Here is a 43,722-nt window from a genome sequence, read left to right as displayed (position 1 = left end):
GTCGCGGCGGCGGCGGACGCCGTGCCGGGAGTGGCGGTCGACGACTGGCGCGTCAGGATCTTCGACGGCCGCAAATCCTCAAAAGCCATCGAGGATACGCTGTGGGTGGCCGGGCGGGGGAGCGGGCCGGCACCGCAAAACTCGCGCCAGCGAGTTTTCAAAACGCGCTGCAACCGCTAGGCGCAGACCATGACCGTGTATTTCCATGAAGAAGACCTGCCCGAGGGCGTCTTCGCGCCGGGCGCCGACATCGCCGTCGATACCGAGACGATGGGCCTCATCACCCCGCGCGACCGGCTGTGCGTGGTCCAGCTGTCCGACGGGGGCGAGGACCAGCATCTCGTCCGCTTCAACCCCGGCAGCGACTATGCCGCGCCGAACCTGAAGGCGGTGCTGGCCGATCCGGCGCGGGTGAAGCTCTATCACTTCGGCCGCTTCGACCTCGCGGCGATCGAGCATTATCTTGGCGTCGTCGCCGCTCCCGTCTTCTGTACCAAGATCGCGTCGCGGCTGGTGCGCACCTACACCGACCGCCATGGGCTGAAGGAGCTGGTCCGCGAACTGCTGGGACAGGATATCTCCAAGCAGCAGCAATCGTCCGACTGGGGCGGGCCGGTGCTGTCGGAAGCGCAACGCGACTATGCCGCGTCCGACGTGCGCTTCCTCCACGCGTTGCGCGAGGAGCTGACCAAGCGCCTCGCCCGCGAAGGCCGCACCGATCTGGCACAGGCCTGCTTCGACTTCCTGCCGCACCGTGCGCGGCTCGACCTCGCCGGCTGGCCCGAAACCGACATTTTCGCCCACATCTAAGGACGCCGCTCAACCATGTCCGAGATCGCCCGCCAGGAACGTTCGCGCCGCCAGCGCCGCGCTGCGCCCGGCAGTGCGCACGACCGGCTGATCGCGCTGCTGATGATCGCGCTGCCGATCGCCATCGGCGTGCTGGCGGCGTTCCTGGTGATGGCGCCGTTGTTCATGCGCGGCGATACCAGCTTCGTGCTCGACAAAAACAAGGTCGACGTCGCGCAGGAACGCATGCGGCTGCGCGCCGCCGAATATCGCGGACAGGATGCCAAGGGCCAGCCATTCGTAATCGATGCCGGGTCGGCGGTGCAGAAGAGTTCGGCCGAACCGATCGTACAGATGCAGGAACTGGCCGCCGGCATCCGCCTTGCCGATGGTCCTGCCCGCCTGACGGCACCGCGCGGGCGCTACGACATGCGTTCGGAACAGGTCGATGTGCTGGGGCCGATCCAGTTCCGCGCCGCCAACGGCTATTCGCTCGACACCACCAACGCGACCGTCGACCTCAAGACCCGCCGCCTGCGCAGCGGCAGCGCGGTCACCGGCACCACGTCGATGGGCAATTTCAGCGGCGACCGCCTCGACGCCGATCTCGAGGAACGCACCGTGCGCCTCACCGGCAATGCGCGCTTGCGCATCGACCCCGCACGCACGAAATAGTCGCCCATGATTCGCCATGCGCTACCGGGCCTTGTCGCCACCATCGGCCTCCTCGCCATCGCGGGGTCCGCCCCGGCGCAGACGCGACATGATTCGAACGCGCCGATCGACATTTCGGCCAACGCGATCGAGTTGCAGGACAAGCAGCAGCGTGCGGTCTTCACCGGCGGCGCGGTGTTCCGCCAGTCGACGATGACGCTGAACGCCGACCGGGTCGTCATCGCCTATACCGGACAGATCACCGACGGCGCGCCACAGGCGACGCGGATCGACGCGACGGGCAACGTCACCCTGACCCGGCCCGACCAGACCGCCAAGTCGCGCTTCGCCGTCTACGACATCAACCGCCGCGTGGTGACGATGATCGGCGGCGTGCGGCTGACCCAGGGTGCCAACACCCTGAACGGCGGGCGGCTGTCGATCGACCTCGACACCGGCCGCGCGACGATCGACGGATCGGGCGTGGGCGGCGGCACGACGCCCGGCAGCAGCGGCGTACAGCAGAGCGGCGGACGCGTGACCGGGCGCTTCTCGGTGCCCAAGCGGAATTAGTGCTTCGACTGCGTCGCCGATGCGACGCCCACTCGGGCAGGTGACGCTCGGTAACAAGCCGAAAACCCAGGCCCCATCGTCACCCCGGGCTTGACCCGACGTCCCGCATCTCCTGACGCGGGGAAGAAGCGGATCGCGGGTCAGGCCCGGGGTGACGGAATGGATAGCGGACGTCGCTGTAAACTGGCCGCGTATCCAACCCGAACCACCGATCCGCACTTCCCTTTTCACCGCCCGTCATGCAATAATCCTGCCAAAGTCGCAGCGGTAACGCTTCGATAACCATCGCCATGCGATCAGGACGTTGCCGATGCCCGACACCACCCTGCTGACTCCCGCCACCGAAGCCCGCCCGTTCGCGGAGATTCCGTCCGATCGCGGCCTGTCGGTCGTGTCGATCGCCAAGTCGTACGACAAGCGCGTCGTACTGTCCGACGTGTCGATGTCGGTTGGTCGCGGTGAGGTCGTCGGCCTGCTCGGCCCCAATGGCGCGGGCAAGACCACCAGCTTCTATTCCGCGATGGGCCTCGTAAAGCCCGATGCCGGCCGTATCCTGCTGGACGGCGAGGATATTACCGCGCTGCCCATGTATCGCCGCGCGATCCTGGGGCTCGGTTATCTGCCGCAGGAAACCTCGATCTTCCGCGGATTGTCGGTCGAAAAGAACATCCTCGCCGTCCTCGAACTGGCCGAGCCGGACAAGACGGCGCGCGCCGCGCGGCTCGAACAGCTGCTCGACGAATTCGGTCTCACCCGCCTGCGCACGGCGTCCGCCATGGCGCTGTCGGGTGGCGAGCGGCGGCGGGCGGAGATCGCCCGCGCACTGGCCGCCAATCCGACGATCATCCTGCTCGACGAACCGTTCGCCGGCATCGACCCGATCTCGATCGCCGACATTCGCGACCTTGTCATCCAGCTGAAATCGCGCGGCATCGGCGTGCTCATCACCGATCACAATGTCCGCGAGACGCTGGAAATCGTCGACCGCGCCTACATCATCTATGACGGGCGGGTGCTGTTCGCCGGATCACCCGCCGAACTGGTCGCCGACGCCAATGTCCGCCGGCTCTATCTCGGCGAAGGGTTCGAACTCTAACCGCCATGAGCCTCGCCCCTCGCCTCGACCTGCGCCAGTCGCAATCGCTGGTGATGACGCCGCAGCTGCAGCAGGCGATCCGCCTGCTCGCGCTGTCGAATCTGGAGATCGAGGGGTTCATCGCCGAAGAGGTCGAGAGGAACCCGCTGCTCGATTCGGGCAGCACCGGCAGCGAAGACGACGCCCCGTTCGAAGCGCGCGAAGCGCCCGTCTCCAGCGAACCCGCCGGGTCGGACGAACTGCTCGGGATCGGCGCGGCGAGCGGCGAATCGCTCGACATGGACTTGGGCGAAACCTTCCACCACGACAGCGCGTCGGACGGCGTCGGCTCGCTCGACGGCGGCCTCGGCCTCGCGGCGACCGGTAGCGGCGGCTATGAGGACGCGCCCGACCTCGACGCCTTCGCCAGCGACGACATCTCGCTCACCGACCATCTGCTGCAACAGGCCGGCGCCTGCGTCGCCGGGGCCGAGCTGTTCATCGCAAGCGCGATCATCGACCAGATCGACGAATGCGGCTATCTGTCGGCCTCGCTGCTCGACATCGCCAACCGCTTGGGCGTGCCGCTCGCCCGCGTCGAAGCGGTGCTGGGCATCGTCCAGACCTTCGACCCCAGCGGCGTCGGCGCGCGCAGCCTGGCGGAATGCCTGACGATCCAGGCGACGGAGGTCGACCGCTACGATCCCTGCATGGCGCGGTTGATCGACAATCTCGACCTCGTCGCGCGCGGCGCGCTGCCGCAGCTGCGCCGCATCTGCGACGTCGACGACGAAGACCTGACGGACATGATCCGCGAGCTGCGCAGCTACGATCCGAAACCCGGCTGCCGCTTCGGCGGGGAGCGCACGCAATCGGTCGTCCCCGACCTGTTCGTCGCGCCCCGCGCCGCTGGCTGGGCGGTCGAAATCAACGGCGCCACCCTGCCGCGCGTGCTGGTCAATCGCGGCTATTATGCCGAACTCAGCGCCAATGGCGACAAATCGTCCAAGGCGTGGCTGTCCGACTGCCTCGCCAGCGCCAACTGGCTGGTCAAGGCGCTCGACCAGCGCCAGCGCACCATCCTGAAGGTCGCGACCGAGATCGTGAAGCAGCAGGAGGCGTTCTTTCGTCAGGGCGTCGCCCATCTCCGCCCGCTGACGCTGGCCAAGGTCGCCGAAGCGATCGAGATGCACGAATCAACCGTCAGCCGGGTGACCTCGAACAAATATCTCTCCTGCCCGCGCGGGCTGTTCGAACTGAAATTCTTCTTCACCTCGGCGATCCAGTCGGCCGATGGTGGTGAGGCGGTGTCGGCGCTGGCGGTCAAGGACGCGATCCGCACGCTGATCGCGGGCGAGGACCCCAAGAAGATCCTGTCCGACGACACGCTGGTCGAACTGCTCAACGCCAAGGGCTTCGACATCGCGAGGCGGACGGTCGCGAAGTACCGCGAGGCGATCGGGCTCGGTTCGTCGGTACAGCGCCGGCGGCAAAAGGCGCTGGGCGGGTAACGGTTTCCTACACGCGGTCGCATCGCCATAATCGCTGGCGCTCTTTGATTCCGTCCATCCTGCCCCCTGCCGCGACGGGCAAGGTCATGCGTGTCACGAAACGCGCACGAGTGTGAACTTAGTGAACTTTGACCGCTGCGCGTGATCCAAACCCTCCGATTTCAACGCAATTCCCGCACATTACCTCCGGAACGAAGCCAGCTGCCCGCTACGCCATGCCGCGACCGACTATGGTCCGGTGGGGGCGTATCTCCCGCGTTCGCATCGATCCGGGGGAAAAGATCATGATTCGTCTGTTGTTGCCGGTGGCGCTCGCCGGCCTGTCGCCGGCCGCCTATGCCCAGACCATCGCACCCAGTGCCGAAGCCGTTGCCGCCGCCAAGCAGGGCGTCGTCACCACGACCACCGATGCGGCGGGCACAAAGGTCACGACCAGCCCCGCCAATCTGGCCGACGACGATGATGGCCGCCAGAAATTCGGCGGCATCGATTTCGGCATCGGCGTCGCCTTCTCCTACGATCTCGGCAACAACCAGCGCGTCAAGGAAGCGACGATCGTCGACAATATCGTCCGCGTCACCCGCACCGAAAATGTCCGCGCGCGACTGATCCTCGAATCGCATTATTTCTTCACGCCGCCCTCTGCCGCACTCGGAAACTATAGCGGCGCCTTTTGCGACACGATGAAGGACTATCCCGATCAGAAGGAGGATTGCGACAACCGGCGCAAGAATTTCGGGATCGGACCATTCATGGCGATCCAGCCGGGCACCGACAATATCATCGACGCGATCGGCGCGGGTGTCATGATCGGCCTGCGCCGCCGACAGGAAACCTCCGCCAGCTTCAACATCGGCATCGGCGTCCTCTACGACGTCAACACTCAACTCCTCGGCGACGGCTTCGTCGAGAATCAGGCCCCGCCCGGCACCGAAAAGGAGGTCCGCTTCCGCCGCGGCTCGCAAAGCGGCCTGCTGATCATGACGTCCTATTCGTTCTAGGATCTGTGGGGATTCATCGTGAGTTGATGACCGCGGCGGCGAGGTAGATCATGGCCTCGAAGCTGCAGTCGGTCTTGCAGGCACGCATGGCGACGCGCTTGAACTCCTTGAGCTTGCAAAAGAAGTTCTCGATGAGATGGCGCCATGTGTAGATGGCGGCGTCGATCTTGCGCGCGCCGATGCGCCGTGGATGCTGCGAGATAATGACCGCCGCCCCGCGCTCGTCGAGGTCGGCGATGATGGCATTGCTGTCGAATGCCTTGTCCGCGATCAGGCCGTCGAAGGCGATCCCGTCGATCAACGGCGGAACGCCGACGGTGTCGAAACTGTGTCCCGGCATCAGGCGGAAGCGCACGAGGTTGCCCAGTGCATCGGTCAGCGCGAGGATCTTGGTCGTCATGCCGCCGTTGGAGCGACCAATGCCTGGCTCTGAGTCCCTCTTTTGCGCCCTGACCATGACGGTGGACCTTGACGATGGTGGCGTCGACCATGGCGTATTCGAGGTCCGACTCGTCCGATAGCGCGTCGAATATCCGTTTGAAGACATCGGCTTCGCGCCAGTCGTGAAAACGCCGGAAGGCCGTACTCCAGTTGCCGAAGCGTCCAGGCAGATCGCGCCACGGGCTGCCCGTGCGCGCAATCCACAGCACCGCCTCCACAAACAGCCGATTGTCCCTGCCACTCCGGCCAGGGTCAGTCCGCTTGCCCAGACAATGCGGCTCAATCCTCGCCCACTGGGCGTCTGTGAGTACGTCGCGATCCATCCAAAGCCTGAATCACATCCATCACACTTTGTGAATCCCCACAGGCCCTAGGACACCCAGGCCCCGAACCCATCCGTTCGGTTCGAGCAGCTTCGAGCCTGTCGAGAAGCGTCCGTCAAGAACTGCTGCCCGGGGAGAGGCGTTCTCGATACGCGCTCTCGACTACGCTCGATCGCTACTCGAACCGAACGGGAAGAGGCAAAGAGGGAACGGCTTCAGACGTCGAGCTTCTCATAATCCGCCGGCGGGGGCACGCCCTCCATCCGCTCCGCCAGCAGCGGGCGGAAGCTCGGCCGGCTCTTCATCCCGACATACCAGCGCTTGGCAAGGTCGTGCGTCTTGAAATCGATCCCGCCCAGATAGTCGGCAATCGAAATCTGCGCCGCGGCGGCCAGATCGGCAAGGCTCATCGTCGCGCCGCCGATCCACTGCCGATGATCCAGCAGGTAATCGATATAGTCGAGATGCTCGACCGCCGCCTTCATCGCCTCGCGCAGCACGCGCGTGTCGGGCGTCTGGCGGTGGACGATGCGCTTCTCCATCCGCTCCATCAGCAGCGGGCCGGTGATCTCGCGGTAGAATTGGGTGTCGAACCACGTCACCAGCCGGCGTTGTTCGGCGCGATCGGCGGCGCTGCCGTTCAGCATCGCCGGTTTGTCGCCCGTCTCCTCGATATATTCGCAGATCGCCATCGAATCGATCAGCCGGATGCCGGCGGCGTCATCGATCATCACCGGCGTCTGACCCGCCGGGTTGATGTGCAGGAATTCGTCGCGCCGTGCCCAGGGCGATTCGCGCACCGGCTGATAGCCGATGCTCTTTTCGGCCAGCAGCAGGCGGACTTTCCGCGAAAAGGGACATAGCGGGAATTGCAGGAGCTGCCACATGGTCCCGTGTTAGGCGGCGTGATTGCCGGGCGGAAGGGGATTCGTGTGGGATTGCTCGTGAGCCTGTTGTGGTTGGTCGCAAGCATCGTCCTTGCCGATCGTTCGCCGCGGCCATGGGTGCAGGCGGTGGCCGTGGTGACGGCGGGCATCGCCGGTACGACGCTGCCCGATCTCGACCTGTTGCTGCCGATCGGCCATCGCAGCGCCCTGACCCATTCGCTGCTCCCGATCGTCCTTGCGCTGTTCGCCACGCGCTGGCGACCGGTGGCAGCGGGGCTGGCGATCGGCATCGGGCTGCATCTCGCCGCCGACAGCTTTCCCAATGCGATGCGCGGCTATGCCACCGTCAAGCTGCCCGTGACGGGATCGATCGGCGCCACCGCCTCCTATGCCTGGCTGGGGGTGCAGGCGGTGGTGGCGAGCGTCACGGGGGCGGCAATGCTCGCCGCGTCGCTGCCCCTGCGGATCGCGATGGTCGCCGCCGCCATCCTCACCATGATCGGTATCGCCTATCTCTTTGCGACCGATGGCGGCTGGCCGGCGCTCGCCATCTATGCCGGATTCGGCTGGCTGGCGGTTCGCCCTACAGCACGCAATCGGTAGCATTGCGCAATTTATGATCGTCCTTTGGTGTCAAGACGTTGTTTTTGGTCGAAGTAACGATGTGGAAACCGGTGTTGCGCGATGCTGTCACCATGGAAGCAAGCTTTTCGATCATCAACGACGTTCCGCGCGGGCTGATGCGGATCAGTATGTCCGGCTTCTTCGAACCGGCGGACATCACGCGCTTCGTAACCGAACGCAACGCGGCGTTCCGCATACTAAAGGCGCGACCCAATGACCATTTGTCGTTGGTGGATATTCGGGCGATGGATATTCAAGCGTCGGAGAGCGTGACGGGGTTCCAGCAGGTGCTGGCCGACCCGCATTATCGGTCGCGGCGCATCGCGTTCGTCGTCGGGCGGTCGCTGGCGGCGATGCAGATCCGACGTGCCGCCAAGGGGCGCGACACGCGCTATTTCGACGAGGTGGACGAGGCGGAGGCGTGGCTGTTCGCCACGCCCCCCGAAGCCACCCTGTCCTGCCGCACCGGCTGACCGGTCAGGCCGCCACTTCGGCGCGGACGGCCGGCGGCTCGTCGCTCAGCGGCTGAGCCAGCCGGGTCAGCATCTCGCGCGGCACCACCTGCCAGAAGCGCCGCTTCGCGCGGTCCCAATCCTCGAGGATCGCGCCCGACCAGCGGCTGTCGGTGCTGGCATGATGTTCGGCGACCAGGCCCTTCAGCACCCCTTCCCAATGCGCCGTCCCCAGCCGGTGGAGCGTGATGCTTTCGGGATTGTGGTTGCGTTCGAAGCTGTCGTCATGGTCGTAGATGAACGCCATGCCGCCGGTCATCCCCGCACCGAAGTTCGTGCCGGTCCGCCCCAGCACGACCGCGGTCCCGCCGGTCATATATTCGCAGCCGTTGGCGCCACAGCCCTCGACCACCACGGTCGCGCCCGAATTGCGTACCGCGAAGCGCTCGCCCGCCTGCCCCGCCGCGAACAGCTTGCCGCTGGTTGCGCCGTACAGCACGGTATTGCCGACGATGGTGTTCTCATGGCTCTTGAGCGGTGACGACACCATCGGCCGCACGGTGATGATCCCGCCCGACAGCCCCTTGCCGACATAGTCGTTGGCGTCGCCAAATACTTCCAGCTTGATCCCCTTGCACAGGAACGCGCCGAGGCTCTGCCCAGCCGAGCCGCGCAGGCGGACGGTGACATGGCCGTCGGCCAGCTTCGACATGCCGAACTTGCGCGTGATCTCGGAGGACAGCCGGGTGCCGACCGCGCGGTGGGTGTTGCGCACCGAATAGGTCAGCTGCATCTTCTCACCGCGCGAGAACACCGCCGCCGCATCCCGGATCATCTGCGCATCGAGGCTGTCGGGCACCGCGTTGCGGAAGGTCGACAGGCTGAACCGCCGCTCGCTCTCGTCCGCATCGACCTTGGCGAGGATCGGGTTGAGGTCGAGATCGTCGAGATGCTCGGCCCCACGGCTGACCTGCCGCAGGAACTCGGTCCGCCCGACCACTTCGTCGAGCGACCGCACGCCGAGGCGCGACAGGATTTCGCGCACTTCCTCGGCGATGAAGGTCATCAGGTTGATGACCTTTTCCGGGGTCCCCGTGAACTTGGCGCGCAGCCGCTCGTCCTGCACGCACACGCCGACCGGGCAGGTGTTGCTATGGCACTGGCGCACCATGATGCAGCCCATCGCCACCAGCGACAGCGTGCCGATGCCGAACTCTTCCGCGCCCAGGATCGCGGCGGCGACGATGTCGCGCCCGGTCTTGAGACCGCCATCGGTCCGCAGCACGACCCGCCCGCGCAGGCCATTCAGTGTCAGCGTCTGGTTGACCTCCGACAGCCCCATTTCCCACGGGGTGCCGGCATATTTGATCGACGTCTGCGGCGACGCACCGGTCCCGCCGACATGGCCCGACACGAGGATGACGTCGGCATGCGCCTTCGCCACGCCCGCCGCGACCGTGCCGATCCCGGCCGAGCTGACCAGCTTCACGCACACCCGCGCCTTCGGATTGATCTGCTTCAGGTCGTAGATGAGCTGCGCCAGATCCTCGATCGAATAGATGTCGTGGTGCGGCGGCGGCGAGATCAGCGTGACGCCGGGCGTAGCATGGCGCAGCCTGGCGATGAACTCGGTCACCTTGAAGCCGGGCAACTGCCCGCCCTCGCCGGGCTTGGCCCCCTGTGCGACCTTGATCTCGATCTCGTCGCAGGCGTTGAGATATTCGGCGGTGACGCCGAACCGGCCCGACGCCACCTGCTTGATGACCGAATTGCCGTTGTCGCCATTCTCGTACGGCTGATAGCGGATCGAATCCTCGCCGCCCTCGCCCGACACCGCCTTCGCGCCGATACGGTTCATCGCGATCGCCAGCGTCTCATGCGCTTCCGGCGACAGCGCGCCGAGCGACATGCCCGGCGTCACGAAGCGCTTGCGGATTTCGGTGATCGCCTCGACCTGTTCGATCGCGACGCCCTGTTCGGGGAAGTTGAATTCGAGAACGTCGCGGAGGTACACTGGCGGCAAGTCCCGCACGCCCCGCGAAAACTGCATGTACGTCGAATAGCTGTCGGTCGCGACCGCGGTCTGGAGCAGGTGCATCAGCTGCGCCGAATAGGCATGGGCCTCGCCGCCGCCACGCTGGCGGTAGAAGCCGCCGATCGGCAGGTTCACCACCGCGCTGTCGAACGCCGCGTCGTGGCGCTGCGTCGCGTTGACGTGGAGCGAATGATAGCCCTCGCCCGAAATCTTGGCCGGCATGCCGGGGAAGAAGTCGTTGACCAGCGCACGCGACAGGCCGACCGCCTCGAAATTATACCCGCCGCGATAGCTGGAGATCACCGCGATCCCCATCTTCGACAGGATCTTCAGCAGCCCTTCGTCGATCGCGGTCCGGTGGCGCTTGAGCGCCTCGTCCATCGAAATCTCGCCGAACAGCCCGCGCGTGTGGCGGTCGGCGATGGCGGCTTCGGCCAGATAGGCGTTCACCGTCGTCGCACCGACGCCGATCAGCACCGCATAATAATGGGTGTCGAGGCATTCCGACGAGCGCACGTTGATCGAGGCGTAGGACCGCAGCCCCTTGCGCACCAGATGCGTATGCACCGCCGCCGCCGCCAGCACGCCGGCGATCGGCACCTTGGTCGCGTCCAGATGCTCGTCGGTCAGGAACAGCTCGCTGCGCCCTTCGCGCACCGCCTGTTCGGCCTGCGCCCGCACGCGCGCGATCGCGGTCCGCAGCGCCTCGGGCCCCTCGCCCGCGGGGAAGGTGCAGTCGATCTCCGCCGCCTGGGCGCCGAAATGCGCCTTCAACCGCAGCCAGTCGGTGTTGGTCAGCACCGGGCTGTTCAGCACGAGCACCGCGCTCGCCCGGTCGCCGGTGTCGAGGATGTTGGCGAGATTGCCGAACCGCGTCTTGAGCGACATGACATAGCGCTCCCGCAACGGGTCGATCGGCGGATTGGTGACCTGTGCGAAATTCTGGCGGAAGAAATGGCTGATGAGCCGCGGCTTGTCGGAAATGACCGCCAGCGGGGTGTCGTCGCCCATCGACCCGATCGCTTCCTTGCCCCCTTCGACCATCGGCGACAGGATCAGCTCCATATCCTCCAGCGTCTGCCCGGCGCACACCTGCCGCCGCGCCAGTTCGGCACGGTCGTAACGCAGCGGTTCGGCGGTCGCGGCGGGCAGGTCGTCGATCGTCAGGAACTTGCCGGTCATCGCGGCATAGTCCGCCTCGCCTGCAATCTTGTCCTTGATCGCGCGGTCCTTGTAGAGCTTGCCCTCGCCCAGATCGACCGCGAGCATCTCGCCGGGCCCCAGCCGGCCCTTTTCGACCACCGTCGTCTCGGCGACCGGGACCATGCCCGCCTCCGACCCGACGATCAGCAGCCCGTCGCCGGTCAGGGTGTAGCGCAAGGGGCGCAGCGCGTTGCGATCCAGCCCGGCGACCGCCCAGCGGCCGTCGGTCATCGCAAGGGCAGCGGGGCCGTCCCACGGCTCCATGACGCTGGCGAGATAATCATACATCGCGGTATGCGCCGGCGGCATGTCGGGCGCCCCCTGCCACGCCTCGGGCACCAGCATCAGCTTGGCGGTCGGCGCGTCGCGGCCCGAGCGGCAGATCGTTTCGAACACCGCATCCAGCGCCGCCGTATCCGACGCGCCGGCCGGAATCACCGGCTTGATGTCTTCCGAGCGTTCGCCGAACGCGATGCTCGCCATCTTGATCTCGTGGCTGAGCATCCAGTTCTTGTTGCCGCGGATCGTGTTGACCTCGCCGTTATGCGCGAGGCAGCGGAACGGCTGCGCCAGCCACCATTGCGGGAAGGTGTTGGTCGAATAACGCTGGTGAAAGATCGCAACGCGCGATTCGAATCGTTCGTCGGTCAGGTCGGGATAGAAATCCGACAGGCTCTCCGCCAGGAACAGCCCCTTGTAGATGATCGAGCGGCACGACAGCGAACAGAAATAGAAGCCGGTGATCTGCGCGGCGATGATCCGCTTCTCGATCCGGCGGCGGACCAGATACAGGTTCTTTTCGAACTCGGCCTCGTCCATGTCCTCCGGCGCGGGGCCGGCGATCATGATCTGCTCGATCTCCGGCCGGGTCGCCTGCGCCTTCATGCCGATCACCGATACGTCGACCGGCACCTGCCGCCAGCCATAGATCGACCAGCCCGCCTCGATGATCTCCGATTCGACCAGCGTGCGGCAGGTTTCCTGCGCGCCCAGATCGGTGCGCGGCATGAACACCATGCCAACCGCGAGACGCGCGTGCAGCGGCTTGTGCCCCGACGCGGCGATCGCATCGTCGAAGAAGCGGTGCGGCAGGTCGACATGGATGCCAGCGCCATCGCCGGTCTTGCCATCGGCATCGACCGCGCCGCGGTGCCACACGGCGCGCAGGGCGTCGATCGCCGACTGGACGACGCGGCGCGACGGCTTGCCATCGGTCGCGGCGACCATGCCGACACCGCAGGCATCGCCCTCATATTCGGGGCGATACATGCCTTCGGCGGCGAGGCGGAGGCGTTCGGAGGTCATGTCGGTCATTGCTTGTCGCCCTTCGGCTTGGGAGGCTGCGGCAGATGCGCGGTCGCGGCCTCGACCTTCTTCATGATGTTCGGCATTTCCTGAAGCATGACCGGCGTCATCTTCATCATTTCGGCCATGATTTCCGGCTCGGTGAACAACAACATGAACTCGTTGCCAAATGCCTTGCCAGACGGGGTGGCGAAGAAGGCGTCGAGATCGGTCAGTTGCTGTGCGGTAAAGCGTTTCGAGAGCGACCGAGCCATGCCCGTGCGCAGCGACGGTTCCAGCCGGGCCATCAGCGGGCCCAATTCCTCACCCATCACCTTCGTCATGATCCGCATCCGTTCCTTGAATGCAGGATCGGCGTCGCGCAGTTTCTCCGGTCCGCCGGGCACCGTATCCATGAAACTCCCGAGCATGGCATTCATCATCGCCGGGAATTGATCGCGCATCATCCGCAGATACACGCCCTCGGGCACCAGCACCGCGACCGTACGCTCGGCCAGTGCCAGCCGCGCCGGATCGACCGGCTGCGTCGTTGCCGGGGCAGCCGGTGCCTGCGCCAGTGCGGGCGCAGCGCCGAGCAGCGCGGCGGCGAGGAACAGCGACTTCATGCCGCTTGCCTTTCGGCCTTGGCCTTCGCCTTCAGATACGCGTGCATCCGGTCGGTCACGTCGCGTCCGTCGCGGATCGCCCACACCACCAGCGACGCGCCGCGGACGATGTCGCCCGCCGCGAACACGCCGTCGAGCGACGTCATCATCGACTTGCCATCGACCCGCACCGTACCCCAGCGGGTCACGCCCAGTTCGGGTGCGTCGAACAGCGTCGGCAGGTCTTCGGCATCGAAGCCCAGCGCCTTCACCACCAGATCGGCGTCGAGCACGAACTCGTTGCCCGGATCGGTTTCCGGCGCGCGGCGACCGGAGGCGTCGGGTGCGCCCAGACGCATCCCCGTCGCACGGACCTGCACCACCTGTCCGTCGCGATCGTCGAACGCGGCGGGGGCGGAGAGCCAGACGAACTCGACGCCCTCTTCCTCGGCATTGGCCACTTCGCGCTGCGATCCGGGCATGTTGGCGCGGTCGCGGCGATAGAGGCACTTCACCGACTTGGCGCCTTGACGGATCGCGGTGCGGACGCAGTCCATCGCGGTATCGCCGCCGCCGACGACGACGACGTTCTTGCCCGCCGCGTTGAGCGAGCCGTCGTCATAGGCGGGCACGCTGTCGCCGAACCCGACCTTGTTCGACGCGGTCAGATAATCGAGCGCGTCGACCACCCCGCCGCTGCCGATGCCCGGCGCCTTGATCGCGCGCGGCTTGTACACGCCGGTCGCGATCAGGATCGCGTCGTGGCGTTGGCGCAGGTCGTCGAGCTTGGCGTCGCGGCCGACCTCATACCCTTCGTGGAAGACGATGCCGCCTTCCTTCAGCCGCTCGACCCGGCGCATGACGACCGGCTTTTCGAGCTTGAAGCCGGGGATGCCATAGGTCAGCAGCCCGCCGGCGCGGTCGTAGCGGTCATAGACATGGACGTCGTAACCGAGGTTGCGCAGCCACTCCGCCGCCGCGAGGCCAGCGGGGCCGGCGCCGACGATGCCAATCGACTGTCCCCGCGACGGACCGACCGCGACCGGTTCGACCCAGCCCATTTCCCATGCGGTGTCGGTGATGAACTTTTCCACCGACCCGATGGTGACCGCGCCGTGGCCGGAAAACTCGATAACGCAATTGCCCTCGCACAGCCGGTCCTGCGGGCAGATGCGGCCGCAGATCTCGGGCATGGTCGAGGTGCTGTTCGACAGCTGATACGCTTCCTGCAACCGCCCCTCGGCGGTCAGGCGCAACCAGTCGGGGATGTGGTTGTGCAGCGGGCAATGGACCGAGCAATAGGGGACGCCGCACTGCGAGCAGCGTCCCGCCTGATCCTCCGCCGTCGGCGGCGCGTAGCGTTCCGCGATCTCGCGGAAATCCTCGGCGCGCAATTCGGGCTCGCGCTTGGCCGGATAGGCCTGTGGTCGCGAAACGAACTTCAGCATTGCTTGATCGGCCATGATGCCCTCCGGACGCCCGAAAAGCATATTTATTGGCCAGAGTCACGCAACAAACGGTTATTAGGTAAGCTATACTGACCTTATTAGATCGAGATAAACCGTCATTTTTCAAGAACCATTCGCAACAACAGCTTTTAGGGCCGTGTCGGCCCTATGCCAAAGCGGCGATCTGCCCTTGCGACAGGAGATAGATCAGCGTCCCGCCCAGCAGCACGCGATAGACCACGAACACCATATAACCCCGCGTCGATACGAGCTTCAGGAATCCGACGATCGATGCATATCCCACGACGAACGAGATGACGGTCGCCAGCAAGGTCGGTCCCGGCCCGTACGGACCGAACTGCCCCCACGTCTTGAGCAGCTGGTACAGCCCCGATGCCAGCACCGCCGGGATCGCCAGCAGGAACGAATAGCGCGCCGCCGCTTCGCGGGTGAACCCCATGAACAGCCCGGCGGTGATCGTACCGCCCGACCGCGACACGCCCGGCAGCAACGCCATCGCCTGGGCAAAGCCGAACACGATCCCACTGCCCCAGCGCAGCCGGTCGATTCCCCAGCGCCGCCGCCCGACGACATCGGCGATGCCCAGCAGGATGCCGAAGCCGATCAGGCTGAACGCGGTGAACCACAGGTTGCGCAGCGACGTCTCGATCGCATCCTTGAACAACAACCCCAGCACGACGATCGGCAACGTGCCGACGATCACCAGCCAGCCGAGCCGCGCATTGTCGCGCGCCGCATGATCCTGCTTGCCGGCAAACTGCCCCAGCCACGCCGTCGCGATGCGCCAGATGTCCTTGCGAAAATAGAGCAGCACCGCCGCCTCGGTCCCGATCTGGATGATCGCGGTGAACGCCGCCCCCGGATCGGTATGCGACGGCAGGAACGCCCCGGCGATGCGCAGATGCGCGCTCGACGATACCGGCAGAAACTCGGTCAGCCCCTGGATGATGCCGAGGATCGCGGCTTCGAGCCACGCCATGGCAGGGGTCATGCGCGCGCGACCTTGTTGAAGCGGCCGTTCTTGCGATAGACGACCAGCCATTCGGGCGCGACCGTCGCCAGCGGCACCGGCCGCACGTCGAACGCCTCGATTCCGGCCACATCGCCGCCGACGACATTGTCGCGCGACAGCATCGCCCATTGATCCTTGCTGATCGGAGTGAGCGGCATCGCTGCGATCGCCCCGCCCAGATCGTTCGGAATTTCGATGAAGCGCACGTCGCGCCCGATCGCCTGCGCGATCCAGCGGTTCAACTCGCCCATCGTGATCACGTCCGGACCGCCGATCGCATAGGTCCGCCCGCCGAAGCGGTCGGCATCGGCCAGCGCCTTCACCACCACCTGCGCCAGATCGACGACGTAGATCGGCTGGAACTTGGTGCCCGCCGCCATCACCGGCACGATCGGACGACCGATCAGCGCGGGCGACCCGGCGATCATCCCGGCGAAGCGATTGACGAACCCGTCCTCGCGCCCGAACACGATCGAGGGGCGCAGGATCGTTGCGGTCGGGAAGGCGGCGCGGACCGCTTCCTCGCCCGCCGCCTTCGACCGACCATAGGCGGACGGCGAAGCTGCATCGGCACCGATCGCCGAAATCTGCACGAATGCTTTCGCACCGGCCGCAGCCGCCGCCTCGGCAATGGTCCGCGCGCCGGCGACATGCACCTTGTCGAAATCACCCTCGAGGATGCCGACGAGGTTCACGACCGCATCCGATCCGGCGACCGCGCGCGCGACCGTGTCGGGCCGCGACAGGTCGGCCGCGACGAACTGCGTCTGGCCGAGGCCACCCTGGGTACGCAGGTACAGTGCCTGGCGCGGATCGCGCTGTGCGATGCGGACGCGCGCGCCCGCCTTCAGCAATTCCTGCACGACATAGCGGCCGATAAAGCCGCCGCCGCCGAACAGCGTCACCAACTGGTTCTTCATCGAGTCCGCCTTATGCCTGCCTGTATGCCGCCCCCATGCCGCTCCTGCAGCAAAACGGCAAGGACCACGTAAAAACCCGCAACAAGTTGTTGACACCCCGCCGACCCACCCGTAGAGGCGCCCTCCTACCCCGTGCCCAGATGGCGGAATTGGTAGACGCACCAGCTTCAGGTGCTGGCGATCGCAAGGTCGTGGAGGTTCGAGTCCTCTTCTGGGCACCACTACTGGCTCTGGATACGTCCAGCATCGTCCAGTAAGCGACTGGTTTCGCAGCATTTCTCGACGGAGAATCGCCAGACATCGTCCGGCGAAATCCGCCTATGGGCATCAGCAGCGACCACAAAATGCTGCCCTTTTTGATGCCCTCGGATCGACCCGGCCCTGCTGGGAAAACGACCATGCTGACCTACATCCAGATCAACGCCGCCAAGCCCAGGGAGAAGGCCTGGCAACTCTCCGATTCACAAAACCTGTACCTTGTCGTCCAGCCCAACGGCTCGAAGCTGTGGCGCTTCAACTATCGGTTCCTGGACAAGCAGAAGAAGCTCCATCTCGGCGGATGGCCGGCCGTGAGCCTCGCCGAGGCGCGTGCTCGCCGGGACGACGCCAAGAAGAAGCTTGCGGAAGGGATCGATCCGGCGCTGGAGAAGAAGCGCGCCCGGATCGCCGCCAAGTACGCGGCGGCGAACACCTTCCAGGCAGTCGCCGAGGAATGGCTCGTCAAATGCGAGCGCGACGGACTGGCGCCCGTGACCGTCGACAAGATCCGGTGGCTGCTCGCCAAGGCCTACCCCCTGATCGGCACCATCCCGATCGCGCAGATCACGCCGCATGAGGCGCTGGCCGTCCTGCGCGCGGTGGAAGCCACCGGTGCCTATGAGAGCGCACGGCGCATGCGCAGCGTCCTCAGCCGCGTGTTTCGCTATGGCGTGGCGACCGTCCGGTGCGAAAAGGACGTCGCCGCCGACCTTCGCGGCGCGATCGTCGTGCCGAAGGTCAAGCATTTCGCCGCCATCACGCGACCGTCAGAGGTCGGTGCGCTGCTGCGGGCGATCGACGGCTACACCGGCCACAAGGTGACGGTGATAGCCATGCGCCTCTCGCCGCATGTATTGCTTCGTCCCGGCGAGCTTCGGCAAGCGGAATGGAGCGACATCGATTTCGACGAGGCGATCTGGTTCGTGCCTGCCGAGCGCATGAAGATGCGCCGGCCGCACCGCGTGCCCCTGTCGCGGCAAGTCATCGCGATGCTTAAGGAGCTTTGCGGGCACACGCACTGGTGGAAATATCTGTTTCCCTGCCTCGGCAAGCCTCGAAAGCCGATGTCCGAGAACACCGTCAACCAGGGCCTGCGCAAGCTCGGCTACACGACCGACCAGATGACGGCGCACGGGTTCAGGGCGATGGGCGCCACGCTGCTCAAGGAGATGGGCAAGTGGAATCCCGACGCGATCGAGCGGCAACTCGCGCATGTCGATACCAACCAGGTGCGGCGCATCTACGCACGGGGCGAGTATTGGGACGAGCGCGTGGACATGATGCAGCACTGGTCCGACTATCTCGACAGGTTGTGCGACGGAGGGAATGTCGTGAGGGCCGATTTCGGCAAGAGGGCGACGGGCTAGCCCCGGCACCGCCACGACGCCATGACGAAACCTCGGACAGGATCGGATCGTGTCCGAGGTTCTGTCACACCCCCCGGTTCAATCCCCGTCGTCGATCGAGGTACCGGTCGACCAGCGTTCGTCCGTATGCTCGAGAAAGAAATCCGCTTCCTCCGTGATCGTTGACACGGACAGGATCGTCGCACTCCCGTCGAGTTCGGTTGCAGAAGCAACGGCAAATGCCGGCTGACGCGTTCGATCAGAGCATTGGCTATCGCGAGGATTACCGCACAACCCCGGGCACCGGGCGCGCAGAAGCCAGCTCAACCGATCAGCGATTGATCCCACGGGCCAGCCCATGCGCGCGTTCGCTGGCCTGATTTGCGATTAGCATGGCCAAGGGTTAGCCATACCTTACGGGGTATAAATTGGCATTATCCCCTGCACGGTATAAATTGACCATATGCCCTGTGCGGTATATTGCTACTTTATCCCTTACGGGGTATGCCGTTACCGAAAGGCGTCTTCTGTGGCCCACATTGCACGCTCTCCCAAACAGCTCGGCGCCCTCATCCATAACGCGCGGATTCGGCGCAATCTCACCCAACAGGCACTGGCAGCCTTGGTCGGCACCGGGCAGAAGACCATCTCTCGCATCGAAAGCGGGCAGACGGGTACCAAGCTCGACACCCTGTTCGGCATCCTGGCAGCGCTCGACCTCGACATGCAAATCGCACCGCGCAGCAAGGGCGGAGCCGACCTGAGCGAAATCTTCTGACAATGGCACGCCGCAAGACCCACATTCCCCTGAATGTGCTGATCAACAATCGCCTCGTCGGCCGCCTCGAGAAGGAAGCGAGCGGCGCCGTATCGTTCCGCTATGACCAGAGCTGGCTCGAGTGGGAGCACGCATTTGCGGCCTCGCTGTCGCTGCCGCTTCGCGCAACCACTTATCGCGGCGCGCCGGTACTCGCCGTTTTCGACAACCTGCTTCCCGACAGCGCCGATGTTCGACGCCGCGTGGCAGAGCGCACCGGTGCCGAAGGTACCGATCCGTACAGTCTCTTGGCCCGCATCGGCCGGGATTGCGTGGGCGCGATGCGGTTCCTGCCCGACGGTGAAGCCATTGACGCCACAGGCGAGGTACGGGGCGAAGCGTTGCGCGACGAGGATATCGAACACCTCCTCGACAATCTCAAAGGTGCGCCACTGGGGATCGACCCCGATCAGGAGTTCCGGATCTCAATTGCCGGTGCGCAGGAGAAGACCGCGCTGCTGCGCCACGATGGCCAGTGGCTGCGTCCAATCGGAGCGACTCCAACAACGCATATCCTAAAACCTCAGCTCGGCGAGATTCCGACCTCCACCGGCACGGTCGACATGACCGCCAGTGTCGACAACGAGCATTACTGTCTGGCGCTGCTAGGCGCCTTCGGCTTGCCGGTCGCGAAAACCGAGATCGTCACCTTCGGGGGGCGCCGCGCGCTGGTCGTCGAGCGGTTCGATCGCCAATGGCTCGCCGATGGCCGACTGCTGCGCGTTCCGCAGGAAGACTGCTGCCAGGCACTCGGCGTGCCATCCTCCCGGAAATACCAAAGCGAAGGCGGTCCCGCCGCGGCGGACATCATAAGACTGCTCGGCGGCAGTGACGATCCGACCGAGGATCAGGCGACATTCCTGTCGAGCCAAATCATCTTCTGGCTCATCGGCGCGACCGACGGACATGCGAAAAACTTCAGCCTCTTCCTGCGTCCGGGCGGCGGCTTCATGCTGACGCCCTTCTACGACGTGCTGAGCGTCCAAGCCGTTGTTGATCGCGGACAGCTGGCACAGAAGAGTTTCCGGTTGGCAATGTCAGCGGGTACGGGCCGCCATTACCGGATCGAGGAAGTCCTGGGCCGGCACTTCGTCCAGACCGCGAAAGCCGCGGGTATCGGCCCAACCACCATCGACAAGGTCATCACCGACATTCGCGAAAAAGCCGTCACGGCCGCGGACATCGCGCGAGAAGCAATGCCGGACGACTTCGCCGACGACGTCCATGCCAGCGTCAAGGGGGCGATCGCCGACCGTCTGGCACGTCTCGACACGGCGTTTACGGAGCTAGGTTAGTCGCGGGGCAAAACACGTCCGGAATGCCCCTCTCCGCCACCCTCATTGTCGGTCAACCGCTTGAGGCTGCGATACTGGACCAGCGTAGCACGGCCGACCTTCGTCGTCTCGAGGTCGCCCGACTGGATGAGCTCGTAGATGCGCGAGCGGCTGAGGCCGGTAATCCGGACCGCCGTTGCCACGCGGACCGTCAGCGGCTCGATCTTCCTTTCCCATGCCCGCTCGATCATTTCTGCCCCCGTGCCCGCGCGTCGCGCTCGCGCGCAAACGCCCGATCGCTTTCGAGGAAGGCCGACAACATCGCGGGGATCAATTCGGTGACCGGCTCCTCGATGCCGTAGGTCGAGGCATAGGCCGCAGCATAGGCCTGCAGCGACGACTGGAGGTCGGGCGTGATGGTGATGGCCAGCTTGACCGGGGTGCGGTCGGGCAGCTTGCCGAGCTTGAGATCGGCCATGTCAGCTTGTCCTTCTCGGATAAGGGGCGAGGATGAGATCGCGGGTCACCAGCACGCGCACGGGCGCGCCGGGACGGATCGTGACCGTCGGCTGGGCGTCGAGGTTGCGCTGGGTGATCTGGTCGCCGGCTCGTGCGGTGTTCGTCTGGGCGGACTGGCGGATTGCCTGCACGAGGTCGCTTCCGCCGGAGATCGACAGCTCGGAGCCTCGAGCCATGGATGGGAAGGATCAAGGCCATCGACTATCCCGGGATCGAGGAAGCTGTGGTCGACTGACCAACGATAGGCCGCGCGACGCGTCATCAACCGCGCGCCGGCGCGCGCCAGGACAGCAGCAAGGCTGACCTGGGCCATCCGTGCGATCGAACCCGCCGTTGCGAGGGGATGCGATTCCCTGCCCATGGCGAACAGGGCATCGACTACCGGGGCGACGCTTTGCAGCGAGCAGAACATGTTGTCGCCGCCACCGCCATCGATGACCAGCGCCGAACCGGTTTCTCTCGCCAGGTCGTCCGCAGCCGCAAATGTTGCTTGGCGGAACTGCGCACCGGTTGGTCGCGGCAAGCCACGCGCGAGGGGACGCGTGAGATCGACTTGACGAGGATCGCGAACGACTTCGACCAACGGGACGTCGAGATGGCGCGCCACGGCCCGGCATGATCGCGTTCGTCGCCCTGTGCGTCCGCGACCACCATCGTCAGGCAGGTGAAGCGGCGCCCATTGGATGCCAGCGCCGCCGCCACGACCGACGAATCCAGCCCGCCGGACAGGAGCAGGATCGCCGGCACGTCGACCGGGAGGCGAGACACGACCGCAGTGTCGATCGCCCCGGCCAATGCTTCCGCCGCCGCATCGCGAGTGTGGAATGCCTGCGCCCGGTCGGTCCACGACCAGGGAGACCAGTGCCGCTCCAGGCGAATGCCGCGGTCGTAGACCTCGATTGCCTGGCCGCCGGCAAGTTCCTCGACGCCGCGCAGGCAGGTGCGCCCATTGCGCAGGTCGGTGGCCGCGAGGAATTGGCCCACGGCATGCCAGTCGACAGCCGGAGCCGAACCACCGAATGCGCCCAACAGCCGGACCGATGAGGCCAGGATGACATGGTCGGGCGCGTCCTGCCAATAGCGTGACAAGCTGCCGAACGGCGCGCGCACGGCGTAGCGGCCGTCACGCGAGGTACCGAAGGCAACATAATCGCCCCAATGGCCACGCGTCAGTTCACTTGCCGCGCTTACAGTCCCGAACGAGGCGCGAAGTGTCGCTTCCGTCAGCGGCGTGGCCTCACCGCGTCGGAACAGCGATCCGACAATCCAGCTTCCCGACGTTGGAATCGCATGCGACGATGCGATCATCATCCGATTGTCGATATGGCATAGCCCAAGGCCGGCCCGGCGGGCTGCCTCGGAAAAGCGGGATTGCTCCCCTGCGCCGAAGGGCTTGGACTTGGCCAACCATGCAGCGAATGCTGGCCGGATCATATCATGAGGATCGGCGTGAACGCGTGCACGACATGCAACTCGTCGTTGAGCACTTCGGTGTCGCGCTGGACCCAGGCATGCGCCGCGAACGGGGCCAACTGCACGCCGAAGACAAGCCGGGCATCGGCAGAAGCACGTCGCCGGGCCAGCGCCAGCGACAGGGGAAGACAATGCCCCGTTGGGCTGACCAGCAGGCGCAGTCGCGCAAAAGCGCCCGCATGGCGATCGACATGGCGGGCAGTTCCGCTTCGCCGCTCTCGCCGACGCTGAAGCGCTGCAAGTTCACATCCCAGGCCGCGCCTGCGTATGCGCCAGATGCTCGCCGCGAAGCACAGTCCGGCAATCATCGTCGAGGACCTGGGCGTGGTGTCGATTACCTCGAGGCGACTGATCCGCGCGCGCGGGAGTTGGCAAGGCACAAGAGGCTCGCCCTTGGTGCTGTCGAGCAGTCCGGCTCGGACGAGTGCGAGGAGCGGTGCCGCCGCCTCGCCCGCAAGTTCTGCACCGGCGCATAGTCGGTTGAGGGCTTGGCTCATCGCTGCTGGAAGCATCCAGTAGCGATCCGAGCGGGCATCGAGGAAAATCACGCTCTCGCCAATTGAGCAGAAGCCAACCAACGGGGGTAGGAAGAACCTCATCGCGAAGCGGCGGGGTGTTCCCGGGAACACCCCGCCACCCTTTCAGTCGTCGGCCAAGCCGGCGCCGAGGAACCCCTGGACCTCGTCGATCGGGGTACCGGCCGGGCCTTGGGTCAGGACACGGGCATCGCCCAGATCGACCAGCGTCGGTGCCTTGTCGTTATCGCGTTCCATGACGTTCTCCTTGGTATGCCGCGATCATTCGCGACCTTGGGAGAATGTGCCGGCCGGTTGGATATACGAACTTTATACGGAGTTGATATTTCGAATGTCGGCGGTGCTGCAGCACCCAAGTTAATCCGTTGATCAAGCGCATGGCGCCGCAGATTGTTACCCGGCCCCAGCACCCTGAACGTCTTCTAGGACATGGGCGAACATACTCCCAGCTCAGCCCACCATCGAATAGCCAAGGCGCGTTCAAACAAAAACGGCACAAGTAAGTTATAAATATTGTACCTTCCAGTCACGCTCACCGCTATCGCCAAGCGATGAATCACTATCATCGACGATCCGATGTCCATCTAACGGAAATTTTCAACATGACACACCAATAGTGACGCTGACACTGGAACAACTAACCGGTCTTGTCGATCCTTTCGCGCATCGTCGACAAAACCTCTAGCGCCAACGAAATGTCTTCCTTGGATATCCCACTTACCAGTTTCTCTACCCATGGTTCACGCTTGCGCATCGCAGCCGAGTAGGCCGTTCGTCCTTTATCGGTCAAAATGACAAGCTGGGCGCGCCGGTGATGAGGATTCTCGCGAAAAGCAACGAAGCCATTTTCCGACAGCTCATTTACTATACGCTGCACGCCTTGGCGTTGAAGCCCCATAGCGCGCGCGATATGGGCAACCGGCTGGTCCGCAGTCGAGCCCGCTATCGCGCCGAGCACTTGCCAGCGTGCACTGGACAACCCCAACGGCGCGACCAGGTCATCACCGCCGGCAAGAAGTCGGGCGTTCAAACGGAACACCTCCAGAATCAGAAGCCCGGCATCACTGCGATCCTGCATCCCATCTCCAACGAAATTGACAACGGCTTACCGATATGGTGACCTGCTGTCACATTGCCCCTGGTTGCGCAGGGGCACAAGTTGCGATCGTGTGAAGGAGAATCCTCCCATGAGCCACCACTCCGAATCGGTATTCAGGGTAGACAAGTTCGATGTGCCTTCGACCAGTCGGGACGAGTTTATATTCAAGCTGCGCGAGTCCCACGCGCTCCTTGATGACATGGACGGTTGCATTCAGAACTATATTCTCGAGCAGTCGTCAGGCACTGGCCGCTTCAACATCGTAACATTCGTCGAATGGCGTGATCAGGAAACTTACGAGGCCGCGCGATCAGCAGCTCGAGCGCGACATGTAGCAAGTGGGTTCGAGGCACAAACCATGTTTGATCGGCTGGGAATCAGTGTCGATATAGCCAACTATTCGGTTGTTCCGCATGCCTAGGCGTTCAGTCCCGGCATCTGGCAAATCAAGGCGACGATGATTTGACCTGTCCCTGACGTTCAGCTCTTGGCAATGTTTTTTCGAGGCTCGATGCTGTCGAGCGCCTTGAACCGGCAGTCGAAACTGTAGCCGACCACGAATTCGGCAAGTCGCGTCCGGAATTGGTCGCGGCTCTCGTAAAGAAGGCTTAATGGTAGCCTCCTTGATGGTTTGGCACATCCGCTCGCCTGGCCACCCTTGATCCACGAATGATTGGGTTCGGTAACCCAGTGCTCGATACCGCGTGCCCCTCAGGCTATGTTGAATCAAATCTGGCACCGTCAGGCTGTGTTGCGATTTTGCGGCTGCTTGGTCTCGAGCAGGGTGAGGGAATGAGGCACCGTCAGTCCGATTTTCCGATCCTGAACGGTCACTCTCTTCTGCCACTTCGCGTCCGTGTTCGGGCCGACCGCAGCCCGCGCTTATCGCCGCGAGCAAAGCTTCCAATTGCTGCAGCGTTGCTCGGAAGGTGGCGTGGTCGTCGTGCCCCCGTGATAAACTCGTGATATACGGTCTGCTGCCGTTTCGCACGATCCGCGTCCCCTTGGGAATATGCCTGTCAATGGCGTCACGATCGCATGGGCCGAGCCGTCATGATGATGGGGGAGTACACTCTCATCATCTGGAGACCCGATCATGCAAGCCCTGTTCCTCGAGCATTGCACCAAGCCCGGCCGGCGCGACGAACTGGAGGCGTCTTGGCGTCGCCACATGATGCCAGCCATTAGCACCAACGACGGCCACCTCGCCTACCTCTACGGTTTCGGTGCCGACCCCGACACGGTAGTCGCGTTCCAGCTGTATCGGTCCGGGGAGGACGCGAACGCATTCATGCAGTCGCCTGCGTACCTCGCATACCTGGCTGAATCGCGGCCGTTGTTGCAGCATGATCCCGAAATTACGACGTTCGAGCCGCGCTGGTTCAAGGGCGTGTGACGCAGGCCGAACCCCAGGCGAAGCTGGCGGCGTTCGAGGCCGCCCGGCCGGCAATGTTCGGCATGGCGTATCGCATGCTCGGGACGCATGCCGATGCCGAAGACGTTCTGCAGGACGTCTTCCTCCGCTGGTCGAAGGCTGATCGAGGCGCGATCCTGAACCCGGCGGCGTGGCTGATGACGGCCTGCACCCGGCGGTCGATCGACATGTTACGGTCCTTCGCCCGTGCGCGTACGGACTATGTGGGACCGTGGCTGCCCGAACCACTGGCAGGTACGACGGCGAGCGAGGATGATGAACTATCGTTCGCAGTTGAAACCGCCTTCCTACTATTACTGGAGCGATCGTCGCCCAGGGAACGAGCCGCCTTTCTCCTGCACGAGGTTTTCGGCCTCGCGCATGCCGAGGTAGGAGCCTCGCTCGGTACGAGCGAGGCCGCGAGCCGCAAGCTCGTCTCCCGCGCACGTGCGCACGTGACGTCCGGCCGGCAGCGGGCGCGGCTTGATCCCGATCGGCAGCGCGCCCTGCTCGCCGCATTCCAGCACGCCATACTGACCGAAGACATGGCGGCGTTCTCCGCCGCGCTTGCGAATGATGTGCGGCTGGAAGCGGACGGTGGCGGAAAAGCGGCCGCAACGTCCGCGCCTGTGGAAGGCCGAGATACCGTTCTGGCATTTTGTGCGCACGCGCGAAAGTGGTGGCGCGGGTACCGCTGGACCGTCGTTCGGCTCGCAACCGGCTACGGGGCAGTGCTGTACGATGGTCCCGTCGTCGTGGCGACGATATGGTTCGGTAGCAACGATGGGGAGCGCATCTCGAACCTCTACATCATGCGAAACCCTGACAAGCTCCGGTCGGTCGGCGTCACCGCAGAAAGCTCCTGACCCCGCGTAACTGATCCATGCTTTCTGCTTCGCGGGATCTAGTCAGAATTTCAGGCGCATCTCGCGTTCCCGATCGACAACTGCAGATAGGTTCGACCGTTTGGAAGAGCCACTCGTTTGCAGAACGGCAATGCGCGCGCCCGGCCGTCATGCCTACTTCCGGCCTGAACCCGCAGATGGGCCATTTGCCTTGCAAGCAATATTTGAGTTAATAGGTGCCCTCACGCTTTTGCGGAAGGTGTCATGTCCTACTACGCGCATTGCCGGATTCGCTGACCAAACGATCGATCGAATGCAGTCCCTGGCCTTAGGCCGGGCGCTTCGCGTTGTTCTTTCGGAGATGATCCCATGCGCATGTTTGACGACTTTACCTTGCCAGGATTCTGGCAAGCTCCTTTCGCTATGTTCGAGCGCAGCTTTGCCAGTGGAGATAGACTGCAATCTAGTCCGGACGGTGGGCTGGCCATCCTGGGCTATACGGCACTTCGCCGTTTCGGCATGCATCCTGCCATCGACGGAACGCCAATGGCAGACGTATCCGACGGACCCTTTGCAACCGGGCATGATATACTTCGACACGGCCTCTTCACCCAGGTTGGGGAAGATCATAGGCGCCTGCGCAGGGCGGTTCTGACGGGGCTTAACCACGCTGCGGTCAAACACTTCGTGCCAGACGCACGAAGTGTCGTAGGTCGGCATTTTCGCGCAGCCAAAGATGGCCCCGTCGACCTGTTCGGCGATTTATGCTTGCCGATCGCTGCCGAATGCTGGGCCAGTTTCGCGGGTTACGGGAACGCGCAGGCACAGCGTCTGAGCGAAGATGTAGAGGTGTTCAGTCGACACCTCTCGTTCGATCCCGATCCATCCCAGGCAGTGAATGCCGATGCCGCGGCCCGGTCCATGTTACTTCGCACAGCGGCCGCAATCGACAACCAAGCGGGATGTCCGGCGGCTCGCATCGTACAAGCGGTCGGATCATGTCGCGGCACACCGCTAGTAGCCTCGCTGCTGTTCGACGCAATCGACACGGCTGCGGCGGGCTTGGCAGGAATGCTTGCGGTTCTGCTGGAGGAGGAGAATGACCTGTCGGCATTGGCGGATTGCTCCTACCGCGAACTTGCGATCGAAGAAGCACTGCGTCTCGCAACGCCGACGCCCTTTACCGTGAGACAGGCGCGAGAACCGATCACGATCGACGATTGCCCCGTACCCGAGAACGCCTTGATCTGGATGTGGTGGTCCGCAGGGAATCGTGATCCGGACGCATTCCCCGAGCCCCAATGTTATCGTCCTGGTCGGCAAAGCCGTGGCCTGCCGTTCGGGATCGGACCGCATGGTTGCGTCGGACATGGCTGGACAAAGCAACTCGCCCATCTGATGGTCGACGCGGCGTTCTGTCAGACGTTGCAACTCAGGGCGACGGCGGACGATTGGCGATGGGTGATCGGCGGTGCCCGCCGTCCGCAAGACCTGGCTGTCATCATGCGCTGATCGTACAAGCGGGTCCGAATCGTCCGTCGGACCCGCTTGTATAAGATGGCGTTGTCCCGCCCGCTTTTCGCTATCATTCCCGGGGAAATGATGCGGCCGGCAAACTCGCCCTTCATTTCCGCGACGCGCTTTCTTCCGGCCTGCCACCGTTACCGGAAGATGCCCAGGGCGTACCCGCGCAGACGACCGTAGCAAGAGCGACGCCTCGTTCAGGCGAACGCGGCTCCAGCCCGCTATCGGGCGCGGGGCATCGTCTCGACCAAAGGTTTTGCCGACGGTTCCCCCTTTCCCGATTGCGAACCGAGAACCTGTCGGATCGCAGGCAAGATCCCCGCTGCCAGCTTACGGTGATCAGATTCGGACAGATGAATGCCGTCGACCCCATGTACGGAGCCGCCGATCGCTGCGGCAGCGTCGAACTCTGGAATATGTGCTGCGGCGGCAGCCGCCTTGAACGCGGTTGCGAATGCAACTGATTTGTCGTGGCTGCCGGCGTAGCGGCTGCTCCATTCCTCAATCGGGATCGTGGAAACCTGCGCCGGCGACACAATCAGCACTTTTGGTGCTGGATAAGTGGTACCGATACCGCCCGCTGACGCCTGAACCTTTCGTGCCAGCGACACCGCGGCATCCGCGATCTGGCGAGGGGTGCGCCGGTATCGCGCCTGGAGATCGTTGGTGCCGAGCATGATGACGACGAGATCGAGTGGCATGTTCGCCGCGATCGACGCAGGCAGGTGCTTTGCGCCGTTGACGGTATCGGGCCGCATGACGCTGCCTGGCCAGTCTTCGCCATCGAGGTCGGTGGTGCGGAGGTTCAAGCCATCCTCGATCACCACGTAGCCGGAGCCGAGCTCCCGTTGCAGAATGCCCGTCCACCGCCGATCGGCTGGAAAGCGACGCGTCGGCGCACCGTCGTCGCGTGCTTCATAACCCCAGCTATTGCTGTCGCCGTAGACGAGGATGCGGCGAGGTTCGGCAGCGGCAGCCATTCCGGAAAGGGTGATGGGTAATAGCGCCCCCACGGCCAACCAGAATCCACGTAGCATAGGCGGCAACCTTTCGCAGTGATCGATACGGAAATAGGTGCACTTGCGTTGCCACTTGTCAACGGACTATTGTATCGATCACTATGAAAAAGGCTTCGCCGATGAACGGTCGCCCTCGTGGTCGTCCGCGCCAATTCGATCGCGACCACGCCGTTGCGACGGCACTGTCACTGTTTAGAGTGCGCGGCTACGAAGGCACCTCGATCGCGCATCTGACCCAGGCGATCGGGGTGTCCGCGACCAGCCTGTACGGTGTGTTCCCCAGCAAGGAGGCGCTCTTCGAGGAAGCGATCGCACGGTACCAAAGCACCGAGGGAGCGTTCGCGGCAGCAGCGCTGGAACGGGCCAGTACGGCGTTCGACGCGATCCATGACCTCCTCGCGGAAGCTGCCGTACGTTACGCGCGTAGCGATGGCTCGGGCGGCTGCTTGATCGCACTCGGTGTCCTGAGCTGCGGCGTCGAGCATCGCGATATAGCACAACGGATGGAGGAGCGACGATCTGCCGCCCGTGCCGCGATCAAAGCTCGGCTTGATCGCGGCAAGCAGGCCGGTGAGTTGCGACAGGAAACGGACACTCGTTCGCTAGCAGCCTTCTACGCGGCGACCCTGCAAGGCATGTCCGTTCAGGCGCGAGACGGCGCTTCCGCGCAAGAATTGAAGCGGATAGCGCAGACAGCCTTGGTACCGCTTGGCCTTTACCGCACGTCCTGCCGGGGGAAGGCAGGGCTCGCCGACAGCGTGACAAGCTGATCTGGCAACAGAAAGACGTTACGGGTTGCGGCATGTCATTCGTCACGACGTTTTGATGACCGACGATGATGTCCTGAAGCGCTGGTTCGTGGCCGACGTGCTTCCGCTGGAACGCGACCTCGAGCGCTATCTCGCACGGCATTGTCGGGCGCGGGACGATGTCATCGATCTGCGGCAGGAAGTGTATGAACATGCCGTGGCCGCCGCGCGCAAAAGCCTTCCGCTCAATACCCGTCCCTTCGTGCTGACGGTCGCGCGCAATCTGTTGATCGATCGTGCCCGTCGGGCGAAGGTGGTCTCGTTCGAACAGATGGCGGACCTCGACGAACTGAACATACCCGATCTTGTCGAGGCGGACCGCGCACTGACGGCGCGCGACGAACTCCGCCGTGCCATGGCCGGGCTGGATCAGTTGCCCCCGCGTTGTCGCGAGGTCGTGCGGCTGCGGCGCGTGGAGGGGCTGAACATCCGCGAAACCGCCGACCGGCTCGGCGTCGGTCACCATACGGTCGAGCGGCAGTTGACGCTCGGCCTCCGGGCATTGGCCAATTTCATGCTCGGCGGGAATGCACGGATCGAACGCAAGCCAGGGCTGGCCCCGCGACGGAAGCGGACGCCATGACCCGCCGCAACGATATCGAGGCGCGCGCCGCCGCCTGGCTGGTACGACGCGACCAGCCCGAATGGGGCGCGGCGGACGACGAGGCGCTCAAGGGCTGGCTGGCGGAGAGCGATGCGCACAAGGTTGCGCTATGGCGGCTGGAGGCGGGCTGGGACGCCACCGCGCGGCTCGCCGCGACGCGGAGCGTGGCCGTGGAACGACCTTCGCTGAACCGGCTGCTGGAAAGCCGCGCGCTTCAGGCGCTGGCGGCCAGCCTTGTCCTGATATGCCTGTTCGCCGCCGCGGTCGTTCCGGAATGGGTGCGACGCGACCAGCCGCAGCCGCTTCGCCGGTTCGCCACTACCGTCGGCGAACATCGCGCGGTGCGCCTGCCCGATGGCAGCGCGGTGACGCTCAACACGGCCAGTACGATGAGGGCCGCGGTCGACAGCGGTCGGCGCGCCGTCTGGCTTGATCGCGGCGAAGCCTATTTCGACGTGGCCCATGACGCGCGCCATCCGTTCGTGATTCATGCCGGGGACCGGGTGGTGACGGTCCTCGGCACCCGCTTCTCGGTACGACGCGACGGCGGGATGGTCACCGTCGCTGTCGTCGAAGGTCGCGTCCGGGTGGAGGATGCTGCCAAGGGTGAGCGCGGACGGGCGGCCGTCCTCACCGCCGGCAACGTCGCCATTTCGCGAGGAACGTCGATGCTGCTGACCGACCGGTCATCCGCGCGGGCGGAAGCGGCGCTGTCCTGGCGACGGGGCATGCTCACCTTCGACCGCACGACGCTGGAAGAGGCTGCCGCCGAGTTCAACCGCTACAATCGCCGTCAAATCCGGATCGCCGACCCGCAGGCTGCGCAGATCCGGATCGGCGGCACATTCGATGCGACTGACATCGATGCGTTCGCGCGGCTGATGCGCGCGGGGTTCGGACTGGCGGTGCGCGAAGAGGCGGATGCGATCACGATAAATTCCTGATCGATTGCGTTACGACTTTCCACGCCCCACCCGTCTAGCGTTGCAGAAGGCCCGAAGAGGCCGTGCAGTATTGGAGGGGGAATATGGCCGGGAAGTATCGGTTCCTGATCGCGGCGACACTCGCAAGTAGCTGGACAGCAACGCCTTCATGGTCGCAGTCACGAGCGGAAACTACCAACCGGGTCCGCACGTACAGCATTGCGCCCGGATCGATGCGCGCGGCGCTCGACGCCTGGGCACGACAGTCCGGCACGCCGGTGCTGTATCGCAGCGAGGAAGTCGATGCGTTGCGCTCGCGCGGCGTACGCGGAAAGCTGGACGCGGTGGCAGCCCTGCGGGCGGTGGTGGGCGGCTCCGGCCTCGTCCTGCATCGTGATCGCAGCGGCGCGATTGCCGTAACGCGGATGCCGGCCCCGGACCGCACGGCGGCGATCGCCCCTGCCGCGCAACCGGCTGCGGCGCCCACCCAGGAAGACGACTCTATCGGCGACATCGTCGTGACCGCGCGTCGTACGGCGGAACGTGGCCAGCGGGTTCCGGTGGCGATCACCGCCTTCTCGCAGGATGCAATCCGTGAAAAGGGCATCAACAACGGAACCGACCTCCAGAATTTCACGCCGTCCCTGTCGGTGGTCGGCGATGTCGCGCGCAATCAGGAAACCTACACCATCCGCGGCATGGGCGGGACCGGCGGTCCGGGTGCGGGGAGCGGTCCCGGGGTGGTTGGCTATTTCGCCGAAGTCCCCACCAGCGTCAGCGGTCCGGGTAATTTCTATGACCTCGCATCCTTGCAGGTCCTGAAAGGCCCGCAGGGAACGCTGTTCGGGCGCAATACGACCGGCGGTGCCGTTCTGCTGGAGCCGCAGCGTCCGCGGATGAACAAGGTCGAAGGCTATGTCGACGGGACGATCGGCAACCTCCAGCGCAAGAGCGTTCAAGGCGCGCTGAACGTGCCGATCGTCGACGACGTGGTGGCGGTCCGCTTCGCCGGGCAGCTGGACCAGCGCGAAGGCTATGTCCGCGACGCCATCACCGGGCGCGACTATCTGAACCGCAACAATTTCAGCCTGCGCCTCGGCATCCAGTTCGATCCGACCGCCACGGTCAGCAACTATACCGCTGTCAGCTATCAGGAGGTCGACGAGAATGGCGGCGGCAGCATCCTGCTCGCGGTGAACCCCGCGCGCCCCTATGCGGCGTTGTTGCAGCCTTATCTCGCGGCGCAGCAGGCACGCGGTGTGCGCCGGACCGCGCTGAGCGTGCCGACGTTCGAGAAGGCGAAGAACTTCCTCGTCCTCAACAATACCGAATGGCGCGTCAGCGACACGTTCACGCTCAAGAACATCTTCAGTTATGCGCGCACCCGCTCGACCAGCGCCACCGACCGCGATTCGACGACGCTGCCGATCGCCGACCTGCTCGGCGGCTATCCCGGCAGCTGGAACAACAACCTGCGCACGATCACCGAGGAGGTGCAGGCGCGCTACGACGACGGCACGCTCAGGGTACAGGCAGGCGGCTTCTTCCTCGACCAGAAGACCCCGGCACCGCTCACCTTCGCCACCGTAAACCCGATGCAGGTCGGCGGCATCCTGGGCGGCGGTCCGTTGCTGATCCCGCAGTCGTTGCAGGCAGCGCTCGGCCTGACCGGCCCGCTGGTCCCCGCACTGACCTTGCAACCGAGCGCCCATGTCGACGGGCGGAGCAAGGCGGCCTATGCGCAGGTACAGTATAAGATCGTTCCGACGCTGACAGCCACCGCCGGCTTCCGCTGGACGTGGGACGAATTCGGCGGCGACATCCAGAGCTATCAGGACCCCGCCAGCTACCAGATCTTCAACCGGCTCGCGGCACTCGGGATCATCAGCCCCGCCCAAGCGGCGCAGGTGGCCGGATTGAACGCCGGGCTGTGCGTCTACGATGCGTACCAGGCCGTCGCCGCCGGTCGCTTGCCTACGCTCAAATATCCGAACTGCACGTCGCCGACCTTTCGCGGCGAGAGCAACGGCCCGACTTGGCAGCTCGGACTTGACTGGCAGGCCGATCCGCAGACCCTGCTCTACGCCGTATCGCGGCGGGGCTATAAATCAGGGGCGAGCAACCCGATCGTGTCACTGTTCCTTGGCGAGGAGCATCCGCTGTTCCCGGTGAAGCCCGAACAGGTGACCGATGCCGAGATCGGCCTGAAGCGCGACTGGAGCTTCGGCGACGTCCGGGCGCGCACGAACGTCGCTGCCTTCTATACCTGGTACAACGACATCCAGGTCATCCAGCGCGCCGCCATCGCCGGATCGGACATCCTGACCAATGCCCAGCGCGCGCGGGTGATGGGGCTGGAGTTTGAAGGCATGCTGGTCCCGGTCAAGGGGCTGACCCTTGGCGCCACCTATTCGTACAACTCCGCCAAATATCTGCAGTACGACACGATCGCGATCCCCGCGATCCCGCAGGCGCTGACCGCCGCGCAGCCAAGCCGCGACCTTGCCGGCACGCCCTTTTCCTTCGTGCCGAAGCACAAGTACAATCTGACCGCGAGCGTCGACCTGCCCCTCCCCGAACGCGAGGGGACGCTGCAGTTGGCCGGCAACTGGTCATATCAGTCGAGCCAGCGCGTCACACCCGAGGCGCAGCCGTTCGACACCATCGCGGGGTACGGCCTTCTGAACCTTCGCCTCGACTGGCGCGACGTGCGCGGCTTCCCGCTCGACCTAGCCTTCTACGGCACCAACATCCTGAACCGGGAATATCGGGTGACCGCCAATCCCAGCTACAATAATTCGGGCTTTATCGGCTCGATCTATGGCGAGCCGGCGCAATATGGCGTCCAGCTCCGCTATCGTTTTTGAAGGGCGGGCGAACATGATGCGCCACGCCGCGATCCTCCCCGTCATCCTGCTGGCCAGCGCCAGCATCGCCCGGCAGGCGCCAAGCGCGTTCCAGCCGACCGCTGCCCAGACCGCCCTGCAATACAGGGCACGCGCGGCCGGCGCCACCGAACTGGCGGCGACCGCCGCACCCGGCGGCGGCATGATCCTGAACGGCACCATCGAAGGACGCCGGTTCGTCCTGACCATTCCGTCGAACTGGACCGGGGAAACGGTGCTGTTCGGGCAGGGCTACGCCTTGCCGGGCACCCCGCCGACCGTGCCCGCCGATCCGCTGGCGAAGGACCCCGGCGGCGGTCTGTTCAATCACCTGTACGCGCAGGGGATCGCCAGCGGCATCGCCGCGGTCGACAAGAACGGCATCGCGACCGAGACCGCGACCCGCAACACCATGCGGTTGCGCGCGTTGGCGGCGAAACTGGGGGCCAAGCGCTTCTATGCGGTCGGCGGGTCGATGGGCGGCAACATCGTCCTGTCGCTGATCGAAAATCATCCGAAGGCCTTTTCCGGCGCGCTGGCGATGTGCGGGGTGACGCAGGGCTGGCTGGCGATGGTACGGCAACTTGCCGACATGCGCGGCGCCTATGACGTGCTGACCGAGGGAACGCCCTATGCGCTGCCCGGTGGCAAGGACCTGACCCGCTCGGCGCTGCCGATCGTACCGCCGGCGGATGGTACGATGGCGGGCGATGCGTTCCGCGAGGCGCAGAAGACCAGGCTGCTGTCGCCGATCCTCGCGCTGTTCCTCGCCGCCAAGGCGAACCCGCAGGGACCGGAGGCGCGGATCATCCGGCAGGTCGCGGCGGTCGGCGGCTTCGCACCCGATCCGGCGGCACTCGGTGCGCCGATTTCCTCCGCCGCGCTCGGCATGGACGATATCCGCGCGACGATGGGCGGCCTGCCGATCGGCAATCGCGACATCGTCTACGCCCCGCCCGAAATGGATGCGGCGCAAACGGCGGCGTTCAACCGCAAGATGCAGCGCTACGATGCCGATCCTCGGGCGGTCGCCTATGCGCAGCGCTGGCACGAGGCGACGGGACGATTCCGTATCCCGCTGGTCACGGTGCATCAGACGATCGACTCGCTGGTCCCCTTTGCCCAGTCGGAGGGGCTGGGTCGGATCACCGCCGCCGCCGGCAACGGCACCCGGCTGGCGCAATATGCGGTGCCGCCGACGAAGATCGCGCTGCCCGGCGGCCTAAGCGGGTACACGCATTGCGGATTCACGCCCGCCCAGAACATCGCCGCGTTCGATGCGATGCGCACCTGGGTCCGGAACGGGCGCAAGCCAGGACCGGATGCAGTGCGATGACGATCGATCGACGCGATCTGCTCGGGCTCGGCGCGGCGGTCGCGGTCACGACGGCGCTGCCGGCACGCGCCGCCGGGCCCGCCCCGTTTCTCTGGGGCGCGGCGACGGCGGGGCATCAGGTCGAGGGCAACAACGTCAACGCCGATATCTGGCTGCTCGAACAGGTCACGCCGACCGTTTTCGCCGAACCGTCCGGCGATGCCTGCGACAGCCTGCACCGCTGGCGCGAGGATGTGGCGATCATCCGCATGCTGGGACTGAACTGCTATCGCTTCTCGGTCGAATGGCCCCGTATCGAACCGGCAAAGGGCCAGTTCTCGCGAGCGTGGCTCGATCATTATGCGCGCATGGTCGACCATTGTCGCGAGCAGGGTATCGCCCCTGTCGTCACCTTCAACCATTTCACTGCCCCGCGCTGGTTCGCGGCGGCCGGCGGCTGGGAACAGGCGGACGCACCGGCGCTGTTCGCCCGCTATGCCGAGCGTGTCGCCCGTGCGATGGCGGACGGGATCAGCCATGCGCTGACCTTCAACGAGCCCAATCTGGCACTGGGCGGGCGCTGGGCGGTCAGTCCGCCGCCGCCCGCCTTCATGGCGCGCATGGCGGCATGTGTCGCGGCGGCAGCGAAGGCCAGCGGGTCGGATCGCTTCTCCGTCCTCAATGGCGGGGATCCCCGGCCGATGATTCCTGGCATCACCGCGGCACACGTCCAGGCCCGTGCAGCGATCAAGGCCGTCCGGGGCGACCTGCCCGTCGGCCTCAGCCTCGCGATCCCCGATGAGGTGGCGGTAGGGCCGGACAGCGCGATCGAACGCAAGCGGGCCGACGTCTATGGTCCCTTCTTCGCGGTGATGGACAAGGACGATTTCGTCGGCGTCCAGACCTATGGCCGCGCCTATATCGGCGCGGAGCGCGAGATCGCGCTGCCAGCCGACGCGGCGCGCCGTCCCGATGGACGCGAATGGTTTCCGGCCGCAGTCGGCAACGTCGTGCGCTATGTCCACCGCGAGACGGCCAAGCCGGTACTGGTGACCGAGAACGGGATTGACGCCGTCGACGACCGCGAACGCGCGCGGTTCATCCCCGCAGCGATCGCATCGGTGGACGCCGCACGGCGCGACGGCGTGCCGGTGCTGGGCTATATCCACTGGTCGCTGCTAGACAATTTCGAATGGTTTTCGGGCTACGGCCCCAGGTTCGGACTGGTCGCGGTCGATCGCACCAGTTTCCGCCGCACGGTCAAGCCGAGCGCGCGCGCCTATGCCGCCCTCGTGGCGGGACGGCGGTGATGCGGCGCCTCGCGATCACCGCGCTGGTCCTGTCGATCGTGATCGGCCAGCCGGCGACAGCGCAGGACGTGGCCGTGCCGGCCTTTACCCTGCCACCATCCAACCAGCTCAGCGGCGAGGCCCGCCAGGTCTTGGCGCGAATGAAAGCGGAAACGGCGCCGAAGGACATCGCCGGCGATCTGGTGCGGCAACGTGCCTTCTACCAGCAGTGGAACGACCGCCGCCTCGCCGAGATGCGCCGCCACTTCGCGACACGCGAATGGCAGCAGAGGATCGCGGGCGTACCCGTTGCCGTCGTCGAACCGACGACCGGCATCGCCCCCGGCAATGCCCGGCGCGTCCTGATCAACGTCCATGGCGGTGCCTTCCTGTGGGGATCGGGCAGCGGCGCCTTGGTCGAAGCGATCCCGATCGCCGCCGTGATGCGGGTGCGGGTGGTCACGGTTGACTATCGGCTGGCACCCGAACACCGTTATCCGGCCGCGTCGGAGGATGTGGTGGCCGTCTACCGCGCGTTGCTCAAGACGCATCGTCCGGAAAATATCGGCATCTATGGCTGCTCGGCCGGCGGCATCATCACCGCGCAGGCGACCGCCTGGATTCGCAAGACCGGAATGCCGCGACCCGGTGCGATCGGAACCTTCTGTGGCACCGGGGCCACCTATTCGGGGGACAGCCCCTACCTTGCCGGGCCGATCAGTGGCGGCGACATCGTCCCGGCGCCCGTGCTGCCCGCGACCTTGCCGACCCCGTATATGGCCGGCGTGGCCGGCAGCGATCCGACGGCCTATCCGCTGCAGTCTGACGCGGAGATCCGCGCGATGCCGCCGACCTTGCTGCTGGGGGGCGGGCGCGATTTCGCGGTCAGCGCCCTGACGCGCGCCCATCGTCGCCTGACCGCAGCCGGGGTGCCGAGCGAACTGCAACTATTCGACGGCCTGCCGCACGCCTTCTTCATGTGGCCCGACATGCCTGAATCCACCGAAGCCTTTCGCCTGATCGCGAGCTTCTTTGACCGGCATCTGGGCCGGCGCCCCCGATAGCCAAGGAGTACGTCCGATGCGCACCTTCCCCCGATGGTCCCTGCTCGTCTCCGGTGCCTTGGCGCTGGCCGTCCCGCTCGCGCCCGCCGGCGCGAGGGACGCTCCAGCGTCCAGTCAGCAGCTGCTCGTCGCGAAGGCCAGCCGACTGGGTGCCACCGACGTCACCGCGACCGCCCGCGCGGACGGGGGCGTCACGATCAACGGCCGTCTCGACGGCAACCTGTTCGCACTTGCCTTCCCCCGGGAATGGACGGGCGATGGCCTGCTCTATGCGCATGGCTATTCGACTCCCGGCACGCCGGTGGCGGTATCGCCCGATCCAGTTGACCAGGGGCCGGGCACCGGTGCGCTTGGCGAGGCCTATGCACAGGGCTTCGCGGTCGGGCACAGCGCCTATGCCAAGGCCGGGCTGGGTGTGGAGGCAGGAGTGAACGCCACCGCCCGCCTGCGTGACCTGCTGGCAAGGATGGGCGGAAAGCGCCTCTACGTGATGGGCGATTCGATGGGCGGCGGGATCGTCGTCACCCTCCTCGAACTATACCCCAGGGCCTTTGCCGGTGGCCTCGCCCGCTGCGGTGTCGTTGCCAACTGGCAGGACCTGCTCGGACGGCTGATCGACATGCGCCTGGCCTACAATGCCCTGACCAAGGGCACGCCCTATGCGCTGCCCGGCAACCAGGACGTTCGCCGCGACGCGATGTCGTCACGCCCGCCCGCCGGAACTCCGGACGCGGCGGCACAGGCCTATGTCTTCGCCCAGATCGCCAAGGTCGGCATGCCGCCGCTTGCCTTGTGGACCGCCGCACAGAAGGACCCGACCGGCCGCGAGGCACGGATCGTTCGCGCCGTCGCCACGATCGGCGGGTTCGAATATGACGCCGCATCGCTCGCCTATCCGCTCGTCACGGCCGCACTGGGCGCCGACGACATGGCAGCGACCGCCGGCGGCTGGGTCCATGGCAATATCGGCAAGGTCTATGCCGCACCCTCGCTGACCGCCGAAGAGAACGCCGCGCTCAACCGCGACATCCAACGGGTCGAAGCCGCGCCACAGGCCGTCGCCTATCTCCGCAAATGGCGCACCGCCACCGGCCGGGTCGAGGCGCCGTTGGTGACGCTCCACAACCGGATCGATTCCCTCGTCCCCTACGCGCAGGAAGCGCAGCTGGCCGCGGCGGTGGCAAAGGCCCGGCGGACCGCGAAGCTGGCGCAGTTCACCGTCCCGCCGACCCGCGCCCCGCTGCCGATCGGCGGGATCGAGGGCTATACCCATTGCGGCTTCGACAAGGGGCAGACGCTCGCCGCGTGGAATGCGTTGCGTGCCTGGGTCGAACAAGGCCGCAAGCCCGACGCGGAGCTCCGCTGACCATGGGCTATCGTTTCGCCACCCCGGCGCCGGAAGCCTATGCCTATCCGCTGCTGATCCGCCATCTACTGCAAAGCGCGCTTGATGTGCGCAGCCCGTGCGCGATCGTCGGGACCGATGGCCGCCGCCACGATTATGCCGAACTGGGGCGGCGGATCGGCCGCCTCGCCGCTGTGCTGGCCGATCATGGGGTTGGGCCGGGCGATGTAGTCGCGGTGATGGACTGGGACAGCCACCGCTATCTCGAAGCCTATTTCGCGGTGCCGATGATGGGCGCGGTGCTGCAGACGGTAAACGTTCGCCTGTCGCCCGAGCAGATCGCCTATACGCTCGCCGATACCGGTGCGCGGTTACTGCTGTTCCATGTCGATTTCGCCGCGCTCGTCCAGACGATCGACGGGCAACTGCCGGCGCTGATCTGCAGGATGGCGATGCACGACGGGTTGCCGGTGCAGGACATGGCGGTTGCAGGGGACTATGAGACGTTGCTGGCGGCGGGGTCCGACCTCTTCCCCTTCGTCGATTTCGACGAACATGCCCTCGCGACGACCTTCCATACGACGGGCACGACCGGATTGCCCAAGGCGGTCGCGTTCAGCCACCGGCAGATCGTCCTCCACACGCTGGCGGTTCTCGCGACGATGGCCGGCCAGCCCGACCATCAGGCACTGCGCCGCGACGATGTCTACATGCCGCTGACACCGATGTTCCATGTCCACGCCTGGGGCCTGCCCTATATCGCGACCTTGCTGGGGCTGAAGCAGGTCTATCCGGGTCGCTATCTTGCGGATCGGATCGTGGCACTCGGCGAAGAAGAGGGCGTCACCTTCTCGCACGGCGTCCCGACGATCGTCCAGATGTTGGTCGAGGCGCTCGGCGATCGCACGCTGGAGCGCCCGTGGAAGATGGTCGTCGGCGGCTCCGCACTGCCGAGCAGCCTCCGCGACGCCGCCCGCGAGCGCGGCATCATGGCGTTCGCCGGCTATGGCATGTCGGAGACGGCGCCGGTCGTGTCGATCGCGCGGAACGATCCGGGCGACCCGCCGGGTGGCACCGAGCGTTGCTGCCTCGCCGGGCGTCCCATCCCGCTCGCCCAGGTCCGGGTCGTCGACGAGCGCGGCGCCGACGCCATAGAGGGAGAATTGACGGTACGCGCGCCGTGGCTGACGATGAGCTATGGCAATGACCGGCATGCATCGGACGCGCTGTGGCGCGGGGGATGGCTGCACACGCAGGACGTCGTGCAGGTCACCCCGCGCGGCGACATCGTCGTTCGGGACCGGCTGAAGGACGTCATCAAGTCCGGCGGCGAATGGATATCCTCGATCCAGCTCGAGGAACTGGTGATGCGCCATCCACAGGTCGCGGCGGCGGCGGTCGTGGGCGTACCCGATGACCGCTGGGGCGAGCGGCCGATTGCGTTCATCGTGCCTGCGGCGGAAGCGCCGAACCTGCCCGCGATCCTCGCGCACCTCTCGCAATTCGTCACGGACGGCATCATCAGCCGCTATGCCCTGCCCGATCGCCTCATCGTCCTCGACGCCTTGCCCCGCACCAGCGTCGGCAAGATCGACAAGAAGGCGCTGCGGAAGCTCGATACGCTTGGCGCGTGAGCATATGCTGATGTTGTCGATGGTGGCTCTTGCGTTCGTTCCGGCGAACGCAGCGCTATTGTAGGTCGGTGATCATACTCCGGAAATCGGGAGGCGCCATTCCGACAGGGCCCCGCGGCACGAGACCATTGCCGACCGACCCGACTCCGTTCGCATCCAAGGCGGAAGGGTGCGCAGCGCTGCCACAGTTAGTCCCGCAGTAGCGCACGACGATTACGACGACGAGTCGCTGGCGGCGCTGGTGATAGTTGCGCCACCCTGTACGCAGCGCGGCGACATCACCGCGGTTGGCCGCCGCAGTCAGCCGCGCGAGTTCCTGGTCGGTCTCGGAGATCAGGTTACCCCCGATGAGGCGGACCGCATGCACGCGCGCATTGATGTCGCGCATGGCGCGCAGATGCTCCTCGTTGCCCGACGCGCGGGCGAGCCACTCGGCGAGCGCTGCCGTCGCGCCAAGGACATCATCCTTATCGTCCCGCTCGCGCGCCACGGCGGCCAGACGCCTACCCGCCGATCGCAGGATGATCCCTATGACGTCCTCGTTCCAGCGATAGAGTTCGGCGAGCGCGGGCGCGTCGATCATCGGGACGTGGAAGCCGCCGCCGGGGCGGGCATCGACCAACCCTGCGCCGCACAGCTGGTTCAACGCCTCGCGTACCGGCGTCGCGCTGGTGGCAAGGCCATCCGCCAGCACGGCCGGGTCGAGCCGCGCGCCGGGTCGCAGGCCGCGCGTCAGGATCATCCGCCGGACCGCGTCATGGACCCGCGCGGTCGTCGCACCGGCGTTCATCCGCCTGGCCGCTGCCTGGCGACGAAGGCCACGACCATCTCGGCCTGGTCGGGCCGGAGCGCGTCGACCGCGCCGATCGCCGCGTCGATGTCGTCGCCGAGCAGGATCGAGGGGCATTGGCCCTCGTAATTGCCGAGATTGGGGCGACGCTGGCGATAGCCGACCAGCGCTGCCAGTTCGGGCGTGAAGCTCCGCGCCACCGCCGGTGGATAGGCGAGCCATTGGTTCTCATAAGGCTTCAGCCATCCCAGTGCATAGCCGACCACCACGCCCCGCCGGATGCTGTCGCTACGGTTCGGCCCCGCGCCGTGCAGCGCCGAGCCTAGGAGAGGGTCGCCCCCGCCGCCTTGACCATCGACAAAGGCTGGTTTGACCGCGGTCAAAGGCGCGTCCGCAGGATCGGGCCACGGGATGCGCCATGTGGCCCTATCATCCCCATCTGCTCGCCCGGCCCGTGCCGCGCTACACCAGCTATCCCACCGCCGCAGAGTTTGGCGACGGGGTCGGTCATGACGACATGGCCGCCGCGCTCGATGCCGTCGATGCGGATGCGGACGTGTCGCTCTATCTGCATATCCCCTATTGCCGGGCGATCTGCTGGTATTGCGGGTGCAACACCGGTGCGGCGAACCGGACGACGCGGCTGGAGGCGTATCTGACGCGGCTACATGCCGAGATCGACAGGATCGCCGCCCGGCTGGAGGGGTGCGGACAAATCCGGCGGATTGCCTTTGGCGGGGGAAGTCCCAACGCCATTTCCTCCGGCGCGTTTGCAGCACTGGTCGCCCATCTGCGCAGGGCCTTCGCGTGTGAAGACGCACCGCTATCGCTGGAAATCGATCCGCGCGGCTTCGCGCCGGACTGGGCGAGCGTCATCGCCGAGAACGGCGTCGCGCGGGTCAGCCTGGGCGTGCAAACCTTCGATCCCATGCTCCAGGCGGCGATCGGCAGGGTTCAACCGCGCGAAAATATCATCAGCGCCGTCGCACTGTTGCGCGGAGCCGGGGTTGGATCGATCAATTTCGACCTGATGTACGGCCTGCCCGGACAGACCGACGCGGCGCTCCAAGCCACGCTGGAAGAAACGATCGCGCTTGCGCCCGAGCGGCTGGCGGTCTTCGGCTATGCGCATGTCCCCCATTTGATCCCACGCCAGCGCCGGATCGACGCGACCGTGCTGCCTGCTGCGGCGGCGCGCTTCGCGCAGGCCGCAGCGGCGCATGAGCGACTGACGGCGGCGGGCTACCGAGCAGTCGGGTTCGACCACTTCGCCAAACCGCATGATCCACTGGCACAGGCGGCGGCAAACGGCACGCTGCGCCGTAACTTCCAGGGTTTCACCGACGATCCCGCCGAGATCCTGATCGGCCTGGGTACCAGCGCGATCAGCGAATTTCCCGACCGCCTGCTTCAGAACGCGAAGAAGGCGGGCGATTGGCATCAGGCGATCAACGCCGGTCGGTTCGCGACCGCGCGTGGTATCCGTCGGACGCCACTCGACCGACGGCGGGGCGCGGCGATTGCAGGGGTGCTGTGCCAAGGAATCGTCGATACGAACGGTTTGCCGGAGCGGGATGCCATTCATATCCGGCTTTCCCGCTTCGAGCAGGCCGGGCTGCTCCGATGGGAAGGGCATCGCCTGTGCCTGACGGCCGACGCGCTGCCCTATGCCCGCAGCATCGCCGCCGCCTTCGACGCCTGGCGCAGCGAGGACGACATGCGTTTCAGTCATGCCGTGTGACCTGCCGCCGCGCTGCGCCGCCTGCACCGCGCGTGACATGGCGCTATGCGACGGACTGGGCGGCGCGGAGCTGGCCGCGGTTCATGATATCGGTCGTCGCCGCCGGTTGAGCGCCGGACAAGCATTCGGCTGGAGCGGCGATCCAGCCAGCCATTGCGCCAATCTCGTCTCGGGTGTGCTCAAGGTGTCGCGCGAGGAGGCGGATGGTGGCGTCCAGATCGTCGGGCTGCTCTATCCCGGAAATTTCGTCGGCACGCTCTTTGCCGAACATTGCGGCGACACGATCGCAGCGCTGAGCGATGCCGATCTGTGCGTCTATCCACGTGTGGCGCTGGAGGCGT

At 65.4% G+C, this 43,722-nt stretch carries 42 protein-coding genes, 1 tRNA gene and 2 pseudogenes; 28 read left to right on the top strand and 17 right to left on the bottom strand.

Features of this window, described 5'->3' with window-relative positions; genetic code table 11:
- From MF610_RS18045 to MF610_RS18015, 7 genes are all read left to right on the top strand, one after another.
- Window positions 1-180: hypothetical protein (locus MF610_RS18045; protein ID WP_242201678.1), on the top strand; the 180-nt coding region annotated here is incomplete at its 5' end.
- A 9-nt stretch (window positions 181-189) separates the two neighbouring features.
- Window positions 190-810 (top strand): ribonuclease D, encoded by a 621-nt coding sequence (locus tag MF610_RS18040; protein ID WP_242201677.1) that lies wholly within the window; start codon window positions 190-192, stop codon window positions 808-810.
- 15 nt (window positions 811-825) lie between these two features.
- The gene (lptC, locus tag MF610_RS18035) at window positions 826-1,464 is read left to right on the top strand and encodes an LPS export ABC transporter periplasmic protein LptC (protein ID WP_242201676.1); all 639 of its coding nucleotides are present in this window, start codon (window positions 826-828) and stop codon (window positions 1,462-1,464) included.
- Between the two features lie 6 nt (window positions 1,465-1,470).
- On the top strand, window positions 1,471-2,016 hold the full coding sequence (locus tag MF610_RS18030) for an LptA/OstA family protein (protein ID WP_242201675.1): 546 nt from the start codon (window positions 1,471-1,473) through the stop codon (window positions 2,014-2,016).
- A 310-nt stretch (window positions 2,017-2,326) separates the two neighbouring features.
- Window positions 2,327-3,112: an LPS export ABC transporter ATP-binding protein gene (lptB, locus tag MF610_RS18025; protein WP_242201674.1), complete on the top strand. Its 786-nt coding sequence runs from the start codon at window positions 2,327-2,329 to the stop codon at window positions 3,110-3,112.
- Window positions 3,113-3,117: 5 nt separating this feature from the next.
- Window positions 3,118-4,602: an RNA polymerase factor sigma-54 gene (gene rpoN / locus MF610_RS18020; RefSeq protein ID WP_242201672.1), complete on the top strand. Its 1,485-nt coding sequence runs from the start codon at window positions 3,118-3,120 to the stop codon at window positions 4,600-4,602.
- Window positions 4,603-4,886: 284 nt separating this feature from the next.
- Window positions 4,887-5,603, top strand: coding sequence for a hypothetical protein (locus tag MF610_RS18015; RefSeq protein WP_242201670.1), 717 nt, complete (start codon window positions 4,887-4,889; stop codon window positions 5,601-5,603).
- A 13-nt stretch (window positions 5,604-5,616) separates the two neighbouring features.
- Here MF610_RS18015 and MF610_RS18010 read toward each other — a convergent pair.
- Window positions 5,617-6,367, bottom strand: a pseudogene (locus MF610_RS18010) (IS5 family transposase).
- Between the two features lie 215 nt (window positions 6,368-6,582).
- On the bottom strand, window positions 6,583-7,254 hold the full coding sequence (locus tag MF610_RS18005) for a glutathione S-transferase family protein (RefSeq protein ID WP_055784663.1): 672 nt from the start codon (window positions 7,252-7,254) through the stop codon (window positions 6,583-6,585).
- Window positions 7,255-7,299: 45 nt separating this feature from the next.
- Here MF610_RS18005 and MF610_RS18000 point away from each other — a divergent pair, with 45 nt between their 5' ends.
- Window positions 7,300-7,857, top strand: coding sequence for a hypothetical protein (locus MF610_RS18000; RefSeq protein ID WP_242201668.1), 558 nt, complete (start codon window positions 7,300-7,302; stop codon window positions 7,855-7,857).
- A 71-nt stretch (window positions 7,858-7,928) separates the two neighbouring features.
- Window positions 7,929-8,351, top strand: coding sequence for an STAS/SEC14 domain-containing protein (locus MF610_RS17995; protein ID WP_242201666.1), 423 nt, complete (start codon window positions 7,929-7,931; stop codon window positions 8,349-8,351).
- A gap of 4 nt (window positions 8,352-8,355) precedes the next feature.
- Here MF610_RS17995 and gltB read toward each other — a convergent pair whose 3' ends face one another.
- The 5 genes from gltB to MF610_RS17970 form a co-directional block, all read right to left on the bottom strand.
- Window positions 8,356-12,882, bottom strand: a complete 4,527-nt coding sequence (gene gltB, locus MF610_RS17990; RefSeq protein ID WP_242201664.1) for a glutamate synthase large subunit — start codon at window positions 12,880-12,882, stop codon at window positions 8,356-8,358.
- The gene (locus tag MF610_RS17985; protein ID WP_242201662.1) at window positions 12,879-13,478 is read right to left on the bottom strand and encodes a DUF2059 domain-containing protein; all 600 of its coding nucleotides are present in this window, start codon (window positions 13,476-13,478) and stop codon (window positions 12,879-12,881) included. The genes gltB and MF610_RS17985 overlap by 4 nt, the downstream gene beginning before the upstream one ends.
- Window positions 13,475-14,920 carry an NAD(P)-dependent oxidoreductase gene (locus MF610_RS17980; protein WP_242201660.1) on the bottom strand — a complete coding sequence of 482 codons (1,446 nt, stop codon included), beginning with the start codon at window positions 14,918-14,920 and terminating at the stop codon, window positions 13,475-13,477. The genes MF610_RS17985 and MF610_RS17980 overlap by 4 nt, the downstream gene beginning before the upstream one ends.
- 151 nt (window positions 14,921-15,071) lie before the next feature.
- Complete coding sequence (locus MF610_RS17975) at window positions 15,072-15,917, bottom strand: undecaprenyl-diphosphate phosphatase (protein WP_242201658.1); 846 nt, start codon at window positions 15,915-15,917, stop codon at window positions 15,072-15,074.
- Entirely contained in the window at window positions 15,914-16,858 is a 945-nt protein-coding gene (locus MF610_RS17970; protein ID WP_242201656.1) for a complex I NDUFA9 subunit family protein, read from the bottom strand. Before MF610_RS17970 ends, MF610_RS17975 begins: the two co-directional genes overlap by 4 nt.
- Before the next feature lie 134 nt (window positions 16,859-16,992).
- Here MF610_RS17970 and MF610_RS17965 point away from each other — a divergent pair.
- From MF610_RS17965 to MF610_RS17950, 4 genes are all read left to right on the top strand, one after another.
- A tRNA-Leu gene (locus MF610_RS17965) sits at window positions 16,993-17,079 on the top strand.
- Between the two features lie 177 nt (window positions 17,080-17,256).
- Window positions 17,257-18,483, top strand: a complete 1,227-nt coding sequence (locus MF610_RS17960; RefSeq protein WP_242201654.1) for a tyrosine-type recombinase/integrase — start codon at window positions 17,257-17,259, stop codon at window positions 18,481-18,483.
- 508 nt (window positions 18,484-18,991) lie between these two features.
- The gene (locus MF610_RS17955) at window positions 18,992-19,240 is read left to right on the top strand and encodes a helix-turn-helix domain-containing protein (RefSeq protein ID WP_242201652.1); all 249 of its coding nucleotides are present in this window, start codon (window positions 18,992-18,994) and stop codon (window positions 19,238-19,240) included.
- A 2-nt stretch (window positions 19,241-19,242) separates the two neighbouring features.
- Entirely contained in the window at window positions 19,243-20,574 is a 1,332-nt protein-coding gene (locus tag MF610_RS17950; protein WP_242201650.1) for a type II toxin-antitoxin system HipA family toxin, read from the top strand.
- Here MF610_RS17950 and MF610_RS17945 read toward each other — a convergent pair.
- The 7 genes and pseudogenes from MF610_RS17945 to MF610_RS17915 form a co-directional block, all read right to left on the bottom strand.
- Window positions 20,571-20,804: a MerR family transcriptional regulator gene (locus MF610_RS17945; protein ID WP_242201648.1), complete on the bottom strand. Its 234-nt coding sequence runs from the start codon at window positions 20,802-20,804 to the stop codon at window positions 20,571-20,573. The genes MF610_RS17950 and MF610_RS17945 overlap by 4 nt on opposite strands.
- Window positions 20,801-21,031: a DUF2274 domain-containing protein gene (locus MF610_RS17940; protein ID WP_058732929.1), complete on the bottom strand. Its 231-nt coding sequence runs from the start codon at window positions 21,029-21,031 to the stop codon at window positions 20,801-20,803. Before MF610_RS17940 ends, MF610_RS17945 begins: the two co-directional genes overlap by 4 nt.
- Before the next feature lies 1 nt (window position 21,032).
- Window positions 21,033-21,239 (bottom strand): annotated as a pseudogene (locus MF610_RS17935) (TrbI/VirB10 family protein); the annotation flags it as partial.
- A gap of 211 nt (window positions 21,240-21,450) precedes the next feature.
- Window positions 21,451-22,506 (bottom strand): asparagine synthase-related protein, encoded by a 1,056-nt coding sequence (locus MF610_RS17930; RefSeq protein ID WP_242201646.1) that lies wholly within the window; start codon window positions 22,504-22,506, stop codon window positions 21,451-21,453.
- The gene (locus tag MF610_RS19205; RefSeq protein ID WP_242201644.1) at window positions 22,503-23,093 is read right to left on the bottom strand and encodes a lasso peptide biosynthesis B2 protein; all 591 of its coding nucleotides are present in this window, start codon (window positions 23,091-23,093) and stop codon (window positions 22,503-22,505) included. The genes MF610_RS17930 and MF610_RS19205 overlap by 4 nt, the downstream gene beginning before the upstream one ends.
- A 93-nt stretch (window positions 23,094-23,186) precedes the next feature.
- Window positions 23,187-23,318 (bottom strand): benenodin family lasso peptide, encoded by a 132-nt coding sequence (locus tag MF610_RS17920; protein WP_157013586.1) that lies wholly within the window; start codon window positions 23,316-23,318, stop codon window positions 23,187-23,189.
- Between the two features lie 400 nt (window positions 23,319-23,718).
- Complete coding sequence (locus tag MF610_RS17915) at window positions 23,719-24,159, bottom strand: MarR family winged helix-turn-helix transcriptional regulator (protein ID WP_242201642.1); 441 nt, start codon at window positions 24,157-24,159, stop codon at window positions 23,719-23,721.
- Between the two features lie 109 nt (window positions 24,160-24,268).
- Between MF610_RS17915 and MF610_RS17910 the strand changes: the two genes are divergently transcribed.
- The 4 genes from MF610_RS17910 (at window position 24,269) to MF610_RS17895 (ending at window position 27,951) form a co-directional block, all read left to right on the top strand.
- Complete coding sequence (locus tag MF610_RS17910) at window positions 24,269-24,601, top strand: antibiotic biosynthesis monooxygenase (protein ID WP_242201641.1); 333 nt, start codon at window positions 24,269-24,271, stop codon at window positions 24,599-24,601.
- 675 nt (window positions 24,602-25,276) lie between these two features.
- Entirely contained in the window at window positions 25,277-25,576 is a 300-nt protein-coding gene (locus MF610_RS17905; RefSeq protein WP_242201639.1) for a putative quinol monooxygenase, read from the top strand.
- On the top strand, window positions 25,573-26,460 hold the full coding sequence (locus MF610_RS17900; protein ID WP_242201636.1) for a sigma-70 family RNA polymerase sigma factor: 888 nt from the start codon (window positions 25,573-25,575) through the stop codon (window positions 26,458-26,460). The genes MF610_RS17905 and MF610_RS17900 overlap by 4 nt, the downstream gene beginning before the upstream one ends.
- 348 nt (window positions 26,461-26,808) lie before the next feature.
- Window positions 26,809-27,951 (top strand): cytochrome P450, encoded by a 1,143-nt coding sequence (locus MF610_RS17895; RefSeq protein ID WP_242201635.1) that lies wholly within the window; start codon window positions 26,809-26,811, stop codon window positions 27,949-27,951.
- 233 nt (window positions 27,952-28,184) lie between these two features.
- Here MF610_RS17895 and MF610_RS17890 read toward each other — a convergent pair whose 3' ends face one another.
- Window positions 28,185-28,943: a GDSL-type esterase/lipase family protein gene (locus MF610_RS17890; RefSeq protein WP_242201633.1), complete on the bottom strand. Its 759-nt coding sequence runs from the start codon at window positions 28,941-28,943 to the stop codon at window positions 28,185-28,187.
- Window positions 28,944-29,083: 140 nt separating this feature from the next.
- Here MF610_RS17890 and MF610_RS17885 point away from each other — a divergent pair, with 140 nt between their 5' ends.
- The 9 genes from MF610_RS17885 (at window position 29,084) to MF610_RS17845 (ending at window position 40,850) form a co-directional block, all read left to right on the top strand.
- On the top strand, window positions 29,084-29,752 hold the full coding sequence (locus MF610_RS17885) for a TetR/AcrR family transcriptional regulator (protein ID WP_242201632.1): 669 nt from the start codon (window positions 29,084-29,086) through the stop codon (window positions 29,750-29,752).
- 55 nt (window positions 29,753-29,807) lie between these two features.
- Window positions 29,808-30,374: an RNA polymerase sigma factor gene (locus tag MF610_RS17880; protein WP_242201630.1), complete on the top strand. Its 567-nt coding sequence runs from the start codon at window positions 29,808-29,810 to the stop codon at window positions 30,372-30,374.
- Entirely contained in the window at window positions 30,371-31,339 is a 969-nt protein-coding gene (locus MF610_RS17875; RefSeq protein WP_242201628.1) for a FecR family protein, read from the top strand. Before MF610_RS17880 ends, MF610_RS17875 begins: the two co-directional genes overlap by 4 nt.
- Window positions 31,340-31,422: 83 nt before the next feature.
- Complete coding sequence (locus MF610_RS17870; RefSeq protein WP_242201627.1) at window positions 31,423-34,185, top strand: TonB-dependent receptor; 2,763 nt, start codon at window positions 31,423-31,425, stop codon at window positions 34,183-34,185.
- 13 nt (window positions 34,186-34,198) lie between these two features.
- Window positions 34,199-35,539 carry an alpha/beta fold hydrolase gene (locus MF610_RS17865; RefSeq protein ID WP_242201625.1) on the top strand — a complete coding sequence of 447 codons (1,341 nt, stop codon included), beginning with the start codon at window positions 34,199-34,201 and terminating at the stop codon, window positions 35,537-35,539.
- Window positions 35,536-36,828: a glycoside hydrolase family 1 protein gene (locus tag MF610_RS17860; protein WP_242201624.1), complete on the top strand. Its 1,293-nt coding sequence runs from the start codon at window positions 35,536-35,538 to the stop codon at window positions 36,826-36,828. The genes MF610_RS17865 and MF610_RS17860 overlap by 4 nt, the downstream gene beginning before the upstream one ends.
- Complete coding sequence (locus tag MF610_RS17855; protein WP_242201622.1) at window positions 36,828-37,871, top strand: alpha/beta hydrolase; 1,044 nt, start codon at window positions 36,828-36,830, stop codon at window positions 37,869-37,871. Before MF610_RS17860 ends, MF610_RS17855 begins: the two co-directional genes overlap by 1 nt.
- A gap of 16 nt (window positions 37,872-37,887) precedes the next feature.
- Entirely contained in the window at window positions 37,888-39,237 is a 1,350-nt protein-coding gene (locus MF610_RS17850; RefSeq protein WP_242201620.1) for an alpha/beta hydrolase family protein, read from the top strand.
- 2 nt (window positions 39,238-39,239) lie between these two features.
- A complete protein-coding gene (locus MF610_RS17845; protein ID WP_242201619.1) occupies window positions 39,240-40,850 on the top strand; it encodes a long-chain-fatty-acid--CoA ligase in 1,611 nt (536 codons plus the stop codon).
- Between the two features lie 55 nt (window positions 40,851-40,905).
- On the opposite strand, the gene MF610_RS17840 is transcribed toward MF610_RS17845, so the two are convergent.
- Window positions 40,906-41,640 carry a GntR family transcriptional regulator gene (locus MF610_RS17840; RefSeq protein ID WP_242201617.1) on the bottom strand — a complete coding sequence of 245 codons (735 nt, stop codon included), beginning with the start codon at window positions 41,638-41,640 and terminating at the stop codon, window positions 40,906-40,908.
- A complete protein-coding gene (locus tag MF610_RS17835; RefSeq protein WP_380870567.1) occupies window positions 41,637-42,023 on the bottom strand; it encodes a hypothetical protein in 387 nt (128 codons plus the stop codon). Before MF610_RS17835 ends, MF610_RS17840 begins: the two co-directional genes overlap by 4 nt.
- Before the next feature lie 35 nt (window positions 42,024-42,058).
- Here MF610_RS17835 and hemN point away from each other — a divergent pair, with 35 nt between their 5' ends.
- Together hemN and MF610_RS17825 are read left to right on the top strand one after the other, a co-directional pair.
- Window positions 42,059-43,381, top strand: coding sequence for an oxygen-independent coproporphyrinogen III oxidase (gene hemN, locus MF610_RS17830; RefSeq protein WP_242201615.1), 1,323 nt, complete (start codon window positions 42,059-42,061; stop codon window positions 43,379-43,381).
- Window positions 43,371-43,722, top strand: a 352-nt coding sequence (locus tag MF610_RS17825) for a Crp/Fnr family transcriptional regulator (RefSeq protein WP_242201613.1), incomplete at its 3' end; no start/stop codon positions are given. The genes hemN and MF610_RS17825, both read left to right, overlap by 11 nt.

The organism is Sphingomonas hankookensis (genome assembly GCF_022664465.1).
Lineage (GTDB): Bacteria > Pseudomonadota > Alphaproteobacteria > Sphingomonadales > Sphingomonadaceae > Sphingomonas > Sphingomonas hankookensis.
This window is presented reverse-complemented; position numbering and strand designations above follow the sequence as displayed.

Bases quoted from the DNA above. Each gene is read 5' to 3' on its own strand.
- MF610_RS18040 (WP_242201677.1), top strand. From the start codon at position 190: ATGACCGTGTATTTCCATGAAGAAGACCTGCCCGAGGGCGTCTTCGCG.
- lptC (WP_242201676.1), top strand. From the start codon at position 826: ATGTCCGAGATCGCCCGCCAGGAACGTTCGCGCCGCCAGCGCCGCGCT.
- MF610_RS18030 (WP_242201675.1), top strand. From the start codon at position 1,471: ATGATTCGCCATGCGCTACCGGGCCTTGTCGCCACCATCGGCCTCCTC.
- lptB (WP_242201674.1), top strand. From the start codon at position 2,327: ATGCCCGACACCACCCTGCTGACTCCCGCCACCGAAGCCCGCCCGTTC.
- rpoN (WP_242201672.1), top strand. From the start codon at position 3,118: ATGAGCCTCGCCCCTCGCCTCGACCTGCGCCAGTCGCAATCGCTGGTG.
- MF610_RS18015 (WP_242201670.1), top strand. From the start codon at position 4,887: ATGATTCGTCTGTTGTTGCCGGTGGCGCTCGCCGGCCTGTCGCCGGCC.
- MF610_RS18005 (WP_055784663.1), bottom strand. From the start codon at position 7,254: ATGTGGCAGCTCCTGCAATTCCCGCTATGTCCCTTTTCGCGGAAAGTC.
- gltB (WP_242201664.1), bottom strand. From the start codon at position 12,882: ATGACCGACATGACCTCCGAACGCCTCCGCCTCGCCGCCGAAGGCATG.
- MF610_RS17985 (WP_242201662.1), bottom strand. From the start codon at position 13,478: ATGAAGTCGCTGTTCCTCGCCGCCGCGCTGCTCGGCGCTGCGCCCGCA.
- MF610_RS17980 (WP_242201660.1), bottom strand. From the start codon at position 14,920: ATGGCCGATCAAGCAATGCTGAAGTTCGTTTCGCGACCACAGGCCTAT.
- MF610_RS17975 (WP_242201658.1), bottom strand. From the start codon at position 15,917: ATGACCCCTGCCATGGCGTGGCTCGAAGCCGCGATCCTCGGCATCATC.
- MF610_RS17970 (WP_242201656.1), bottom strand. From the start codon at position 16,858: ATGAAGAACCAGTTGGTGACGCTGTTCGGCGGCGGCGGCTTTATCGGC.
- MF610_RS17960 (WP_242201654.1), top strand. From the start codon at position 17,257: ATGCTGACCTACATCCAGATCAACGCCGCCAAGCCCAGGGAGAAGGCC.
- MF610_RS17950 (WP_242201650.1), top strand. From the start codon at position 19,243: ATGGCACGCCGCAAGACCCACATTCCCCTGAATGTGCTGATCAACAAT.
- MF610_RS17945 (WP_242201648.1), bottom strand. From the start codon at position 20,804: ATGATCGAGCGGGCATGGGAAAGGAAGATCGAGCCGCTGACGGTCCGC.
- MF610_RS17940 (WP_058732929.1), bottom strand. From the start codon at position 21,031: ATGGCCGATCTCAAGCTCGGCAAGCTGCCCGACCGCACCCCGGTCAAG.
- MF610_RS17930 (WP_242201646.1), bottom strand. From the start codon at position 22,506: ATGATCCGGCCAGCATTCGCTGCATGGTTGGCCAAGTCCAAGCCCTTC.
- MF610_RS17920 (WP_157013586.1), bottom strand. From the start codon at position 23,318: ATGGAACGCGATAACGACAAGGCACCGACGCTGGTCGATCTGGGCGAT.
- MF610_RS17915 (WP_242201642.1), bottom strand. From the start codon at position 24,159: ATGCAGGATCGCAGTGATGCCGGGCTTCTGATTCTGGAGGTGTTCCGT.
- MF610_RS17910 (WP_242201641.1), top strand. From the start codon at position 24,269: ATGAGCCACCACTCCGAATCGGTATTCAGGGTAGACAAGTTCGATGTG.
- MF610_RS17905 (WP_242201639.1), top strand. From the start codon at position 25,277: ATGCAAGCCCTGTTCCTCGAGCATTGCACCAAGCCCGGCCGGCGCGAC.
- MF610_RS17895 (WP_242201635.1), top strand. From the start codon at position 26,809: ATGCGCATGTTTGACGACTTTACCTTGCCAGGATTCTGGCAAGCTCCT.
- MF610_RS17890 (WP_242201633.1), bottom strand. From the start codon at position 28,943: ATGGCTGCCGCTGCCGAACCTCGCCGCATCCTCGTCTACGGCGACAGC.
- MF610_RS17885 (WP_242201632.1), top strand. From the start codon at position 29,084: ATGAAAAAGGCTTCGCCGATGAACGGTCGCCCTCGTGGTCGTCCGCGC.
- MF610_RS17880 (WP_242201630.1), top strand. From the start codon at position 29,808: ATGACCGACGATGATGTCCTGAAGCGCTGGTTCGTGGCCGACGTGCTT.
- MF610_RS17875 (WP_242201628.1), top strand. From the start codon at position 30,371: ATGACCCGCCGCAACGATATCGAGGCGCGCGCCGCCGCCTGGCTGGTA.
- MF610_RS17870 (WP_242201627.1), top strand. From the start codon at position 31,423: ATGGCCGGGAAGTATCGGTTCCTGATCGCGGCGACACTCGCAAGTAGC.
- MF610_RS17865 (WP_242201625.1), top strand. From the start codon at position 34,199: ATGATGCGCCACGCCGCGATCCTCCCCGTCATCCTGCTGGCCAGCGCC.
- MF610_RS17860 (WP_242201624.1), top strand. From the start codon at position 35,536: ATGACGATCGATCGACGCGATCTGCTCGGGCTCGGCGCGGCGGTCGCG.
- MF610_RS17855 (WP_242201622.1), top strand. From the start codon at position 36,828: ATGCGGCGCCTCGCGATCACCGCGCTGGTCCTGTCGATCGTGATCGGC.
- MF610_RS17850 (WP_242201620.1), top strand. From the start codon at position 37,888: ATGCGCACCTTCCCCCGATGGTCCCTGCTCGTCTCCGGTGCCTTGGCG.
- MF610_RS17845 (WP_242201619.1), top strand. From the start codon at position 39,240: ATGGGCTATCGTTTCGCCACCCCGGCGCCGGAAGCCTATGCCTATCCG.
- MF610_RS17840 (WP_242201617.1), bottom strand. From the start codon at position 41,640: ATGAACGCCGGTGCGACGACCGCGCGGGTCCATGACGCGGTCCGGCGG.
- hemN (WP_242201615.1), top strand. From the start codon at position 42,059: ATGTGGCCCTATCATCCCCATCTGCTCGCCCGGCCCGTGCCGCGCTAC.